The organism is Bradyrhizobium sp. STM 3843 (genome assembly GCF_000239815.1).
Classification (GTDB): Bacteria; Pseudomonadota; Alphaproteobacteria; order Rhizobiales; family Xanthobacteraceae; genus Bradyrhizobium.
In genome coordinates this window covers 1-56,348 of the sequence record NZ_CAFK01000146.1, presented here as the reverse complement: position 1 = coordinate 56,348, position 56,348 = coordinate 1, and the positions used below count along the sequence as shown (strand labels likewise).

The following is a 56,348-nucleotide window of genomic DNA, read 5'->3' as shown; positions in this document are numbered from 1 at the left end:
CCCATCATTTGCGGGCGCCCCGTAGGCCGGACGCGCACCGGCGGACTGGCCGCCGTTGCCGTGCGACCGCTTGCCATGGGCGCCATGAGGAGCCGGTTTACGACCGCCTTCGGCGCGGTGGCCGGAACGGTCCGGCCGATGATGATCGGCTGCAGGCGCTGCGTCGCGCGCGCCCCCCGGCGTGCGGCGGTCCTCGCGCGGCACGGCGATCTTGATCAGCCGTTCGATGTCGCGGAGGTAGCCAAGTTCCTCGGCACCCGCGACCAGCGAGATGGCGACGCCCTCAGCGCCCGCGCGCGCAGTACGGCCGATGCGATGGACATAGGTTTCCGGCACATTGGGCAGATCGAAATTCACGACATGGCTGACACCGTCGACATCAATGCCGCGGGCTGCGATGTCGGTCGCGACCAGGGTGCGGATCTCGCCGGAGCGGAACGCGGCCAGGGTGCGCTCACGATGGTTCTGCGACTTGTTGCCGTGGATCGCCTGAGCCGGAATGCCCGCCTTTTCGAGACCCCTTACGACCTTGTCGGCGCCGTGCTTGGTACGGGTGAACACCAGCGCGCGGTCGACCGGCTCCTCCTTGAGGAGTTGGGTCAGCATGGCGCTCTTGGCCGTATGGTCGACCTGGATCGCCCGCTGGCTGATCCGCTCGGCCGTGGAGGAGACCGGCGTGACGGCGACCCGGGCCGGGTCGCGCAGCATCGCGTCGGCGAGTTCCGCGATATCTTTCGGCATCGTCGCCGAGAAGAACAGGGTCTGGCGCTTGTGCGGCAGCTTGGCGACGATCTTCCGGATGTCGTTGATGAAGCCCATGTCGAGCATGCGGTCTGCTTCATCCAGCACAAGAAACTCGACACTGGTGAGCTTGAGGGCGTTACCCTGGATCAGGTCGAGCAGCCGGCCCGGGGTGGCGACCAGCACCTCGACGCCGGGCATGATGGTGCGGACTTGGCGGCCCATGGGCACGCCGCCGATGGCGAGCGCGGAACTCAGCCGGATATGCCGGCCGTAAGCATGGAAGCTGTCGAGGATCTGTCCGGACAGTTCGCGGGTCGGGCTCAGCACCAGAACCCGGGCGGTCTTGGGTTGCGGCTTGGTGCGGTTCTGCAGCAGCCGGTGCAGGATCGGCAGCGCGAAGGATGCGGTCTTGCCGGTTCCCGTTTGCGCAATCCCGACGACGTCGCGACCTTCGAGCGCGAGTGGAATGGTTTGGGCCTGGATCGGGGTGGGGGTCTGGTAGTTCTCATCCTTGAGCGCGCGCTGAAGCGCGTCGGCAAGGCCAAAATCCTGAAAGGATGTCAAAAGAGGGTCTTTCCATAAAGAGGACGACGCCCGTGCCGGCACATGGCCCAACGCGGGTGGGTGATCGATGAAGACACCCGCGTGTTGGGAGCGCCTGTTGTGTTGGCTGAAAATGGCAAGCCAGAAGCTCCGAGCGAGCTTAAGAACACGCGGCTTGCGACGACCGGCCGATTCGCCTGATCGGTCAGACATATGGAACACCCTGGCGGCAGTTTCAAGGCCGCTCAGCTGCGATTGGCAGGATTGTGGTATTGGGTTGCTTTAAAATTAATCATTTGAAACGGACTGCATAAACATTGGCCGAATTGCTATCGAATTGAACAGTTCGGTTGCTCAAGCTGCAGGCAAGCTCGTGCGGCGTTGTGGCGCGATCCGGCTAATTTCAATCGTTATTTCAAAATCTTACCCGCTGCAATGGGCATGGCATACTTCTTGCGATTCCTGCCACGCAGACCCGCGGCCGTTTCGGTCGGCGAAGTACGTCTGCGTCAGGGAGACAAGACCTCATGCTTACTCAATTCACTCAGGAATTAGCGGCGCCGTTCAGCCGCCGCCGCTGGCTGGCGGCTGCCGCCGGCCTGGCGCTCGGCCTTGCCGGCTTCAGCTCGGCCAAAGCTGCCGACGACACCATTAAGATCGGCGTTCTTCATTCGCTTTCCGGCACCATGGCCATCAGCGAGACCACGCTGAAGGATACGATCCTGTTCCTGATCGACGAACAGAACAAGAAGGGCGGCGTGCTCGGCAAGAAGCTCGAAGCCGTCGTCGTCGACCCCGCGTCGAACTGGCCGCTGTTTGCCGAAAAGGCGCGTGAGCTGATCACCAAGGACAAGGTCGCGGTCGTGTTCGGCTGCTGGACCTCGGTGTCGCGCAAATCCGTGCTGCCGGTGTTCAAGGAGCTCAACAGCATCCTGTTCTACCCCGTCCAGTATGAGGGCGAGGAGAGCGAGCGCAACGTGTTCTACACCGGTGCGGCGCCGAACCAGCAGGCGATCCCGGCGGTCGATTACCTGATGAAGGAAGAGAAGGTGAAGCGCTGGGTGCTGGCGGGCACCGACTACGTCTATCCGCGCACCACCAACAAGATCCTGGAAGCCTACCTGAAGTCTAAGGGCGTGGCTCAGGAAGACATCATGATCAACTACACGCCGTTCGGTCACTCCGACTGGCAGACGATCGTGGCCGACATCAAGAAGTTCGGCTCGGCCGGCAAGAAGACTGCCGTGGTCTCGACCATCAACGGCGACGCCAACGTTCCGTTCTACAAGGAGCTCGGCAACCAGGGCATCAAGGCGAAGGATATTCCGGTCGTTGCGTTCTCGGTGGGTGAGGAAGAGCTCGCCGGCATCGACACCAAGCCGCTGGTCGGCCATCTCGCTGCCTGGAACTACTTCGAGTCGATCAAGACGCCGGCGAATGAGAAGTTCATCAAGGATTGGCAGGCCTACACCAAGAACCCGAAGCGCACCACCAACGACCCGATGGAAGCCCATGTGATCGGCTTCAACATGTGGGTGAAAGCGGTCGAGAAGGTGAAGTCGACCGATGCGGACAAGGTGATCGATGCGCTTCCGGGCACCGAAGCGCCGAACCTGACCGGTGGCATCTCGAAGATGCTGCCGAACCACCACATCACCAAGCCGGTGTTCATCGGCGAGATCAAGGGCGATGGCCAGTTCAGCGTGGTCTACAAGACCAAGGACCTCGTGCCGGGCGACGCCTGGTCGAAGGAGCTGGAAGGCTCGAAGGACCTGATCGGCGACTGGGTCGGCAAGAAGTGCGGCAACTACAACGTCAAGACCAACAAGTGCCTGGGCTCGGGCACCTGATCGGGATCTGACGTCGTCAACATGATTGGAGAGGGCGGGAACGCCGCCCTCTCTTCTAGCTCCTGCCGGGGTTGTCCAGTGTCTGCCATTTTTCTTGCGCCTCTGCGCGCGCTCATACTCGCGATTGCCTTGATCGCCGTTGCGGTTCCCGCATTTGCCGCGTCGTTCGAGGAGTCGGTCGCCAAATTCACCACCGACGACTTCTCCGATACCGAGGAAGCGATCGGAGAGATCGCAGCTTCCGGCAATCCGCTGGCATTTCCGATCATCAGCGCGCTGCAGGATGAGCGGCTGATGTTCGACGCTGACACCAAGAAGGTTTACATCAAGCAGTCCGACGGCAAGGCGATCGACGCCGCCACCGGGGCGGCTGTCGATGCGATCCCCGACAGCGCCTCCGCGGTCAACCTCAACAACCGTCTCCGCCGCGCGGTCGACGCGGCGCTTGGCGGGCTCACCTTGCTCTCGCCGGATCTGTCGACGCGGCTGTCGGCGGCGCAGTCTGTCTTCAAGTCACACGAGGAGACGGCGCTGCCCACAGTGGAATCGGCGTTGGCCAAGGAGACCAATCGCTCCGCCAAGGATGCGCTCGCCGAAGCGCGCGCGGCGATCCTCCTGTTCAAGTCCGATGCCAGCGAGGCCGACAAGCTCGCGGCCGTCGGTACGATCAGGGCGCGCGGCGACCAGGATGCGCTCGCTCTCCTGAATGAAATCAGTGGTGGCGATCAGCCGGCCTCGGTCACCAAGGCTGCAAAGAGCGCGATCGCCTCGATCCAAAGCTCGCTGGCGGTCTGGTCCGGCGTGCAGAACGCCTGGTACGGTCTGTCGCTGGGCTCGGTGCTGCTGCTCGCTGCGATCGGCCTCGCGATCACATTTGGTGTGATGGGCGTCATCAACATGGCCCATGGTGAGATGGTCATGCTGGGCGCCTACACCACCTTCGTGGTCCAGGAGGTGATCCGCACCCGTTATCCCGCGCTGTTCGACTATTCGCTTCTGATCGCGGTCCCGCTGGCGTTCCTGGTGGCGGGGGCCATTGGCGTCGTGATCGAACGCACCATCATCCGCTTCCTCTACGGCCGGCCGCTGGAAACCCTGCTGGCCACATGGGGTCTGTCGCTGATCCTGCAGCAGGCCGTGCGCACGGCCTTCGGACCGACCAATCGCGAAGTCGGCAATCCCTCCTGGATGAGCGGCGCCTTCGAGCTTGGCCAGATCACGATCACCTATAACCGGCTCTGGATCCTCTGTTTCACGATGGCCGTGTTCGCCATTCTGCTGGCGATGCTCCGCTACACCGCGCTCGGGCTGGAGATGCGCGCGGTGACGCAGAACCGGCGCATGGCGGCCTCGATGGGCATCGCCACGTCGCGGGTCGATGCGCTCACCTTTGGGCTCGGTTCGGGCATCGCGGGCATCGCCGGCGTCGCTTTGTCGCAGATCGACAATGTCAGCCCCAATCTCGGCCAGAGCTACATCATCGATTCCTTCATGGTCGTGGTGTTCGGCGGCGTCGGCAATCTCTGGGGCACGCTGGTCGGCGCCTTCACGCTCGGTATCGCCAACAAGTTCCTGGAGCCGGTCGCCGGCGCCGTGCTCGGCAAGATCGCGATCCTGGTCCTGATCATCCTGTTCATCCAGAAGCGCCCGCGCGGTCTGTTCGCGCTCAAGGGCCGGGCGGTGGAAGCATGATGCCGCATCTGCTGACCCGCTCCCTGGACCGCGCTGCCGTCAGCTTCGTCCTGGTCGTCGCCGCCTGCGGTCTCCTGATCCCGCTCTCCAACCTGCTGCTCCCCACGGGGTCTGCGCTGCAGGTGCCGACCTATCTGGTCGCGCTGTGGGGCAAATATGTCTGCTACGCGATCCTGGCGCTGTCGATCGACCTGATCTGGGGCTATTGCGGCATTCTCTCGCTCGGCCACGGCGCTTTCTTCGCGCTCGGCGGTTATGCGATGGGCATGTATCTGATGCGCCAGATCGGGGCCCGCGGGGTCTACGGCAATCCGCTCCTGCCGGATTTCATGGTGTTCCTGAACTGGCCGAAGCTGCCCTGGTACTGGTACGGTTTCGACATGTTCTGGTTCGCAGCGCTGATGGTGGTGCTGGTGCCAGGCCTGCTCGCCTTCTGCTTCGGCTGGCTGGCGTTCCGCTCCCGTGTCACCGGCGTCTATCTCTCGATCATCACGCAGGCGATGACCTACGCGCTGCTGCTCGGCTTCTTCCGCAATGATTTCGGCTTCGGCGGCAATAACGGCCTGACCGACTTCAAGGACATCCTCGGCTTCAACGTGCAGGCCGAGGGCACCCGCGCGGCGCTGTTCGCCCTGAGCTGCCTTGCTCTGATCCTCGCCTTCGTGATCTGTCGGGCTGTCGTCTCATCGAAGCTCGGCAAGGTGCTGATCGCGATCCGCGATGCGGAATCCCGCACCCGCTTCCTCGGCTACCGCGTCGAATCCTACAAGCTGTTCGTGTTTACGCTCTCCGCCTGCATGGCCGGCGTGGCCGGCGCGCTCTATGTGCCTCAGGTCGGCATCATCAATCCCTCCGAGTTTGCGCCCGGCAATTCGATCGAGGCCGTGATCTGGGTGGCGGTCGGTGGCCGCGGCACGCTGGTCGGGGCCGCGCTCGGCGCCATTGTCGTCAACTACGCCAAGACCTTCTTCACCTCCGGTGCCCTGGCACCCTATTGGTTGTTCATGTTGGGTGCGATGTTCGTGCTGGTAACCCTGCTGCTGCCCAAGGGCATCGTCGGCACCTTCAATGCCTGGTGGGAGCCGTTCAAGACGAAGCGCATTGAGGCCAATGCCGAAAGCGCCGCCCGTGAGGACGGCGTCAGTGCACCCAAGCTGGCGGAGTGATCAGCATGAACGTGATGGACGCCCGCGCCACATCGGCATTGCTCTATCTCGACGGCGTGCATGTGTCGTTCGATGGCTTTCACGCCATCAACAATCTGTCGCTGACGCTCGCGCCGGGGGAGATGCGCGCCATCATCGGCCCGAACGGTGCCGGCAAGACCACAATGATGGACATCATCACCGGCAAGACCAAGCCGGACGAAGGCACCGTGCTGTTCGACGGCACCACCGATCTGACCCGGCTCGACGAGACCCGCATCGCCGAGCTCGGCATCGGCCGCAAATTTCAGAAGCCGACCGTGTTCGAGAGCCAGTCGGTCGAGGACAATCTACTGCTCGCGCTCAATGTCGACCACAGCGTCAAGGGCACGCTGTTCTGGCGCGGTTCGAGGACCGAGGCTGAGCGCATCGACAAGGTGCTGGAGACGGTGCGGCTGAAGGATGTTCGGCGCAAGCTCGCCGGCAGCCTGTCACATGGCCAGAAGCAGTGGCTCGAGATCGGCATGCTGCTGGCGCAGGACCCCAAGCTCCTGCTGGTCGATGAGCCCGTCGCCGGCATGACCGACGTCGAGACCCATCAGACGGCGGAGTTGCTGAAAGCGATCAACAAGGATCACACCGTCATGGTCGTCGAGCACGACATGACCTTCGTCCGCGAACTCGGCGTCAAGGTCACCTGCCTGCACGAAGGGACCGTGCTGGCCGAAGGCACCATCGATCAGGTGTCGTCGAATGAGCGCGTGATCGAGGTTTACCTTGGTAGGTAGGCGAATAGCGAGTGGTCAGTAGCGAATAGGGATGATGCAGAGGATCATGAGCGGGGCAGTTCGTACTATTGGCCATTCGCTATTCGGCAATCACTTGGCGACAGCCGGAGGTCGCTGATGCTCAATGTCGACAACATCAACCTCTACTACGGCGCCGCGCAGGCGTTGCGTGGCGTGTCGATCTCGGCCGAGCCGGGCAAGGTGACCTGCGTGCTCGGCCGCAACGGCGTCGGCAAGACGTCGTTGTTGCGCGCGCTGGTTGGGCAATATCCGCTGGCCTCGGGCGCGATCAGCTTTGACGGCGCCGATATCACCCATCTCAAGCCCTATGAGCGGGCCCGGCGTGGCATCGGCTTCGTGCCGCAGGGCCGCGAGATCTTCCCGCTGCTCACGGTGGAAGAGAACCTCAAGACCGGCTTCGCGCCGCTCAAGCGCGCCGAGCGAAACATCCCCGACGATGTCTTCTCGCTGTTTCCGGTGCTGCAGTCGATGCTGGGCCGGCGCGGCGGCGACCTCTCCGGCGGCCAACAGCAGCAGCTCGCGATCGGGCGGGCGATGGTAATGCGGCCGAAACTGCTGCTGCTGGACGAGCCCACCGAAGGCATCCAGCCCTCGATCATCAAGGATATCGGCCGGGCCATCTCCTACCTGCGCAATCTCGGCAACATCGCAATCGTGCTGGTCGAGCAATATCTCGACTTTGCCTGCGAGCTCGGCGACAATTTTGCCGTGATGGATCGTGGCGCGGTCAAGTATACCTGCATCCGCGCCGATCTCGATCCTGCCGAGATCAGCCGCCAGATGGCGCTCTGACGGAATCTTGACGCGGCCTTTAGCGGATCTCGGGTCGCGCGGGGGGAAAGAGAATGGGGGCCGACGCTGCCGCCGCAGCAGATATTTTCGAGCAGAATCGCGCGCGCGGTGCGGTCCGCTTCGACGTCCAGCTGCAGGACGGCATGAACCGCCGTCGTGAGCTGCATGAGTCCGGCTCGCTCCGTGTCCGTTTTCCGTCGCCGGAGGACAACGGGCTTTCGGCCATGTTCGTCAATACGGCCGGCGGCATCGCCGGCGGCGACCGGTTCGCGATCGATATCGCAGCGGGCGAGGGCACGCGCCTGACCTTGACAACGGCCGCCGCCGAAAAGGTCTACCGCGCGCCCGGCAAGGCCGCCGCGCTGGATATCTCGCTGAAGGCTGCGGCGGGCGCGCATCTTTCCTGGTTGCCGCAGGAGACCATTCTGTTCGACCGCGCCAGGATTGCGCGCCATATTGATATCGAGCTGGATGACACGGCCTCGCTCCTGCTGTGCGAGATCGTGGTGTTCGGCCGAACCGCCATGGGCGAACGCATGCGCGAGGGTGTCTTTGTCGACCGCTGGCGGCTGCGCCGGGGCGGCCGGCTCGTCTTTGCCGAGACCGTACGTCTCGAAGGCGATATCGGCGACAGGCTGGCGCAGCCGGCCGTCGCCAACGGTGCGGCAGCCATCGGGACGGCGCTGATCGTGCCCGGCGATGCCGCGCTGGTGGACCGTATCAGGGAGGCGGCCCCGGCATTCGGTGGGGAGGTCGGGCTCTCGGCCTGGAATGGGTTTGCAATGGCGCGGTTCTGTGCCCAAGATGCCGCGCGCCTGCGCGCCGACATGATCGCGGTGCTCGGTTGCGCTTCGGAGATGCCGCTGCCGCGGCTCTGGCTCAATTAGGTGACGACTAGAGATTTCGCATGAACCTGTCCCCCCGCGAAAAGGATAAGCTTCTGATCTCGATGGCGGCCATCGTGGCGCGCCGCAGGCTGGAGCGCGGCGTCAAGCTCAACCACCCCGAGGCTGTCGCCATCATTTCCGATTTCATCCTGGAGGGCGCGCGCGACGGCCGCACCGTCGCCGAGCTGATGCAGGCCGGTGCGCAGGTTCTGACCCGTGAACAGGTGATGGCCGGCATCCCCGAGATGATCCACGACATCCAGGTCGAGGCGACCTTCCCCGATGGCACCAAGCTCGTCACTGTGCACGAGCCGATCAGGTAGCTTTTCGATGCGTCATTCCGGGACAGCGCGGAGCGCTGGGCCCGGAATCCAGAGATTGTTTAAAGTCGGTGTTTTGAGATTCCGGGTTCGGTCCTGCGGACCGCCCCGGAATGACGGAGAAAGATGAAATGATCCCCGGCGAACTCTTCATCCAGGACGGCGAGATCGAGCTCAACGCCGGTCGCAAGACCGTGACGCTCACGGTTGCCAACACCGGCGACCGGCCGATCCAGGTGGGATCGCACTACCATTTCTTCGAGACCAATCCGGCGCTGAAGTTCGACCGCAAGAAGGCGCGTGGCATGCGGCTCGATATCGCTGCCGGCACTGCCGTGCGTTTCGAGCCGGGCCAGACCCGCGACGTGCAGCTGGTCGCGCTCGCCGGCAAGCGCACCGTCTATGGCTTCCGCGGCGACGTGATGGGCAAGCTGTAGGCCATGCTGACCGGCGTTCGCCTCGTCTCCGAAGCCGCCGAGTTGGCTGCGCGGCGCCACTTGGGCCAGCAGCGCAAAGGTCGCAGCGGGGAGCCCTATATCAATCATCTTGCCGAGGTTGCGAACCTGCTCTCGGTCGCCAGCAACGGCGAGGATGCCGAGCTGGTCGCGGCCGGCTGGCTGCATGACACGATCGAGGACACCGACACGACGCATGACGAGCTGGCGCAGCGCTTCGGCCTGCGCGTGGCCGGTCTGGTCGAGGAGGTCACCGACGACATGACGCTGGCGAAGAGCGAGCGACGGCAGCTCCAGGTGCTGGAGGCGCCGAAGAAGTCGGACGGGGCCAAGCAGATCAAGATCGCCGACAAGATCAGCAACATCCGCGCCCGCATCTTTTTCGAGCCCGATTTCGAGCAGCAGCTGGAATTGATGGACTATGTCGGCTGGGCCGAGCAGGTCGTCGCCGGCTGCCGCGGCGTCAACGCGCAGCTCGATGCGCTGTTCGACGAGGCAGTTGCCAATGCGAGGGCGACGCTGTGAGCGGAACGCGTCACGACAAGAGATAAGCAGAGTGGGGGCCGGCAATGTCCGTCAAGATCAAGCGTTCCGTCTATGCCGACATGTTCGGCCCGACCACCGGCGACAAGGTGCGGTTGGCCGACACCGATCTCATCATCGAGGTCGAGAAGGATTTCACCACCTATGGCGAGGAGGTGAAGTTCGGCGGTGGCAAGGTGATCCGCGACGGCATGGGCCAGTCGCAGGTCACCAACAAGCAGGGCGCGGCCGACACCGTCATCACCAACGCGCTGATTGTCGACCATTGGGGCATCGTCAAAGCCGATGTCGCCATCAAGGACGGCATGATCGCGGCGATCGGCAAGGCTGGCAACCCCGACATCCAGCCGGGCGTCACTATCGTGATCGGCCCCGGTACCGACGTGATCGCAGGCGAGGGCAAGATCCTCACCGCGGGCGGTTTCGACAGCCACATCCATTTCATCTGTCCGCAGCAGATCGAGCACGCGCTGATGTCGGGTGTCACCTCGATGCTGGGCGGCGGCACCGGCCCGTCGCACGGCACGTTTGCGACCACCTGCACGCCGGGACCCTGGCACATCGCGCGAATGATCCAGTCGTTCGATGCCTTTCCGGTCAATCTCGGCATCTCCGGCAAGGGCAATGCAGCGCGCCCCGCGGCGCTGGTCGAGATGATCAAGGCCGGCGCCTGCGCGCTGAAGCTGCATGAGGACTGGGGCACCACGCCGGCTGCGATCGACAACTGTCTCTCGGTTGCCGACGACCATGACGTACAGGTGATGCTGCACTCCGACACGCTCAACGAATCCGGCTTCGTCGAGGATACGATCAAGGCGTTCAAGGGCCGCACCATCCACGCCTTCCACACCGAAGGTGCGGGCGGCGGCCACGCGCCCGACATCATCAAGGTTGCTGGCTTGAAGAACGTGCTGCCGTCCTCGACCAATCCGACCCGGCCGTTCACCCGCAACACCATCGACGAGCATCTGGACATGCTGATGGTGTGCCATCACCTCGATCCGTCGATCGCGGAAGATCTCGCCTTTGCCGAAAGCCGCATCCGCAAGGAAACGATCGCTGCCGAAGACATCCTGCATGACCTGGGCGCGCTGTCGATGATGTCGTCGGACTCACAGGCCATGGGCCGACTCGGCGAGGTCATCATCCGCACCTGGCAGACCGCCGACAAGATGAAGAAGCAACGCGGCGCGCTGCCGGAGGACAAGGGCAACGACAACGACAATTTCCGCGTCAAGCGCTACATCGCCAAATACACCATCAATCCCGCGATCGCGCATGGCGTCTCGAAGCTGATCGGCTCGGTCGAGAAAGGCAAGCTTGCCGATCTCGTGCTGTGGTCGCCGGCCTTCTTCGGCGTCAAGCCGGATTGCATCATCAAGGGCGGCTCGATCGTCGCCGCTCCGATGGGCGATCCCAACGCCTCGATCCCGACGCCGCAGCCCGTGCACTACCAGCCGATGTTCGCGGCGTTCGGCAAGTCGCTGACGGCCTCGTCCGTGGTGTTCACCTCGAAGGCGGCGGTCACCGGCAACCTTGCCCGCCAGCTCGGCATCTCCAAGAAGCTCTACGCGGTGCAGAACACGCGCGGACGCATCTCCAAGAAGAGCATGATCCATAATGAGGCTCTGCCCAAGATCGAGGTCGATCCGGAGACTTATGAGGTGCGCGCGGACGGCGAACTCCTGACATGCGAGCCCGCCGAGGTGCTGCCCATGGCGCAGCGCTATTTCATGTTCTAGACTTCCTCCCGGTACAAAGCCGAAAAAATACCGGGAGGATTCCTTCGTGATCTATGTCGTCGCTACGTTGACCGTGAAACCCGAAACGCGCGCCGAATTCATTGCCGCCGCCACCGCCTGCATCGCCGAGACGCGCAAGGAGCCCGGCAATATCGCCTATGATTTGCATGAGAGCGTCACCGATCCCAGCAGGATGGTGTTCGTCGAGCAATGGGAGAATGCGGACCTACTGGCGCCGCATCGCACCGCCGATCACATGAAGGCGTTCGGTCGCGTCGCCGTGAAATGCTTTGCGGCACCGCCCCGGATCGAGATCATCACGCCCGCGAAGGTGGACGTCCGCTGAACGGAATTGACGAGAATGGGAGTACCAGCATGATCCGCGCCACGCGTGTGCTTGGACAGCATCGATGGACTGAAGCCGCCGCCGATACCGTCGTGCTCGACTTCGACGACCGCCATCGGCGGCGGATGGCGATGAGCGGCACGCGCGGGCTCGCTTTTCTGCTCGACCTCGAGCACGCCATCGCCTTGCGCGGTGGCGATGCGCTCGTGCTCGAGGATGGTCGCCTGGTCGAGGTCGTTGCAGCAGCGGAGCCGCTGCTGGAGATCCGGGCCGCCGATCCGCATCACCTGATGCGGCTCGCCTGGCATCTCGGCAACCGCCATCTGCCGACGCAGATCATGGGCAAGGGCCTGCGCATCCGCCGCGATCATGTCATCGAAGCGATGGTCAAAGGGCTCGGTGCGCGCGTGATCGAGATCGAGGCGCCGTTCGATCCGGAAGGCGGCGCCTATGCCGAGCCGGCCAGCGGGCACGATGCGCATGATCATGACCATGCGCATCATCACGACCACGGGACACATGACCACGCTTCGCATGATCATGCCCATCATGGCCACGATCGCCATGCGCATGGCCACCATCATCACGATGAGCATTGCGGTCACGCGCATCATCACGACCATTCCCATGCTCATGACCACAAATGAGCTGCGGCATGCGCCCGATGCAATAACGGAGGCCGAGGCGGCGGCGCTGTATCGGCTGCTGACCTGGCTGTCGCCATCATTCCCGGTCGGCGGTTTCTCCTATTCGAGCGGCATCGAATGGGCGGTGGAAGCGGGTGACGTCACCGGCGCCGGCACTCTCCGCCACTGGCTGTCGGCCATGCTGACCGACGGCGCAGGCTTCTGCGACGGCGTGTTTCTGGTGCACGCGCATCGGGCGCTGCAACTGGACGACATGCGCGGGTTGCGTGATGTCGCGGAGCTTGCGGCGGCCTTTGTGCCGTCGCGCGAGCGGCAGCTCGAAACGACGGCGCAGGGGCGAGCCTTCATCGAGATTGCACAGGCCGCTTGGACTTGCGAGGGGCTTGCGGCTGCCGTCGCGCAGTGCGAGGCGATCGTCTACCCGGTTGCGGTCGGCCTGGTTGCTTCGGCGCATGGCATCCCGCTTGCGCCGACGCTGCATGCCTTTCTGCACGCGCTGACTTCGAATTGGATCTCGGCTGGCAGCCGCCTGATCCCGCTCGGGCAGACCGACTGTCAGCGCGTGCTGGCGGCGCTCGAGCCGGCCGTGGCTGCGACCGCGGCTCGTGCGCTGGTAGCCACGCTGGATGATCTCGGCAGCGCGACCTTCCGCGCCGATCTCGCCAGCCTGCGGCACGAGACGCAATATACGAGGCTGTTTCGGTCGTGATGGCTTTGTTTCTCTTGTCGTCCCCGCGAAAGCGGGGACCCATAACCACCGGCGTTGATTGTTCTAGGCCGCGTCAGCCATTCTGCTCGACAGATGCATCACGCGGCCGCGACGAGCGCAGATGCGCTCGCGCTTGGGGTCACGGCGTTCGCCGGGACGACGGCAACCGAAGGATTGTCTAATGTCATCATCTCACGGTCCGTTGCGCGTCGGCATCGGTGGCCCGGTCGGATCGGGCAAGACGGCGCTGATGGACTTGCTCTGCAAATCCATGCGCGAGCGCTACGACATCGCGGCGATTACCAACGACATCTACACCAAATGGGATGCCGAGTTTCTGGTGCGCTCGGGCTCGCTGACGCCGGACCGCATCGCCGGTGTCGAGACAGGTGGGTGCCCGCATACCGCAATCCGCGAGGATGCCTCGATGAATCTCGCGGCCGTCGCGGACATGCGCGCCAAATTCCCGAGCCTCGATCTCGTGCTGATCGAATCCGGTGGGGACAATCTGGCTGCGACATTCTCCCCGGAGCTGGCCGATCTCACGATCTACGTCATTGATGTCGCGGCCGGTGACAAGATCCCGTCGAAGGGCGGCCCGGGCATTACCCGCTCGGATCTGCTGGTGATCAACAAGATCGATCTGGCGCCGCATGTCGGCGCGTCGCTCGAGAAGATGGAGCTCGATGCCAAGCGGATGCGCGGCGAGCGCCCGTTCGTGATGACCAATCTCCGCAAGAGCCAGGGGCTCGATCGGATCATCGGCTTTATCGAAGCCAAGGGCGGGCTGAGTCCGCCTAAGCCCCTGGCCGGGGCGCGCTGATCTGCCGCATCTTCCTGGAGGGGCGCTCGGCTGTGGCCATCCAGGACTCAAAAAAGCCGCAGGGCCGCCGGAACAAAGTTGATCCTTGGCCGTTAGATAACGCCCGGATTCCGGCCTGATGGTGCGCCCCCTCCGGGAAGACCGGAGGGTTCAGTTGCGCCTCGTTGATGGCTCACTCATAATATGTTCGGTCGGCTGTATCGGCGCGTTCATGAGTAACCGGCCCGGGCTTTTGATGACTCGTTTACCCCTTCGTCAACCCTTGATCGCAGAGTAAACGAGTGCTTCGGCTCGGTGTCATCATCGGTGCAATTGCGCTGATCGGAACGGTGCTCTCCGGCCTCGCCGCCTATCGTGTGCATGATCAGGAGCTTGCGATCGATCGCATTGCGTTGGCGCGGGCGATCGACGTTCACGCCAGCCTTGTCCAGGATCGGTTGACCGAACGCGAATTGCTGGCACGGGTGGCCTCTCGGCTGTTTCGCACGCCGACGGTGATCCGAGCCAACATGCTGCAGCCGCTGCGCGCCGCGATCTACGCCTTCAAGACCGATTTCGTCGTCGCGGCATGGGTGGCCCGATTGAAGCCCGACGAACTGCCGGCTGCGCGCAGCGAACTGCAGCGGTCTGGCTTTGCCAATCCCAACATCCGCAATTTCGATGACAAAGCGCTGGAGCAGCAAACGCTCGACCACCCGGTCGATGTCTTGATGGATCTCGAGCCTCGCAACCCCGAGACCGCTCCGCTGGCGGGGATGGCGTTGGATGGCCATCCGGTGTTCGGTCCGATGCTGGCCCGCGCGATGGCCGAGGGCAAGCCGATCGCTTCCGATCCGACTCCGCTATTGCGTGCAAGCGGCCCGATCGGCTTGATCCTTGCTGCGCCGGTCGTGCTGGATGACGCAAGCTCCCCGGCGGGCTTCGTCACCTTTTCCTACGAACTCGGGCCGCTGATGCTCACCAACGACGACCTGTCGCTGTTCTCCGTTGCGCTCAAGGATCCGCGCCGTGAGGCCAGCGAACTGATCGCCAACGATCAGGGGGTGGTGACGACCCGGACGCGTGCGCCGGAGGCGGCGCAGCCGTCGGCGGCGCGGACAGTGACGTTCGGCAATCGCGATTGGTCGCTCGTCTACTACGCCAAGAGCAATACGGTTCGTCGCGCCCAGCAGACTGCGGCCATCGTCGCTGTGATCGGCCTTGCGCTGACCGGTATCGTCTGCGGCCTGTTCGGTTATGTGGCTTACAACAATCTGCGGCTCAGCCAGGAAATCCAGGTGCGGATCGGTTTCGAGCGGCGGTTGACCGCCGTCATCGACGAACTGAATCACCGGGTCAAGAATATCCTTGCCGTGATCCAATCGATCGTCACGCGCACCTTGCGTCACGGCAGCGACATCGATGTGGCCCGCGAGCTTCTGATCGGACGCATTCATGCGATGTCGAATGTCGTGACATTGCTCAGCGAGAGCCAATGGCAGGGCGTGCACCTGCGCGGATTGTTCGAGGCGCGCGCCATTCCGCATGCCGAACGCATCGCGATCAGCGGTCCCGACATCACGGTCAGCGCGCGCGCCGCGCAGAGCCTGTCGCTGTTGTTCTTCGAGCTCGCTTCGCATTCCGACGAGGGCCTGTCGCTGGTCGGAAAGCATCCGCACATCACGGCGAAATGGGAAGTGACCGGTGAGGAGCCGGACACGGTGTTTCAATTCCGCTGGGAAGAGTTCAACACCAGCGCGGCCACGCGCAGGCCGGACAGCGATTTCGGTCTGATCCTGCTCGATCGCGTCGCGCCGGAAGCGCTTGGTGGTACCTCCAAACGCTACTTCACCGAAGCGAGCTATGTCTACGAGCTCACCGCTCCGATGATGACCGTCGTCGACATGAGCGAACGCGATCGCACGGAAAAGTTCTCAGCACCGGTCCGTCCAGCGCGTTGATGCTCATCAGATCCGCGAGTTTCCCGCCCGGAACCAAAGCGACGGGATCAGCATTTTACGGCCATTCCTGCTGATCGGAGGCTCATCATGGGACGTTACTTGCTGCTGTGGCTGCTCGGCGTGCCGCTGCCCATCCTGGTGCTGATCTACGCATTGGGGGGCTTGCACTGACACCCTTCGAGCGGCGCACCGAGATGGTGGTACAAAAGAAAAAGGCGGCCTTCACGGCCGCCTTTTTTAGTCGTCTGAGTAAGTTGATCAGCCGCCGCTGCCGCCGATCACAGCCCGCACCGTCTCGTCGGGGCCGAAATCCTCGGCGCCTTCGACGTAGAGCAGAGCGGCGAGCTTGGAGCGCGCGCGGTTCACGCGGCTCTTGATCGTGCCAACTGCGCAGCCGCAGATCGCGGCGGCGTCTTCATAGGAGAAGCCGGACGCGCCGACCAGAATCAAGGCTTCGCGCTGATCCTGAGGCAGCTTGTCGAGGGCCGCGCGGAATTCTTCAAACTCCAAATGAGCGCCTTGCGAAGGATGCGTCTTCAGGGTCTTGGCATAGTTGCCTTCGGCGTCCTCTACTTCGCGCCGCCGCTTGCGGTAGTCGGAGCGAAACAGGTTGCGCAGGATGGTGAACAGCCACGCAGGCAGATTCGAGCCCGGCTGAAAGGAATCGATGTTCGCCAGCGCGCGGAGGAGGGTCTCCTGCACCAGGTCGTCGGCGCGGTCACTGTTGCCGCTGAGCGAGATGGCAAAGGCTCGCAGACTTGGGACGGAAGCCAGAATATCGTCCCGCAAGGAGTCAGTGAGAGGCATTAGTCCCTCCCGTTATTTTGGTCGTTGGATCCCCCGCTGTGCTCCACGTGGGGTTGCTCGCCCGAGACATCAAGTTTCCGGATCAGATCCGCAAACCGGTCGGGCACGCCCTGGCGGACGACATCGTCGTACATGGCGCGGAGTTGATGCCCGATCCGGGACTGAATCTCCGCATTGAGTCCGCCGGGCTTGCGGGGTGCCGCATTCTTGCTGGCTTGAGACTTTACATCCTTCATGACCTTTTCCACGTTTCCCCGAGAGTTAAGTCCCTGAAGCTTCAAGAATTATTCTCGTCGTCGAGAGGTGTATCCGGAACTAATGCTGGTGGACGAGAAAAGTTCCCATTGATTTGGGAACTTTTCTGCGGCTCGGGAGTAGTCTGCGGACCAGGGGAACCGGGCCGCCCCCGAGCATGCATGGCCCAAAATAGCGAATGGAGTGGGGATGTCCCGATCACAGCTTGTTGCTGAACATTTGCCGTTGCTGCGCCGTTACGCTCGCGCCCTGACCGGCAGCCAGGGCTCCGGGGACGCCTATGTGGGCGCCATGTTGGAAGCCCTGATCCAGGACCCGTCTCTGCTGGATGAGCGCTATGGTCCACGTGCTGGCCTGTTTCGGCTGTTCACCCAGATCTGGAACTCGGTGGCGCTGAACGACGATACCGAGGTCACGACCTTGCCCATGCCGCCTGAGCGGCGCTTGTCCAACATTACGCCGTTGCCCCGTCAGGCGTTCCTGCTTCTCTCGCTGGAAGGATTCCCGGAGGAGGAAGTCGCTTTCATCCTTGACATCGACGTGGCCGAGACCCGGCGCTTGGCCGATGCCGCAGGCCGCGAGCTGGCCGCCGAGATTGCGACCGACGTCCTGATCATCGAGGACGAGACCTTCATCGCCATGGACCTTGAGAGCCTGGTGCGAAATCTCGGCCATAACGTCATTGGCGTCGCCCGCACGCATGCGGACGCGGTCGCGCTCGCCAAGAACCGGAAGCCGGGCTTGATCCTGGCCGATATTCAGCTTGCCGACGGGTCGTCCGGCCTCGATGCGGTCAACGAGTTGCTGCGCTCGTTCGAGGTGCCGGTGGTGTTCATCACCGCCTATCCCGAGCGCTTCCTTACCGGCGAGCGGCCGGAGCCGGCCTTCCTGATCTCGAAGCCGTTCCAGCCCGCCATGGTCTCGGCGGTGGCCAGCCAGGCGCTGTTCTTCCAGCGCAATTCCCGCAATCGGATGCCAAAACCTGCGGCATAGGTTTGCCGCCTGATTCGGGTTGGTAGGTAGCGTAAGGCGTTTCGCCCGGCGCGCTTCTCGAAGGAGAAGCGCGCCGGATTTGTCTTGGCTGCTTGCCCGCCGCGTCGGCAAACGGCTGCCCCGATGGAACTTAAGTTCCGCGACTGCGTCGAAATGGTCTCGTTCATTGTAACTGTCTAGAAGCCCTGCTCGCTGCATGTAGCGACTCGAGAAACATACGGGGGATGAGTTGGACGGCCAGGACGTCTCTGCGCGTGGACAGCCGACGCGAGCGCGCCCGATTTCGGCTTATCTGGTGATGCTCGCGTTGGTCACCTCGCTTCCCATCACCGCCGCCGCAGCCTTTCTCGCCTACCATTTCGTCTCGGAATCGTCGCAACTGTTGCGCACGGAGTACGAAGACCGGCTCCGCCTGATGCGCAACGCGACTGAGCTTCGCATCGCCAACGTGATCGAAGATCTGCAAGTGCTTGCCTTGTCGCCGCTGCTGCAGCAGGGGCGGCTCACGGAGTTTCGCGCCCACGCGGTCGAAGTTGTGAGCCTGATCGGGGGCACCGCGATCGTTCTCTATGCGCCGGATGGCCAGCAGCTTGTCAACACCCGCCTGCCCCCCGACCAGCCATTGCCCCGACGCGTCTCGTTCGAGGCCGAGCGTCGCGCGATGGAGACCGGGCTCCCTCAAGTCTCCGGCTTGCAGAAGGCGGTTGTTGATGGACAGCCAATCGTCACGATCGCTGTTCCGGTCCGGGTCGACGGCCAAATTCGCTATGCGCTCAACATAGGTCTCTCGACGAACTATCTGTCAGCGCTGATGGACGATTACGTCTCTCCAGGAATGGTCGGGAGCATCATCGACCAGAAGGGACTGCTTCTCGCCCGTCGCCCCCTGCTTGATGGAGAAGATCTGATCGGTAAGCCGACGATCCCCGAGGTTCTGGCTCGCCTTGGAGAAGCGTCGGCGTTTTGGATCAAAGCGATGTCGCGCAAGGGCGTGCCAACCTATACATCACTGCTGCGATCGCCGCAGAGCGGTTGGACCATCAATCTCGCCATTCCACGCGAAGTGGTCGAGGGACCGCTTCATCGCACTGTTGAATGGATCCTGGTGCTGGCTGCCCTCGCTTTCCTGCTGAGCCTGTGGCTGGCACGGCAATTCAGCGCAAAATTTCTCACCGCGCTCGAAGGCCTCGAACGTTATGTGATGGAACTGAGGCGGCATGTCTCCGAACCGATCACCGGGTCGGTCGAGGAAGTCAACCGGATGCAGAACGTTCTGCATCAGGTCGGTCGCGAACTCGCCGGCGCCGAAAAGATCATCGAGCGCGAGCGCTCGTTGCTGCGGGCAACGGTCGAGAGCTTGCCGATTGGCGTCCTGCTTGTCGCGCCCGACGGTACGGTCACGTTGATCAACAACCAGATGCTCAGATTGTGGGGAATCGACGGTCTGACATCGGTGGACGATCCGGAGCCGCTTGGCCGTCCCGTTGATAAGGGCCGCGACACAGCGGAGCTTGCTGTCTCGATCGTCCGCGCCCTGCGCGACGGAGTGGCGACGGAGACCGAAGAGGTCGTGCACCGGGTGGATGGGACAGAGCGGAATCTGGTGATCACCGCAGTTCCCGTACGCGATGATGAGGGCGAGACGCTCGCCGCGGTCTGCGGCTGTTACGATGTGACTGCACTGCGGAGCGCGCTCCAGCAGCAAAGAGGCCTGCTCGACGAAATCAATCACCGCGTGAAGAACACGCTTTCGACCGTCCAATCGATTGCGCGCTTGTCGCGCGCCAGTGCGCACAGCCTGGAAGGCTTTGCGTCGTCATTCGAGGAGCGGATTCTCGCGCTGTCCGAAGCGTATAATCTGCTCACGGCCAATAATTGGGTCGGGGCCAGCTTGCAGGATATCGTTCGGAGAACGCTTGCCCCCTATGCTGGGCCCGAGCGCTTATCGATCTCCGGGCCTTCCATCCTACTGCCCCCGAAGCTTGCGCTCGCCTTGTCGGCCGCGCTTCAGGAGCTCAGTACCAACGCCGCCAAGTATGGCGCACTCTCGATTCCGTCCGGGAAAGTCGATGTCATCTGGTCGCGCGCGAAGAGCGGAACGATTTGCCTATCTTGGACGGAAAGCGACGGCCCGGCGGTGAGCAAACCGACGCGGCAGGGTTTCGGGACCAGGATGATCCAAACCATCTTCGCGACCGAACCGGCGTGGACGGTGAAGCTCGACTTCGAGCCGGCAGGATTGCGCTGCACGATGCGCTTCAGTGCCTCTGATCCTACATCAGATGCAAGCTCGCGTGTCATGCTGACCACTTAGTGCGTCTTCTGAATTCTGCTGAACTCTGCGCAGTTTCGGTGTGAGATGTCGTCGCAGACAGAGGCCATCCCGCGGATACCGGCAAGTCGTGCGCGCGGTATGGGGCTAGGCTCAGGCAGCTGCGGTGCAGCAGGCCATAGAGCGCGACTGCTCTACAGAAACGCGACTGCTCTACAGAAAAAGAATGCGGGGCACGGCTGGCATCACCACAGCCGTGCCCCGCGTTGCCGGTCAATGGGGCAGGGGGAACGACCGGCTGCCGAGATGACGCGCGAGCCAAAAAGTCGTTCCTCAGGGTGCAAATTATTTTTCGGATGTGCGCGATTATTTTTCTGCCTTCGGGGTGCCGATTTTAAGACACGGTTAAGTGATCGGCCAGTCCGAGAACCGTGTTCCCGCGACCAACGTTGGAATGGCGTCGCCAGTAGGCGAGGGAGCAGGGCCATGGCGTATACAGTAAAAGTGATTGTCTTCGGCACATTGGCCGCCTCGTTAACGCTGGGCGCCGTGCAGCTCGCATCCGGGCACGATTTGACCGGCGGACTGCTCCGCACGTCAGTCGACAACGTGAACCTCCGCGCGTCGGTCGACAACGTGAACCGCGCCGCAAAGGCGGACCGCGGCGTGGTCGCCCCGGCGGGGCAACTGACCAGAACCGTCGCACTGCACTTGTCGCAATTCGACGACACCACGTTTCTGCTTCGTCTGCCGCTGACGGAGAGCACAGGCCCAAGCGTTGTTGGCGAGACGAGGGGCCGGCCGCCCGCAGAGCTGGTCAGGACCGATGGCAGCAAAACCAACGGCAGCAAGAAGGTCGCGAAACATCCGATCGCCTGCGAACCATCAGTGTCCGTCCTGACCGAAATTGCCAAGACGCTGCAACCTGGCCGTTGCATCACCTGATGGATCTAGGCCGGAGGGCCAGCAGACTTGCACAAGGGCAGGTCATGACGTCGGGCACACCAGTATTCGGGTACGTGAAACACGTCCCCATCCGGCTCTTTCGCGTTAACTACTCGGCCGGAGTTTCGTCTCCGGAGGCTTGCCGGCTGGCCATCAGGCCGAGGGCGAGCCCGCCGACGGCCAGGATCGGGAGCAGTCGCTTCAGGCCGATCGTGCGCACGAGCTGGAGGCCGGTGGCCAGCAGCATCGGGTCGGCGAGCGCGGTGTGAACGGCAGAGCGGGCGGTTTCCGCCCTGCGCGTTTCGATTTGACGCTTCCGGGCCATGTAGCTGCCCGCCGCGATCAGGGTCACGATAAAGAAGATCAGGGCCCCGGTCAGGCACGCCGGCACCAGGCCGTAGCGCTCCAGCACGAACACGAACGCCGCGGCGCAGAGAAAGCTCGTGGTGATGAACAGGCCGAGCGCTGCCGCGGCCGCCAGCGACGTCAAGCGCACCGCCGTGCCGCTCGACTCTTTGAAACCTTCAATCAACTGCTGAAGCATGATCGTCCCCCTGGTGGCCCGTCAGCCGTTTGGCCCGTCAGCCAAGCCAGCACGGCGCCGATCGTCGGGGCCGTGCTTTCCGTCGTTGCAGAGCTGACGCGGCTCGGTCGCTCAGCGCCGCCAGGCCACGCCAATCAGGAAGCCGAGGCCGAGCGCAATGCCGACCGTCGCAAGCGGACGCTGTGTAATGACATCCTCGAAGCGTTCCTCGAGCGAGCTCGCAGCATCCTGAGCTGCGTCCATCATCGCGCTACCGCGCTCGGAAATATCGTCGAGGTTCTGATCCATCCTCTCGCGGGCTTGGCGATAGCCGCTGCGGGCCTGGCTGCCAGCCTTGCCAGCGAAGGCGTTGAGTGCGTCGGTGATCTGGTCGGTGAGGGCGGCGATATCATTTTTCACGGCGTTGACATCCTTCTGCAGTCGTTCGTAGTTCTCTTTGTCGGCGAGATCTCGCATGGCGGTCTCGCCATCGGTCATCGGCATCGAAAGCTCCCGGGGCAAAGTGGGCGTCTCAGTCCGAAAAACGCCGCGTGATGGGGGAAGTTCCAGGAACGAAACTCCAATTAGTCGGACGGAAGTTGCGGCGAATCGTCCGGCAGCAGATGTTCCTTCATGATCAGCCCGACGATCAGTAGCGGTGAAGCCAGGAAGGCGCCCATCGGTCCCCAGAGCCAGGTCCAGAAGGCGAGCGCGATGAACACGGCAAGCGCATTCAGCGCCAGACGGCGGCCGATGATGGTCGGCGTGATGAAATGGCCTTCCATGAACGTGATGCCGGCGAACGCCAGCGGTGCCATCAGGCCGCCGCTGAGCGTCGGGAATGCGATGATGCCGACGACGGTGAGAACTGCGAACATCGCGATCGGTCCGATGATCGGGATGAAATTCAAGGTCGCGGCGAGCGCGCCGAGACCTGCCGGGTTGGGCATGCCGGTCAAGGCGCAGGCGATGCCGGTCGCAATGCCGACACCTGTGTTGATGAGTGTCACCGTCAACAGATAATTGCCGAGATGAAGCTCCATCTCGTTCAGAATGCGCAAGGTGCGCAGCCGCGCTTCGTGATCGGCGAAGATCATGATCAGCGCGCGTCGCAGATCGCGCCAGCTCGCGATGAATAGCACCAAGGTGGCGAAGAACAGCAGGAATTCGGTGAAGGTCGGTGTCAGGAATTCGATGGTCGGCTGGACCCAGTCGAATTTTGGAATCTGCAGGCTGGCCGTGCTCTCGGGGCTGCCGCCGCCGATGGCGGTCTGCATTTCGTGCCAGAGCGCGAGCGGCCGGTCGAACACATGCAGCTTGTCCTTCAGCCGGGTCGCAAGCTCCGGCAGCCGGTTGCTCCAGTCGAGCAGCGGCGCAGAGATCAGCCCGACGATGAAGGCTACGCCCGTAGCGACCGCCGTGACGATCAGGACTGCGGCGATCGCGCGTGGAATCCGATAGCGCTCGAGGAAATTGGCGGCCGGCGACAGCATGGTCCCGACCACGAAAGCCATGACGACCGGAAGAAAGAACGCCTTCGCGACATAGAGCACCGCGGTGACGCAGATGATCGTCAGGATCACCAGCGCGATAGCGACCACCTCGGTACGCCGGATAACCGGCGGCAATTCGCTACGGCGCTCGGGAAGCGGAGAGCTCTCATTCCCCTCCGACATGAGCCGCTCGGTCGGAAGTACGCGCACCATCGTTCTCCCGCGGCCGGAGGTATCGAGCGCTGAGCTGCGCCGGTGGACTGCCCTTGTAGTAACGGACGATCCCCCTTTCGGGTTCCGTCGCGAGAACGTGAGCCTCGCAAAGCTTGACAGGTGCGTGACGAACACATCCGCGCCGGAACTGCGGCAAGACCTTCCGCGTTTGGCGTGACGAACCGCATCGCCCGCGCGCGATGCCCGATCAAGGGGGCACCCATGACACAGTCCGCTTTCACCCGCAGCACGCTGCTGCGCCGCTCCTCCGCGCTGGTCTTCCTCGGCTTGATGGTCCTGGCGCCATGCTTGGCCTCCGCTGCACATGCGCAGACGCTCGGCTACGCACCCGCGCCACGCGAGGTCTTCCCGCCAGAGGCCGCCACGCCCGACACCGCGGTTCAGGATGAAGACAGCCTGCTCCCGGATCGCTTCCGCCGCACGGTCGTCAATCTCGACACGCGCGAGGCGCCAGGCACGATCATCATCGACACCGGAAATACCTATCTCTACTACGTGCTCGGCGGTGGCCGCGCCATCCGCTACGGCGTCGGCGTGGGCCGCGAGGGGTTCACCTGGTCCGGCGTCCAGACCGTCACGCACAAGGCGGAATGGCCGGATTGGCATCCGCCGGCAGAGATGATCGCGCGTCAGCCCTATCTGCCGCGCTTCATGGCGGGCGGCCCCGGCAATCCGCTCGGCGCGCGGGCGATGTATCTCGGCTCCAGCGAATACCGCATTCACGGCACCAATGATCCCACGACGATCGGCAAATTTGTCTCCTCCGGCTGTGTCCGGCTGACCAATGAGGACGTGACCGACCTGTTCAATCGCGTCCAGGTCGGCACCAAGGTCGTGGTGCTGCCGAAGGGACCGATGAAGGGGGCGCCGCTGCAGGCACGCAGTCTCCCCGCCACGCGTCCGGCCGCGCTGCGTCCGGCCGTGACGACGATCCCGTCGGGACGACAAGCCATGTTCATTCCGGTCTCTGCAGTCAACTAGGCGCGAGGGACGGATATGAAAGATCGGTCGGCTGTCGCCACGCTCGCGTTGGGCGCAATCGTGATCACGGGGGTGCTGGCGATTCTGCCGCGTGCCCATGCGCAGGACTTCTTCTCGTCGTTGTTCGGTGGTTTCGAGGCGCCGTCGCGGGCCGCCCCGCAGCCTTATGTCCGCCTCCCGTATACGGACGAAGCGCCGCCCCCGCGCCGGCCTGCGCCGCGGGAACGGGAGGACGTCGCCTCCAGCGGTGGCGGTGGACAGGCCTGGTGCGTGCGCACCTGCGACGGCCGTTACTTTCCGCTCGGCGCCACCGGCGATCAGAGCAAAGAGGCGGCCTGCAATAGCTTCTGCCCCGCCGCCAAGACCGAGATCGTCTATGGCAGCGCCATCGACGAGGCGGAGACCGATGGTGGCAAGCCTTATTCCGAACTGCCCAATGCCTTCCGCTACCGCAAAGAGATCGTCGATGGTTGCACCTGCAACGGCAAGGATCATTTCGGGCTGGCCAAGGTCTCGATCGACAATGACCCGACCTTGCGCAAGGGCGACATCGTCGCCGGTGCGGACGGTCTGATGGTCGCCAATCGCAGCGCCGGCAAGCACGCCGCGATGAACTTCTCGCCGGCGCCGGAATCGATCCGGTCGCGGTTTCGGCGCGCGCCGGTGGTCGCGTCCGAGTAGCGCGTGACCAACGCGAGCGTCAGGCGGCGCGGATCTTCCTGAGGAACTCATTGACCTGATGGCCGAGATGCTGGCTCTGGCTCTCCAGCGTCTCGGACGCGCGCTTGACGTTCTCGGCCGCGGCCGCGGCGGCATCGGCGTCCGACTTTACGCCGCTGACATTGTCGGAGACGTTCTTGGTGCCTTGTGCAGCAAATTGGGTGCTGCGCGAAATCTCCTGCGTCGCCGCGCCCTGTTCCTGCACGGCGGCAGCAATCGCAGTCGCGACCTCGTTGACCTCGCCGATGATACCGCCGATCCCCTTGATCGCATCGATGGCTTCTCCAGCAACCTTCTGAATGCCGGCGATCTGCTCGGAGATCTCGTCGGTGGCCTTGGCGGTTTGGCTCGCCAGCGTCTTCACCTCGGAGGCGACGACGGCAAAGCCCTTGCCGGACTCGCCGGCGCGCGCCGCCTCGATCGTGGCATTGAGCGCCAACAGGTTGGTCTGCGCCGCGATGCTGTTGATGAGCCCGACCACTTCGCCGATGCGGTTCGCGGATTGGGCAAGCCCCTGCACGGTCGTGTCCGTCATCCGCGCCTGATCGACGGCACGGCTGGCAATGCCGGCCGCATGCGATGCCTGCTGGCTGATGTCGCCGATCGAAGCGTTCAGCTCTTCGGCGGCGGAGGCGACGCTCTCGACATTCATCGAGGCATCGCTCGAGGCCTTCTCGGCCACCTGCACCCGGGCATTGGTCTGCCGCGACACGTCCGACAATCCGGCGGAGGTCGCGCGCATGTCGTTAGAGGCCTGGCCCAGCTGCTCGAGGCTGTTGCGCACGGCGCTCTCGAACTCGGAGACGTAGGTCTCGATCTCGCGCTGCCGCGCGACCGTTCCAGCATTGCGCTCGCGCTCCTGCGCTTCGATGGCAAGCTTCTCCTGCGCCTGGCTTTTGAAGGTCTCGAGCGCGCCGGCGAGCGCGCCGATCTCGTCCTGCCGGTGCGTATAGCCGGTCTCGACTCCGAGATTGCCGGACGCCACCTGCAGCATCGCGTCGCGCATCCGATGCAGGGGATGGATCACCCGCAAGCTGATGGTGACCATGGCGCCGCCCCCGAGCACGACCGCTGCGATCAGAAAGAAGACCTCGAGGCCAAGCGCGCGCAGCGCCGATGCATGCTGCTCCTCGATGTGGGTCTTGGCGGTTTCGAGCGCCACCTCCGCCACGGCGACCGCAGCGCTGAGGCGCCCGACAGTGAACGGGCTCCATTTGTTGGCCACCATTTCTGGCGTCTGGCCCGTGACCAGCGCGTTGACCAGGCGATCACGCAACGCCGCATAGTCCGCATCGAAATAAGCGTGCATGGTCGAATCCATCGCGGCCGTCATCGCCGGCGGCAGCTTGGCGCCGCCGGCAGCCAGTTGGAGCGCCTTCCAGGCTGCTTCGGCGCCGCCGACCACCTTCATGTAGTTCTGTTGGGTTTCCGCCGTCATCTTGCCGGCGGCAAGCCCGTTCGAGACCACGAATGATGCGTCGCCTGCGGTGTTGCGCAGCAGCCAGGCGAGCTGCTTGATCATCAGGAGCTGGTCGACGGTGGCGTCGGCATGGTTCACTTCGGCGGCGAGGATGTTCTGGACCTTGTCGAGCGTCTCCAGAAGTTTGGTCTCGGTGTCCATATATTCCTTGCCGAGCGCCATGCGCCGCGCCGCCTTCGGCTTGGTCATCTCCTGCCAGAATTCCTTCTGCTGATTGTTCAAGGTCTTGAACAGGCGCTCGAACTCAGGGACCAGGGTCGCGTGCTCCGCGAAGTCAATTCCCGGCAGGATCTCGAGCGCGCGAGCCATGGCGGGCATCTGAATGTCACGAAGGCCGCGGATATAGGTTTCGATATCCGGTTCGAGCTTCTCGTCCAGCGTCAGCACGCGGTTGGTCGTCGTGCGGTCGGCGCGCAGCTTATCCATGGCCTTGAACATGCTGGCGGATGCATCGACCACCGATGCGATGCGGTTGGTGACCTGCAGTTCGCGCCAGGACGTCCAGGCCCGCGAGGCGAACAGGGCAACGATCAAGACCGCGATGATGAGGATGACGGCCTTCAGCGTGGCGGCAATGGTCAAACGATTCAACATGGTGCGCTCCAAATTGGAGCCATTTGTTCCCTAACAGGGTAAAGATTGAGATGAAGGGGCGCTCCGTTGAACTACGGAGCTTTGCGCAGTTTTGGGGTTCCCGTGGCGGAACCTAAGACCGGCGATCGTGTTAACCTCGGGAAGCCAGCGCATTTCTTCATCTACCTTGGGGGGTCGGTCCATGCTCGTCAGTGCTCTCGTCACCTTTCTGGTCGTCATTCTCGTGCTGTATCTGATCAACCTGCTGCCGATCGACGGGCGGGCCAAGCAGATCTGCCGGGTGATCGTGATCATCCTCGGGGTGATCTCGCTCTTGAAGTACATCGCTGTCTTCTAGCAGTCTAAGATTGTATCTCGGTGAAAGAAAAAGCCCCGGCGTAACAGCCGGGGCTTTCGTCACTTAGGCCGAAGCTTTGGCCTCGCGGCGGCGCGCCGTGAGGATGTATTCGGTGTAGCCGTTCGGCTGCGTGCGCCCCTTGAAGACCAGGTCGCAGGCGGCCTTGAAGGCGACCCCGTCGAAGGAAGGCGCCATCGGCTGGTAGAGCGGATCGCCGGCATTCTGCTTGTCGACCACTTCGGCCATCCGCTTCAGCGATTCCATCACCTGCGCCTCGGTGACGACGCCGTGATGCAGCCAGTTGGCAAGATGCTGGCTGGAGATGCGCAACGTGGCGCGGTCCTCCATCAGGCCGACATCGTGGATGTCAGGCACCTTGGAGCAGCCGACGCCCTGGTCGATCCAGCGCACGACATAGCCCAGAATGCCCTGGCAGTTGTTGTCGATCTCCTGGCGCACGTCATCGGGCGCCCAGTTCGACTGCGACACCGGAATGGTGAGGATGTCGGAGAGCTTGGCGCGCTGGCCGCCCTTGGCGAGCTCCTGCTGCCGCGCCAGCACATTGACCTGGTGGTAGTGCAGCGCATGCAGGCTGGCAGCGGTCGGCGACGGCACCCAGGCGGTGGTGGCGCCGGCCTGCGGGTGGCCGATCTTCTGCGCCAGCATGTCCGCCATCTTGTCGGGCGCCGCCCACATGCCCTTGCCGATCTGCGCATGTCCCGGCAGGCCATCGATCAGGCCCATATCGACGTTCCAGTCCTCATAGGCCTTGATCCAGGGCTGCGCCCTCATCTCGTTCTTGCGGATCATCGGGCCCGCTTCCATCGAGGTGTGGATCTCGTCGCCGGTGCGGTCGAGGAAGCCGGTGTTGATGAACATGATGCGCTTGGAGGCCTGCTGGATGCAGGCCTTGAGATTGACGGTGGTGCGGCGCTCCTCGTCCATGATGCCGATCTTCATCGTGTTCTCCGGCAGGCCGAGCAGCTTCTCGACTCGGCCGAACAGCTCGACGGCGAAGGCCACCTCGTCGGGGCCATGCATCTTCGGCTTGACGATGTAGATCGAGCCGGTGCGGCTGTTTTTGACCTTGGACAGACCTTTGAGATCGTGGATCGCGAGCAGACCCGTCACGGCGGCATCGAGGATGCCCTCCGGCACCTCCTCGCCCTTGGCGTCGAGCACCGCGTCGGTGAACATGTGGTGCCCGCAATTGCGGATCAGCAGCAGGCTGCGGCCATGCAGCGTCAGCTTTCCGCCGTCCGCCGTCGTGTAGCTGCGGTCGGTGTGCAGGTCGCGCGTCAGCGTTTTGCCGCCCTTCTCGAAATCGGCCGACAGCGTGCCGTTCATCAGGCCCAGCGTGTTGCGATAGACCAGCACCTTGTCCTCGGCGTCGACCGCGGCGACGGAGTCTTCCATGTCGAGGATGGTGGAGACCGCAGCCTCCATGATCATGTCGGCGACCCCGGCCGGATCATCCTTGCCGATGACGTGGCTGCGATCGATCTGGACGTCGATGTGGAGGCCGTTGTTGACCAGCAGGATCGCTGATGGCGCCGATGCATCGCCCTGGTAGCCAGCGAACTGCGCGGCATTCTTCAACCCGGTCGCGTTGCCGCTCTTCAGCTTCGCCGAGAGCTGGCCGGCGATCACGCTGTAGGAGGTCACGTCGGTGTGGCTGCCGGTCGCGAGCGGCACGGCGGCATCGAGGAAGGCCTTGGCCTTGGCGATCACCTTGTCGCCGCGCGCCTTGTTGAAGCCCTTGCCCGTCTCGCTCGGGTCGTGCGGGATCGCATCGGTGCCGTAGAAGGCGTCGTAGAGCGAGCCCCAGCGCGCATTGGCGGCGTTGAGCGCGTAGCGCGCATTGGTCAGCGGCACCACCAGCTGCGGCCCGCAGATCTTGCTGATCTCTTCGTCCACATTGGCGGTTTCGACCTTCTGCGTGGCCGGCTCCGGCAGCAGGTAGCCGATCTCCTTCAGGAAGGCGGTATAGGCATTGAGGTCGAAGGCCTTGCCCTTGTGGGCGACGTGCCAGGCGTCGATCTTGGCCTGCAGGGCATCACGGAACGCCAGCAACTCGCGATTCCGGGGGGCGAGATCGCGGATGATCGCGGCAACCCCGGCCCAGAATGCATCGGCCTCGATCCCGGTCTTTGGGGCCGCCTCCTTGGCGATGAAATCGTAAAGGACGGGGGCGATCTTCAGTCCGTGGGCGTCGATGCGGTTCATGATCAGACGTTTTCTCTCTGAGAGGCGCGGCGTTGCGCGCGAATTGGGCATGCTGAAAAAACCGCCTCCCGGGCGGTGTGTGCGGTGCATTTAGCGCTAAAGAGGGGGGCGGGGAAAGGGGGCAGGGGTGTCGCATATGGTCTGGGAGGCGCTCCGGCCGGCAGGCGGTGATGATGATCCCGCGTCATGGGGAGCATCATGGGGACAGGGTGGGCCAATGGTCGCCGCGCTCAAGCCTGATCCTATGACGACAGGCGTCATCACCCCCGCAGGCGGGTGATCCAGTACGCCGCGGCCTTTCGAGGACTCACCGCCGTCTCTGGAATACTGGATCGCCCGGTCGGAGCCGGGCGATGACGATGAGAGTGCGGAGAGTGTGTTCCGACTCATGCTCATGACCTAAGGCTCACGCCGTCTCAACTGACGCGGCTTCGTTCTCGCGGCGCGTTCCGCGCCCGAGCTTTGCGGACGATCCGCCCTCCAATGGAAGAGGGCGCAGGGAAGGCCGGGTGTTAGCTCACACCCGTGGCCCGCCTGCAGAAAAGAAAGCAGGCGGCAGTCACCACAGGTACGAGCCGGACAACCGGCCTTCCCTGCGCGATGGCTTTACGGCTTATACGTGATCTCCCCGGGGACCGGCTTGATTGCCCCCGTTTGCGACAATGCCTGACGGCATTGCGCAGGCACCAGCACCGGGATGCCAGGACCACACGATTTCGCCGTGCGCATCGAGATTGCTCGTCGGCATGATCACTCACGCTGCAACCCGACGCGCCCACCGCATCCCGCGCTCAACGTTTCGTGACGATCGCGAAGCGCCCCTCTCGCGAGCACGGGATGGAGGGAGTGAACATCGATTTCTGAAAATGCGAAAGCAGAATATTTTTGCGTCGGCGTCTGGACAGGGCAAATCAGCTTGATGTGGCTGGTGAAATCGGCTTTTCGGCGCAGGCGAATTACCCGGCTCCGCTACCTTGGATGTGGGTGCGGTCTATAAATTGGCCATCCAACGACCAACCGATTTGCCCGTCAGGTCGTCTCGCTTATATTCCTATCAGCGGCGTTCTTTCGCTCCGTCCCAGCCGTCGACGTAACGATGGCTCGCTGATCTGCTCGACATGGATTCGATGGTGCTCGACGTCGTCTTGAAACAGATCGCTCGAGATCTTTGCGGAGCTGAAGCGACGGAGGACGATATTCGTCTGCTGAGATCACGCTTCAATCCAAGGCTTCTGCCCGACTGGCTGGTCACTATGCTAAACGGAAACAGACTGGCGGGGATGTGCTTTTCGCTGGACGCAAGCGTAGACAAGTCAAACGTCGGCGCCGAGGTTCAATGGCTCACACCGGTGCAGATCGTGTCGGAAGCAACCGAATGTGAGCCCGGTGCGTCAGTCGTATCACTTGGATATTTTCCGATCGGTGCCTGTGCCGAGGGATCGGGCGATCCGTATTTTCTGGATTTGCTAGAGGCGACGGACGATCCGCCCCTGGTGCGGGTGCCGCATGACTTTGCCGGCTGTGGGCAATATCCAATCGACCGTATTGAACGAGTGAGCGACTCGCTAAGCGAGTTTCTAAGCAAAGCAACGCTTTCCGGCATCATCCAAGCTCCGTAGGTGGATTCATCAGCGTAGCCCGCGTGAGCGTAAGCGATACGCGGGGGCCCCGGATATCGCTTTCGCTCATCCGGGCTACGCCAGCCGCTCGACAAGATGCGCGCGCGAGGGCGCGGGCTCGAACGGGTCGGCGAAATATTGGGTTTCGTGGACCACGAGCCCGTCGCGGAATTCCATGATACTGACGGTGTAGGAGGGCCTGCCGTCATAGGTAAGGACGAACTCGGTGATCCAGAGATCACCGTTGCCGATCATTCGCCGGACCTTGAAATGCTTCTTGTTCGGCTGGATCGTCCGGCTCTCCTGGATGTTGCGTCGGCCGCGGATGCGCTCGCCCGATTGCGGATAATCAAGCACGGCATCGGCGTGGTAGATTTCATGTTCGACCTCGAAGTCGCTGGCGTCGGAGGCGTCCCAATGACGTTCGAGCGCTGCCCGCACCGTTCGATCATTCATCTCGATCTCCCTTTCCGTGCGACAAGCTTGTTGGGAAGCTGCGGCACGCGCTCAGCGGAGGCTTGTCTCGGCTCTGCCTGCTATCCGATCGGTCTGTCAAAATCAGCGCGTAACACTGTCCGCCGTGGACGGAAGGGCGAAAGCTCACCATCCTTGTTGTAGAAATCGGAGTGGTGGGCGCGGCGCTAAGCTTTGCCCACCTCGCGTACTAAGCCCAAGCGAGACCGCCCGCCATGATAGGTTCGTCATCGCTGTCATTGCCGGAGCGATCGGGCAGCCGCTTCCGAATTCTCGCGCCGCTCTCGCGCCGGTGCCGCAAATCCAGCCGACCAGCCGCAGTCGCAAGACGGCTCGTGAATCCTGCGATCCGTGCGGTTGCCTGCTTGATGAGGAACAGGATCGTCGTAACGCGGCTCAGGATGCCGAGCAGGAGCAGGACCGAGACAATATCGATATAGGCCAGGACATCGCCGACCAGCATCAATTCGGGCGGAAGTGGGATCTGGTGATGGTACGCGAGAACAACGACGATGACCGGCAAGAACGCGATCACCTTCCTTAGTGTCAGCCGGTCCAGCAAGGCGGCGAGCTGCACGACCAGAACTTCCCACAGCCAATCACCCAGGAGAGCGGGTTTGTCGATGGTCCATTCCTTCCAAAGCGCCTTCCACATCGGAGGCTCCGCAGTCGATGGCGTGCAGGTGTGAGGTACTATAGCATGCATCGGCGCCTGCGGAAGTGGTGCGGATACTCGGGATGAATTGAATACATGCAGCATCTTCAACGTCTGGCCGCTTATCAGTACCGACCGCGCATGGTCACGTTCCTGGGAGCGCGGGCCTGCGGCCGATGGCGCGTCAAGATCAATGCCATCACCGTCAGCGGTGTCGCGTCGGACGTCCCGGATATCATCGAAGCCGCGTGGGACACGAGTGCGTCGGTGCTCCGGGAGTTGCCGGAAACCGAGCTGGACAGCAACATCGCCTTTCTCATCATCCATGTCGGTGAAGCCGGTGTCTGGCTCCTGATCGACCGCTGGGAAGATTGCGACATTCTGCGCCATCATCACTTCCGTGCGCCGCTCACCGATCCGACCCGCTTCATGGATGTCAGCGCAGAGCATTACGGCCCTTGCGTCTGGGAACTGGCGGTGCAGACCTTCGAACGGCAGGCCTGGCTGGACTACGTTCTGGCGAATCCGGCCGGTCCGGATGTCGAGACCTATCTGTCCGTCGGGCTGAATGGCTCGATTTGACCGGCCCGAGTCGCCCGCCTGAGCGCAAGCGATACGCGGGGACCCCGACGTCGCTGTCGCTCATCCGGGCTGCACGGTCCTAGAGCGCGCCCGAGGTGATGAGGCCGAGCTTGAGCCATGCGGACGGCGGCACCTCGGTGGGCCGTCTGCGGTCGGCCCAGTTGCGATCGACGATGTCGAGCAGGGTGGGGTCGACGCCCATTTCGCGCAGATAGAGCCGGAACTGCTCGCCGTAATGCGCGGTCAGACCGGCGCGATGCTCGGCAGAGACATTCGGCGCGAGCCGGTTGTGGATCTCCATGCCGACAAGAAGCACGTTCACATCCGGCGGCAGCATGCGACGCACGCCGCCGGCCAGCATCAGCACACAGCCGATGTTGCATTCGAAATTGGCGGCATCGATGCTCGCATCGAGCGCGCCGCCCGAGCGCTTCAGCACCAGGCAATCGGCTTGCGATTTGTCGCCGCAGGCTGCGACCACCGTTCGGCCGACGCTGGCATCGATGCCGCGGTCGCGCAGGATGCGGCCGAGGCTCACGGCGACGCTGAGGTTGGATTCGGTGTGCACGTTGATGACGACCGGCAGCTTGTGTCCGGACTGGCGGTCGAGGATCGCGATCAGCCGTTTGAAAGTGTCGAACTGGATCGTGCCTTCGGCCGCGATCCAGTCGGCGCAGCCGCGACCGCAGGCGTCAGGCTGACCGTGTGCGACGTAGAAGATCATGGCATCGGGCAGCGCCCCGAACTCGGCAATCGGTGGCGTCGTGGCAGGCTGCGCCACGGCCGTACCCGCTTCGACCACGATGGTCATCGCGACCATCAATCGTGCCCAAAACGCTATGGTAGCCATCGTCACCGCCCAGCGACCTGTTTCCCCATTGTCACTGCCGAAAAGTAGTTGTGCAAGTGAATGTATGCGGTCGAGGCGGGTATCGCGGCTCTACAGGACGACAAGGCGCCTTGCGTTTGCATCGTCGATCGACGGGCTACGGCCGCTGATCGGAGGCCGACCAGATACGAAGAATTGAAGGACGGCCGACAAACCGCAACAGGAACGCTTCCCCGCGCGCGCTGTTCATGCCGGGTCGAAGCGGAGGCATCCATGGCCCCTCAACCCTTTTCGGTCCTGACCGCGCGGTCGGCATTCAGGAGCCTGCTCTCGCGACGCAAGTTTCTCGGCGCCTCGACGGCCGCGGTGGCCGGTGCGCTCGCCAGCGAACGCGCCGCCGCGCAGGCCAATGCACAAGGATCAGAGCCGCAGCAGAGCGCCAGCGATCCGGGGCCGCAGAACCGCGCCCTTCAACAGCTCTTCCCCAGCAGCGTGTTGCCGCCACCGACCGACCATGCGCTGCCGCCGACCTTCTGGAGCTCGTTTGCGATGATGCACCGTCGCGTCCAGGACGGCGGCTGGTCGCGCCAGGTGAATGTCCAGGACTTTCCGATCTCCAAGGACATCGCCGGCGTCAACATGCGGCTGACCGCCGGCGGCATCCGCGAGCTGCATTGGCACGAGGCCGACGAATGGGCAATCATGCTGTACGGCAAGTGCCGGATCACGGCGGTCGATGTCGACGGCGGCACCTTCGTGGATGATGTGAGTGCCGGCGATCTTTGGTACTTCCCGACCGGAGTGCCGCATTCGCTGCAGGGCCTCGGCCCCGACGGCTGCGAGTTCCTGCTGGTGTTCGATGACGGCAAGTTCTCGGAGGACAACACCACGCTGCTGTCGGACTGGATGATCCATACGCCGCCGGATGTAGTGGCGAAGAACTGGAGCGTGACCGAGAGCGCGCTGGCATCGTTCAAGACCATTCCGTCGGAGGGGCGTTATATTTTCCAGGCCGCCGTCCCAGGTGGATTGGACCAGGACCGTAGCGCCGCAATCAATTCCGGGCAGCGTAGTGCCGAGACATTCGATTTTCGGATGCTGCGGATGCAGCCGCAGAAATCGAACCGCGGTGGCGAGGTGCGGATCGTCGATTCCACGAATTTCCCGGCCTCAAAGAACATCGCGATGGCGCATGTCACCGTGAAACCCGGCGGCATGCGCGAGCTGCACTGGCATCCGAACGCCAATGAATGGCAGTACTACATCGCAGGGAAGGGCCGCATGACCGTGTTCTTCAATCGCGCCGCGGCCCGCACCGCCGACTTCAACCCCGGCGACGTCGGCTACATTCCGCAGACGCTCGGGCATTACATCGAGAACACCGGCGATACCGATCTGGTCTTCCTCGAGATGTTCAAGACCTCGCGTTACCAGGACATCTCGCTCAACCAATGGCTCACGCACATTCCGCCTGAGCTGGTTACGCAGCATCTGGGGATTTCCGCGGAGACGCTGCAGGCGATTCCGAAGGCCAACACCGCGCTGGTTCCGGGGTGAGGCCCGATTCTGCGGACGTGCATCCTCAGGGCACGCCGTCATGCCCCGCGCAGGCGGGGCATCCAGTACGCCGAGACGTCTCAGTTAAACACAGCCGCTTCTGGAATACTGGATCGCCCGCCTGAAGCGGGCGATGACGGTGGAGGGCATTCGGAAGATCGAAATCGTCCGTCAGATATTCGCCGCCAGATCCGCGATGTCGTCGAACAGCACGCTGGTGGAAGCGAGCAGCCGCTCGATCGCGTCGGTGGCTTCGGCGACCGGCCAGGCCGAGGTGTCGATCACGAGCTCCGCGTCGGTCGGCGGCTCGTAGTCGTTGCCGATGCCGGTGAAGCCTTTCAGGCTCCCGGCGCGGGCCTTGGCATAGTGCCCCTTCGGATCGCGGCTTTCGCACACCTCGGCGGGTGTGGCGACATAGACCTCGCGGAACAGATCGCCGGCGATGCGCCGGGCCGCGGCGCGGTCCTCGCGCGCGGGCGACACCGCCGCGACAACAGCGATATGGCCGTTGCGGGCGAGATGCGTTGCCACCTCGGCGAGGCGGCGGATGTTCTCGGCGCGATCCTCGGGCGTGAAGCCGAGATCCTTGTTCAGCCCGGCGCGCAGGGTGTCGCCGTCGAGCAGCACCGGCGCGCCGCCGCGGGTGAACAGCCGCCGCTCCAGCGCGCGAGCAAGCGTGGATTTGCCGGCGCCGGGCAGGCCCGTGAGCCACACCACCGCGCCCTTGTGGCGGAAGCGCTCGGCGCGCTCCTGCGGCTGCAGCGCCGATTCCACCGGCACGATGTCGACCGGGGTGGCGCGTCTGCCTTCATCGACCGACAGCACCAAGCCGCCGCCGGCGATGCGGCCATTGATCTCGATCACCAGCCGTCCGGTGCGCGGGTTCTCGGCGGTGGCATCGGCCGCTACCGGCTGTGCCAGCGCGATCGCGATCTCGCCGACATGGTTGCGCCCGACCACTGCGGTCTCTTCGCTCGCGAGCGCGCCGGGATCGATCGCCTTCTCGATCGCAATGACGCTGGCGCGGGTCTCGCGGGTGCCGAGCCGCACCAGGATGCTGTCGCCCTTCTTGAGCGGGGTATCGTGAAGCCAGAAGATGCGCGCATGCAGCCGCCGCGTCGCCTGCGGCTCCTTGGCCACATGAGCGATGACGTCGCCGCGCTCGATGAACAGCTCGCGGTCGAGCGTGATGCCGACCGCGCGGCCCGCGCCTTGCGGCACTGTCACCGGCGTCGCCGGCCAGCCCTCGACGCTGCGGATCTTGGCGATCTTGCCGGCCGGCATGATCACGATCTCGTCGCCGGCGCGAAGCTGGCCGGACTCGATGCGTCCGGCGATGATGCGGCGGTCGTCGAACTTGTAGATCGCCTGCACGGGCAACCGTAGCGGCAACGCTTCCAGCGGCCGCGCCGGCTCCAGCGCATCCAGCGCCTCGACCACGGTCGGGCCCTTGTACCAGCCGATCCGCGAGGTTCTGATGGCGACGCCGTCGCCGTCGCGCGCCGAGATCGGGATCACGGCCACCGGCGTCACACCGAGACTTTCAAGATGCGCCGAGATCTCGTCCTTGATCTCGTTGAAGCGCGCGGCCGAGAAATCGACGCGGTCCATCTTGTTGACGACGACGGCGACCTGGCGGACGCCGAGCAGATGCAACAGATAGCCGTGGCGGCGGGTCTGGTCGCGGACGCCTTCGAGCGCATCGATGATCAAGACCGCGCCGTCGGCCTGCGAGGCGCCGGTGATCATGTTGCGCAGGAACTCGGCATGGCCGGGCGCATCGATCAGCACCACGTCGCGCGCATTGGTGCGGAAGCGGATCTGCGTGGTGTCGATGGTGATGCCCTGGTCGCGCTCGGTCTGCAGCGCGTCCAGCAGGAACGACCATTCGAACGGCATGCCGCGCCGCGCGCTGACCGCCTTAAGCATCTCCAGCTTGCCCTCGGGCAGGCTGCCGGTCTCATGCAGGAGCCGGCCGACCAGGGTGGATTTGCCGTGGTCGACATGGCCGACGATGACGATGCGGACCTGCGGGCGCGTGGTGCCGTTCGGCGTGGCCGACACGGCGGAGGGGAGCATCATGTTCATTGCTTAACGCTCCCGATCACAGATAGCCAGCGACGCGCAGCCGCTCGAAGGCGTCTTCGGTCTCGTGGTCGAGCGCGCGCCCGGCGCGCTCCGGCACCTTGGTGTTTTCCAGCTCGGCCAGGATCTCCGCGATGTTCGAGGCGGTGGAGGCGACCGGGAAGGTGATGTCCTGATCGCCGAGCGAGCGATAGCGCTTGCCGTCCTTGGCCAGATAAAGCGGAATGATCGGGATGTTCTCGCGCTGGGTGTAGGCCCAGATGTCCGCCTCGGTCCAATGCAGGATCGGATGGATGCGTAAGTGCGCACCGGGCGGCGGCGAGGCGTTGAAATGGTCCCAGAACTCCGGCGGCTGGTCGCGCACGTCCCAATTGCCCTCCGCTCCGCGCGGCGAGAACACGCGTTCTTTCGCGCGCGTCGCCTCCTCGTCGCGGCGGATGCCGGCGATCAGTCCGTCAAAGCCGTATTTGGCGAGCGCCATCTTGAGGCCCTCGGTCTTGCGCGCGGCCGAGCGCGCCGCCGGCGGCAGGGTCGGATCGACGGCGTCGATCGGCGGGCACGGGTCGACCTTGAGGTCGAGGCCCCATTCCTTCGCGTAAGTGTCGCGGAAGGCGTACATCTCTGGAAACTTTTTGCCTGTATCGACATGCAGACACGGAAACGGGACGCGGCCGAAGAACGCCTTGCGCGCCAGCCAGATCATCACGTTGGAGTCCTTGCCGAGCGACCACAAGAGCGCCAGCTTTTTCAGCCGTGCAAAGGCCTCGCGGAGAATGTAGATGCTCTGCGCTTCCAGCGCGTCGAGATGATCCATCGTCGGCGCCGAGGTCAGGATGCGCGGCACGGAAGATGCTTGATCGACCTGCGAGGCGGCCAGCTTGTCTTTTGCGAAATCATTGTCGAGAACGTGCATGCTCCGAGTCCTGGCCTACCGAGACGAAAATTCTATGGTAAGCGCCGAAAAAAGAGGAAAAAATTTTTCTCTTTACCGGCGAGGTTGGACACTTATATAGAAAATAATTCCAGTCAACCCCGAAGAGTCGAAACGCCAGGACGCAATGCAATATCTACCGGTGTTCCTTGATCTGAAGACCGGTCCCGTGCTGCTCGTCGGCGCGGGGGAGCTGGCGCTCGCCAAACTTCGGGTGCTGCTCGCAGCCGGCGCGCGCGTGCGCTGGTTTTCGACCGGCGCTGCGCATGATCTCGCCGGCCTGCGTGACGACAACGAGCAGATCGAATTCGCCAATGGCGATCCGCTGACCGCTGAGCTCACCGGCGTCATCGCCGTGCTGTGCGCCGGCGCCGGCGATGTCGGCGTGGCGATGTCGGCGCGCGCCAAGTCGCTCGGTCTGCCGGTCAACGTGATGGATGATCTCGATCATTCCACCTTCATCTTTCCGGCGATCGTCGATCGCGGCGACGTGGTGGTGGCGATCGGCACCGGCGGCACTTCGCCGGTGGTGGCGCGCCGCTTGCGTGAAAAGATCGAGGCGGTGCTACCGGCGCGGATCGGCGAGCTCGCGAGCTTCATCGGCGCGTTCCGAAAGACGATCAATTCCGGTATTGCCGAGATGCCGCTGCGCCGCCGCTTCTGGGAGCGCATCGTCGACGGCCCGATCGGCGCGCTGGTGCTCGCGGGGCGCAAGGCGGAAGCGGAAGCCGCGCTGCATGGCATCGGCGATCCCACCGCTTACGCGCGCGCTGATGCAGGCCAAGGCGAGGGACATGTGACCCTGGTCGGCGCCGGCCCCGGCGATCCCGATCTGCTCACGATCAAGGCGCTGCGCGCGCTGCAGGACGCCGATATCGTCTACTATGATGAATTGGTCACGCCGGAGATTCTGGACCGTATCCGCCGCGATGCCGCGCGCGTTCCGGTCGGCCGCCGCATCGGCAAGCCCGGCATCGGCCAGGAGGCCGTCAACAAGCTCCTGATCGAGGCCGCGCGCGAGGGCAAGCGCGCCGTCAGGCTGAAGGGCGGCGACGCCTATGTGTTCGGCCGCGGCGGCGAGGAGGTCGATGCGCTGCGTGATGCCGGCGTCGCTTATTCGATCGTGCCCGGCATCACGGCTGGCCTTGGCGCCGCCGCGCAATTCGAGGTGCCGCTGACCTTCCGCAATAAGGCGCGGCGCATCACCTTTCTCACCGCGCACAAGACCCATGATGCCGAGGCGGTCGACTGGTCGGCTTTGACCGACACCGAGATGACGGTCGTGGTCTATATGGGCATGACGGCCGCGCCGACGGTGCGCGCCGGACTGCTCGCCGCCGGCCGCTCGCCCGACACGCCGGTCGGCGTGTTCGCCAAGGTGACGCGGCCTGACGCGCAGGCCGCGGTCGGCACGCTCGGGCAGTTGCCGGATCTGATCCGCAGGATCGACGGCGGTCCCGCCATTCTCATCATCGGCGACGTGGTGGCGCATTCCGCGCCATGGCGTCAGCAGAACCTCAGCCGCGTGATCGCGCACATCCTGGAACCTGCCTGAAATGACCTCTCCGCTCGAACAGAAAATTAAGATCACCGGCCCGTCCGTGATCACTGCAAACCGGACCGCTGACGGCGCGGTGATCTGGCGCACCACCGCGAAGAGCTGGTCGACCGAGATCGCCGACGCTGCGATCGTTCGCACGGTCAACGATGCGCGCGCGCTGCTCGTCGAGGCCGTCGGCGATGATGTGGGCGCGGTCGGTGCCTATATCGCACCGGTCGAGATCGAGGATGATGGCGCCATCAAGCCCGGCAATTTGCGCGAACGCATCCGGGTCAAGGGCACCACGATCGCGCTGCCGGCACAGCCGGCTCAGGTCTAAGAGGCTATTTACCCATGTATGCTTACGACGAGATCGATCGCACGCTGGTCAATGAGCGCGTCGCTGAGTTCCGCGACCAGGTGAAGCGCCGCCTCTCCGGCGAGCTCACCGAGGACGAGTTCAAGATGTTGCGGCTGCAGAACGGCGTGTATCTGCAGCTGCACGCCTATATGTACCGCATCGCCATCCCCTACGGCACGCTGGCGTCGGATCAGCTGCGGCGGCTCGCCCATGTGGCGCGGCGCTACGATCGCGGCTATGGCCACTTCACCACGCGGCAGAACATCCAGTTCAACTGGATCAAGCTCGCCGAGTTGCCGGACGCGATGGCCGACCTTGCTGAAGTGGGCATCCAGTCGATGCAGACCTCCGGCAACAATCTGCGCAACGTCACCGCTGACCAGTGGGCGGGTGTTGCGCCCGGCGAAATCGAGGATCCGCGCATCTGGGCCGAGCTGCTGCGCCAGTTCACCACCCTGCATCCGGAGTTCTCGTTCCTGCCGCGCAAGTTCAAGATCGCCATCACGGCCTCCGAGCATGATCGTGCCGCGATCAAGATCCACGATGTCGGCCTGAAGCTGATCAAGAATGCCGACGGCGAGACCGGCTTCGAGGTGTTGGTGGGCGGCGGCCTCGGCCGCACGCCCTTCATCGCCAAGACCATCAAGCCGTTCGTTCACGGCCACGACATCCTGAGCTATCTCGAGGCGATCCTGCGCGTCTACAACCAGTACGGCCGGCGCGACAACATCTACAAGGCGCGGATCAAGATCCTGGTGCACGAACTCGGCGTCGAGAAGTTCGCGGCCGAGGTCGAGGAGGAGTGGCAGCAGATCCGCGACGGCGTGCTCAAGCTCGACGACGACATGATCGAGGACATCCGCTCGCGCTTCTTTTATCCGGCCTACGAGACGTTGCCGCATATGCCCGACGAGCTGAAGCGGGCGGCGCACGATGCGAAATTCGAGGCCTGGCGCAAGAACTCGGTGTTTCCACACAAGGTGCAGGGCTATGCGATCGTCACCATCTCGCTGAAGCCGGTCGGCGGCCCGCCCGGCGATGCCACCGCCGAGCAGATGGATGCGCTCGCCGATATCGCCGATAAATACTCCTTCGGCGAAATCCGCGTCGGCCATGAGCAGAACCTGGCGCTGCCGCATGTCAGGAAGCGCGACCTGCCGGCGCTGTGGAAGGCGCTTGACGCGGTCGGGCTGGCGATCCCCAACGTCAATCTCGTCTCCGACATCATCGCCTGCCCGGGCCTCGACTACTGCTCGCTGGCGAATGCGCGCTCGATCCCGATCGCGCAGGAATTGACGCGGCGCTTTGCCAACCATGACACCGCGAATCTGATCGGCCGGCTGCACATCAACATCTCCGGCTGCATCAATGCCTGCGGCCATCATCATGTCGGCCATATCGGCATTCTCGGCGTCGATAAGAACGGCGAGGAATTCTATCAGATCACGATCGGCGGCCGTGCTGATGAAGGTGCCGTGCTCGGCACCCTGATCGGTCCCTCCGTGCCTTACGGCGAGGTGGCTGATGTGATCGAGGATATTGTTGAAGCCTATCTGGCGCTGCGTGCGCATCCGGATGAGCTGTTTGTCGACACGGTGAAGCGGCTCGGCGTCGAGCCATTCAGGGAGCGCGTCTATGCCACTCGTTAAGGGCGGAAAAATCACCAGCGATACGTTCGTCCATGTGGCCGACGATGCCGAGCTGCCGGAGCAGGCCGCGCTCCTGGTGACGGCAAAGCGCTTCCTCGCTGATCCCGAAGCGCTGCTGAAGCGCCCGGGCAAGCTCGGCGTGATCTGGCCGAATGCCCGCGATGTCGACGACCTCGTGCCCTATCTCGCTCGGCTCGCGCTCGTCGCCCTGGTGTTTCCGACCTTCCGTGACGGACGCGCCTATACCCAGGCGCGGCTGTTGCGGGAACGCTATGCCTATCGCGGTGAGCTGCGGGCCACCGGGCAGGTGCTGCGCGATCAGTTCGTGTTCATGCTGCGCGCCGGCTTCGACGCGTTCGAGGTCAAGAAGCAGGCCGATGCCGAGGCGTTCGCCGAGACCGTGAAGCGCTATTCGGTGTTCTATCAGCCGGCCGGCGACGGACGAATATCGGCACTGCATCGGCGCATGCAGCTGCGCCATTCCGAGAGTGCCGGCCTATGAACGCTCATGCCGTACCTCAATGGACGGCCGACGGTCTGACGTCGGCCGCTGAGCTCGACGCAGCGCTGAGTGCGGCCACGCCTCAGCAGGTGATTGCGGCCGCGCTCGATGTCGTCGGGCGCGAGCGGCTGGCCGCCGTCTCGTCCTGTCGGTACGGAATCGGCGGCGCTGTTGAAAGTCATCGCCGATGTCGATCCTGCCATTCCCGTGATCTTCCTCGACACCGGCTGGCTGTTCGCGGAAACGCTGAGCTACCGCGATCAGCTGGTGGAGCGGCTCGGCCTGCGTGACGTGCGCTCGATCAAGCCCGACGCCGAGACGCTGGCGCGCGAGGATGCCGACAACGAGCTCTGGTTTTCCAATCCCGACGCCTGCTGCCGCATCCGCAAGGTCGAGCCGCTGGCGCGGGCGCTCGGGCCGTTCGATGCTTGGATCAACGGCCGCAAGCGCTTCCAGGGTGGTGCGCGTTCGACGATTTCAGTCGTCGAGCAGGATGGCGGCCGGCTGAAGTTCAACCCCTTTGCCAATATTTCGCAAGCTGAGATCGCCGCGATCTATGCCGAGGCCAAGCTGCCGCCGCATCCCTTGGTCGCGTCCGGCTTCCGTTCGGTCGGCTGCATGCCGTGCACCAGCCGCGCCTCGGCGGACGAGGATGCGCGCGCCGGGCGCTGGCGGGGCCGGCCCAAGACGGAATGCGGCATCCATACCGTCAGCACTCTGTAGCACAACCGTGCTGTCGGAACCGAAACAAGAAAATGCGGTTTCGTTGACTTGCGTCGCAACATGCGGCGTGTTGCATCGCGCGCTCGCGCGAATGCGGCGGCCGGTTAGGCCATATTGCCAGGGAATGGAGAGCTCAGATGATGCGACGACTGTTCGCTGTTGCTGCGGCGCTGGCCTGGGCGGGATCAGCCTATGCCGCCGACATCACGCTACTCAACGTCTCCTACGATCCGACCCGCGAGCTCTATGTCGAGTTCAACAAGGCGTTTGCCGCCGCCTATCAGAAGGACACTGGCAAGAGCGTCGAGATCAAGCAGTCGCATGGCGGTTCCGGCGCCCAGGCGCGCAGCGTTATCGACGGGCTGCAGGCGGACGTCGTGACGCTCGCGCTCGCCTATGACATCGATGCGATCGCGGCCAAGGGCCTGATCGCGCCTGATTGGCAGAAGCGGTTCCCACAAAATTCTGCGCCGTACACCTCCACCATCGTGTTCCTGGTGCACAAGGGCAATCCCAAGGGCATCAAGGATTGGGACGACCTCTTGAAGAAGGGCGTCGACGTGATCACGCCGAACCCCAAGACATCGGGCGGCGCACGCTGGAACTATCTGGCGGCCTGGGGCTATGCCCTGAAGAAATATGGCTCGGCCGACAAGGCCAAACAGTTCGTCGGCGATCTCTATCAGCACGTTCCGGTGCTCGACACCGGGGCGCGCGGCGCCACCGTGACCTTCGTCGAGCGGGGCGTCGGCGACGTGCTGCTCGCCTGGGAAAACGAGGCCTATCTGGCGCTCAAGGAGTTCGGCAAGGACAAGTTCGAGATCGTAACCCCCTCGCTGTCCATCCTGGCCGAGCCGCCGGTCGCCGTGGTCGACAGCGTTGCCGACAAAAAGGGGAGCCGGAGCGTTGCTGAAGCCTATCTGAAATACTGGTATACGAAGGACGGCCAGGAAATCGCCGCACGCAATTCCTATCGTCCGCGCGATGCGGAGGTGGCCAAGCAGCATGAGAACGAGTTCGCCAAGGTCGAGTTGTTCACGATCGACGACGTATTCGGCGGCTGGACCAAGGCGCAGAAGGACCACTTTGCCGAAGGCGGCATCTTCGATCAGATCTACAAGAACTGATCTGGAGACCAGGGAGCCCGGCGGGGTAGTTTGTTGACGATTCTCGCACCACGACGCAGCACCTTGCCGGGCTTTGGTCTCACCATGGGACTGACGCTGACCTGGCTGTCGCTGATCGTCCTGATTCCGCTCGCCGGGTTGTTTGTCCGCTCGACCGACCTGAGCCTCGATCAGTTCTGGGGCATCGTGACCAGCCGCCGCACGCTGAATGCGTTGCGCGTCTCGTTCGGGCTCGCTTTCGCGGCGGCCTGCGTCAATCTGGTGATGGGTACGATCGTGGTCTGGGCGCTGGTCCGCTACCGCTTTCCGGGCCGACGGTTGTTCGACGCGATCGTCGACGTCCCGTTCGCGTTGCCAACAGCGGTCGCCGGCGTGGCGCTGACCTCGCTGTTCGCCCAGAAGGGCTGGCTCGGCGCGCCGCTGGCCGCACTCGGCGTCAAGGTGGCATTCACGCCGCTCGGCATTTTCGTCGCGATGATTTTCATCGGCATCCCCTTCGTGGTGCGGACGGTGCAGCCGGTGCTGATCGATCTCGATCCCGAGATCGAGGAGGCCGCTGCGAGCCTGGGCGCCGGCCGCTGGCAGATCGTGACCAGGGTGATCCTGCCCAGCCTGACGCCGGCGCTCCTGACCGGCTTTGCGCTCGCCTTTGCCCGTGCGGTGGGCGAGTACGGCTCGGTGATCTTCATCGCCGGCAACCTGCCGAATGTCTCCGAGATCGCGCCGCTCCTGATCGTGATCCGGCTGTCGGAATACCGCTATGCCGATGCCACCGCGATCGCCGTCGTGATGCTGGTGGTCGCCTTCCTGATCATCCTCGCCGTCAACCGGCTGCAGCGCTGGACGCAGAGCCGGGCACCGCTAAATTAGGGACGCGCCATGAGCATCGAGATGAGCTTGCAACGTCCGCGCGTCACATCCCCTGCGCAGAGCACGCGCGCCGCCAAGGCCGCGCGCCGGGATCCGCGTACCGAGCTGCGCCCGATCCGCATCATCATCACGACTCTCGCCATCGCATTCCTCTCGATCTTCGTGGTGCTCCCGCTCGTCGTCGTGTTCGCGGAAGCCTTCGCCAAGGGCGTAAGCGCTTACGCAACGGCTCTCATCGATCCCGAGGCGCTGTCCGCGATCCGCCTGACCCTGCTGGTGGCGCTGGTGTCGGTGGCAACCAATCTGGTGTGCGGCCTGGCGGCAGCGTGGGCGATTGCGAAATTCGAGTTTCCCGGCAAGACCGTTCTGATCACGCTGATCGACCTGCCGTTCTCGGTGAGCCCGGTCATCTCAGGCCTCGTCTTCGTGCTCCTGTTCGGCGCGCAAGGCTTCTTTGGCCCCTGGCTGCAGGCGCATCATCTGCAGATCCTGTTCGCCTTTCCCGGCATTGCGCTCGCCACCGTGTTCGTCACCTTTCCGTTCGTGGCCCGCGCGCTGATCCCGCTGATGCAGGAGCAGGGCACGCAGGAGGAGGAGGCGGCGATCTCGCTCGGCGCCTCGGGCCTGCAGACCTTCTTCCGCGTCACCTTGCCGAACATCAAATGGGGCGTGCTCTATGGCGTCCTGCTCTGCAATGCGCGCGCGATGGGCGAGTTCGGCGCCGTCTCGGTCGTCTCGGGCCACGTTCGCGGCGAGACCAATACGATGCCGCTGTTGGTCGAGATCCTCTACAACGAGTACCAGATGGTGGCCTCGTTCGCGATCGCCTCGCTGTTGGCGATGCTCGCTCTGATCACGCTGATCGCCAAGACCGTTCTTGAACGTCAACTGGATGAGGAGGTCCCGCGTGACCATTGAAGCGAGGGGCGTCGTCAAGACGTTCGGCACGTTCAAGGCACTCGACAACGTCGATTTGAAGGTCGCCAATGGCGAGCTGTTGGCGCTGCTCGGTCCGTCCGGCTCCGGCAAGACCACGCTGCTGCGGATCATCGCCGGGCTCGATTGGCCCGATAGCGGCGAGATCCTGTTCGATGGCGAGAACGCGCTCGAGCGCGGCGTGCGCGAGCGCCATGTCGGTTTCGTGTTTCAGCACTATGCGCTGTTCCGGCACATGACGGTGTTCGAGAATGTCGCCTTCGGCCTGCGCGTCAAGCCGCGCAAGATCCGCAAGAGCGAGGCGCAGATCCGCAGCAAGGTCTCCGAATTGCTCGACCTGGTGCAGCTCGACTGGCTTGCCGACCGCTACCCGAACCAGCTTTCCGGCGGCCAGCGGCAGCGCGTGGCGCTGGCGCGTGCGCTTGCGATCGAGCCGCGCATCCTCCTGCTCGACGAGCCGTTCGGGGCGCTGGATGCGAAGGTGCGCAAGGAGCTCAGGCAATGGCTGCGCTCGCTGCATAATGATCTCAACGTCACCTCGATCTTCGTCACGCACGATCAGGAGGAGGCGCTCGAAGTGGCGCATCGCGTCGTGGTGATGGACAAGGGCCGGATCGAGCAGGTCGGCGCACCGACCGAGGTCTACGACAATCCGGCGACCGCCTTCGTCCATGGCTTCATCGGCGAATCCATCACGTTGCCGGTCGAGGTGTCGGCCGGTCACGTCGCTCTCAACGGCCGGCCGTTGGACATCACGGCGGAAGACGCTGCGTCCGGCGCCTCCACGCTGTTCGTTCGCCGCCACGACATGCTGATCGGTCCCGCCGGCAGCGGCAGCCTGCAGGGCGCCGTCACCCATGTGCGCAGCTTCGGCCCGGTCCAGCGGGCGGAGGTCGCGCTGGCAGAGGGCCCGACCACGATCGAGATCGACGCCCCGCGCGACCGCGAGCTGAAGGTCGGCGACCTCGTCGGGCTGAAGCCGCGGCGGTATCGGATCTTTGCGGGGTGAGGGTGCGTGCGCCGCGCGGAGCTGGCTGCCAGCTCCGTCCGGTGATGCATAGCGAGCTCGCGCTCTCATCACGTAGAGCTCGGTTCGGAGACCGCTCGCAACAAAACAGATGTCGTCCCGGACAAGCCCGGCAACGCGTTAGCGTTGTCGGGCGCCGATCCGGGACCCATACTCCCGAACGCCTGTTGTGAGGCATGCTGGAGCGACATCTCGCTCGCAACGACCGCCGCGGAGTATGGGTCCCGGCGCAAGGCCGGGACGACACCGAGTTCTTGGCATCATGCTCGGCGCGATACGGAAAGGCGAGCCGACCGCAGACATGGCTCCGGATCGCTTCATCCCAACACGCTTGACCGCGCCAGCCGTATGGTTGACGAAGCGTTGCCGGGCGAATGGCTCTATTTGTCCTGATGGAACTTACCGTCGATTCACCTTTCAGCCACGGTTGATGTGCAACAACCCGGCTCTCTCATCGGCACAGGGACTGGTTCATTGAAGCGTCTGGCTATCGCTCTCTCCATTGCATTGCTGCTCGCTGGCTGCGCGGCGGACGCGCCCGTCGTGCAGACGCCGTCGATGTATCTCGACATGGCGACGGCCGGCGCGCAGCTCGATGCCGTCGCTGCTGCGACCATGATCTCGCAATACCGCCAGAACAACGGGCTCTCCACGGTCGTGGTCGATCCCGAGTTGATGAAGCTCGCGGAATCCCAGTCACAGGTCATGGCCGACAAGAACAAGCTCGACCATGACGTCCGCGCGCCGTTAGCCAAGCGCCTGACCGGCGCCGGCTACCAGGCGACCGTCGCGGTCGAGAACGTCTCGGCCGGCTATCATACGCTGGCGGAAGCGTTTTCGGGCTGGCGCGATTCCCCGCCGCACCGGGCCAATATGCTGAAAAGCGGTGTCACAAAAATAGGCATCGCGGCGAGCTATGCGCCGAATACCAAATACAAGGTGTTCTGGACCATGATCCTGGCGGCGCCGGACGGCAAACAGCCGTCCTGATCCTCTTGAGCCGGCTGTCGCGCGGAGGTCATTCCGGCGCAATAGGCTCGCGGGATAGTCTCTGGTTCTTGTCACCATAGCCTGCGGACGGATTGACGTCACCGCGAAGTGACGCCACGCTGCTCCGTGTTTTGATATTCAAGCGATAGTGATGACCGAACATCCTCTTCCGGCACCGCCGGTCACCCCCGCAGAGGCGCAGCGCGTCCTGGTTCTCCAGGGCGGCGGAGCGCTTGGTTCCTATCAGGCCGGCGCCTATCAGGCGCTGTGCCACTACGGTTTCGAGCCGGAATGGATTGCCGGCATCTCGATCGGCGCGGTGAATGCCGCCATCATCGCTGGCAATGATCCCGAGAAGCGCATCGCTCGGCTGAAGGAATTTTGGCAGCTGGTCTCGGCGCCGGTGCCGTGGAAGCCGCTGCTCAATGGCGATCACGGCCGCTCGGCCTTCAACGAAGCGAGCGCGGCGCTGATCGCGACCTTCGGCGTGCCCGGCTTCTTCACCCCGCGCATTCCGCCGGTGCAGCTGTGGCCGGCCAGCACGCCGCTGTCGCTCAGCTATTACGACACGGCGCCGCTGAAGAAGACGCTGGAGCGGCTGGTCGATTTCGACCGCATCAACGACCTGAAGACCCGGCTGTCGGTCGGGGCGGTCGGCATCACCACCGGCAATTTCGTCTATTTCGACAATTTCGAGTTTAGGAAGCGCGGCAAGCGGATCGGCCCCGAACACATCATGGCTTCCGGTGCGCTGCCGCCGGGCTTTCCAGCGATCGAGATCGAGGGCGAGTATTATTGGGACGGCGGCATCGCCTCCAATACGCCGCTCGACTATGTGCTCGACGCGGAAACCGACCGCGATCTCCTGATCTTCCAGGTCGACCTCTTCAGCGCTCGCGGCGAGCTTCCGAAAACGCTGCTCGATGCCGCCGAGCGCGAAAAGGACATCCGCTATTCCAGTCGGACGCGGATGAACACCGACAAGAACCGGACCATCCACAACACGCGCAGGGCGTTGCGCGATCTGTTTGCCAAGTTGCCGGACTATTTGAAGAACGACCCTTCGCTCGAGATTCTCTGCCAGGCCGCGAAGGAGAACACCGTCACAGTCGTGCATCTGATCTATCGCAGCAAGAACTACGAGAATTCCTCCAAGGACTACGACTTCTCGCATGTCGCGATGGTCGAGCATTGGGAAGCCGGCGTGCGCGATGTCCATCAGTCGATGCGGCACAAGGATTGGCTCGAGCGTCCGCAATCCGGCGAGACCATGATCACCTACGATCTCACGCATGACGGCGATGGGCCTGCCGCTAAAAAGGAGTGAAGCACATGACGACGAATCTCGCAGGGAAAACCGCAGTTGTGACCGGATCGACCAGCGGCATCGGGCTCGCCATCGCCCGTGGCTTTGCCGGCGCCGGCGCCAATATCGTGATCAACGGCTTTGGTAACGCCGCCGACATTGAAAAGGAACGCACGGCGATCGAAAGCGACTTCAAGGTCAAGGCGGTCTATTCGCCGGCCGACATGAGCAAGGGCGCCGAGATCGCCGAGATGATTGCGCTCGGCGAGAAGAGCTTCGGCTCGGTGGACGTCCTCGTCAACAATGCAGGCATCCAGTTCGTCTCGCCGATCGAGGAGTTTCCGATCGAGAAGTGGGAAGCGATCATCGCGATCAATCTTTCCTCCGCCTTCTACGCCATCCGCGCCGCCGTGCCCGGCATGAAGAAGCGCGGCTGGGGCCGCATCATCAATACGGCCTCGGCGCATTCGCTGGTGGCCTCGCCGTTCAAGTCGGCCTATGTCTCGGCCAAGCACGGCATCGCCGGCCTGACCAAGACGGTGGCGCTCGAACTCGCCACCCACAAGATCACCTGCAACTGCATCTCGCCGGGTTATGTCTGGACGCCGCTGGTCGAGAAGCAGATTCCGGATACGATGAAGGCGCGCAACCTGACCCGCGAGCAGGTCATCAACGACGTGCTGCTCGATGCGCAGCCGACCAAGGAGTTCGTCACGGTCGACCAGGTTGCAGCGCTGGCGCTGTTCCTGTGCAGCGACAATGCGGCGCAGATCACCGGCAGCAATATCTCCATCGACGGCGGCTGGACCGCGGAGTAGGGCTCAGGCTTCGAGCAGGGTGGGTTGCGCGCAGCGAGACCCACCACCTCCTGTGCAGCGATGGGTTTCGCTTTCGCTCAACCCGTTCTACAAGCGTCGGAAGAAGCGCCGATGGGACCGGGCCTGGCTCATCGTCACTCTGAACGGCCTTCTGGCCGCGATCTGAGAGGGCGTGGCATCGCAGGATGGGTAGAGCCGAAGGCGAAACCCATCACGTTCGCGAAGAACTACCGAGAAGAACTACGAAGATGGGTATCGCTGCGCTCCACCCATCCTACAGGACTGCAATTCGGCGCTGACGCGCCGGCAGTTCGGTGCACGGTCTTGCAGACTTGATCACGCCCGCCCGGCGAACAGGCGGCCGCCGACGCTCTGGCCCGGCGGCAGCACCACCACGGTCGTCCCCGTGGTGACCCGGCTGTACAGATCGGCCACGTCGGTATTGGTCATGCGGATGCAGCCTGACGAAATTGCCTGGCCGATATATTCCGGCTGGTTGGTGCCGTGGATGCGGTACAGCGTGTCCTTGTTGCCCTGATACAAATAGATCGCACGCGCGCCGAGCGGGTTGGCGGGGCCGCCGGCAACCCGCTTCGGATAGGGCCCGAGCCGGGCCTGGATTTCCGGCGTCGGCACCCAGTCCGGCCACTCCGCCATCTTGCCGACCGTGGCAACGCCGGAGAATGCCATCGCTTCCTCGCCGACCGCGACGCCATAGCGGATCGCCTTGCCGTTCGGCATGACGTAATAGAGATAGCGCGCGTCGGTATCGACCAGGATCGTGCCCGGCGCTTCGCGGCGGTCATAGTCGACGATGTGCCGCTGGAATTGCTCGGGGATCTTGGCTTCCGCGTAGGGGGGATGCGCGAGCAGTTGCCGGTCGCGCGGCGTGAAATTGGCCTCCGAGGACGGCGACAGCGTCGCCTGCATGCAGCCGCCGAGCAGGAGCAATCCTGCCAGCGCAAACGCCAGCCCCGTCTTCGACATCACGTCAATCTCCCCAAGCGCGCGTTCCCCACGCACGACTTGCCAATTTGCTGGCTCAATCGTGCTCAAATCAAGGCAGAACCATCAACGGTTGCGTGATCAAGGGAACTCGTTGTTTGATGCGCGGGTGTTGCCGCCGCGTAACAGTCCGTCAAGCGGACCGTGGTAGCTTCGCGGGGCTTCAACCGGACGGCACAACCGAGTTCGTCGGTTGTGCCGGCGGGTACGCGGGGGATCACGGCATGAACCCATTGCGTTGGTCGCTGGCCTGTGTCCTGGCCTTGGGCATGGTCGCGGAGCTTTCGAGCGAAGCGCGGGCGCGGGCGCGACCGCACGTCGTCAATGCGCACGGTGCGAAGGCGAAGAAGGCCGACACGAAGATCGCCGCGCGTCACCGACGCGAACTCGCCAATGCGCACGGCAACAAGCGAAAGGCCGTCGAAGCGAAGCACGCTGCCCCGGCTCCGACTGTGAGCGCCGCGCCCGAGGCGCCGCCTGCGGGCCCGCCATTGTCGCCAGATCTTGCCGCGCTCAAATCGGCGCTCGAACTGATCCGCAAGGGCAAGACGAGTGAGGCGGGTGCTCTCGTGACGGCCATCGAGGACCCCGCCGCACGAAAGCTCATCGCGTGGTTCATGTTGCGGCATGCCGAGTCCGAGGCGAACTTCACCCGCTATGCGGCCTTCATCCGCGACAATCCGGGCTGGCCGCATGTCGGCCTGATGCGCCGCCGGGCCGAAGCTTGTCTTTGGCAGGACAAGGGCGATGCGTCGACGGTGCGGAATTTCATCGGGGAGCAACCGACCAGTGCAAAGGGCCGGCTTGCGCTGGCGCGGGTTCTTGTCGCGGAAGGCGACCGTGAGGCGGCCGCGCAATGGGTCCGCAAGGTCTGGCAGTCGGAGGATCTCTCCGAGCGAACGGAAGCCGAGGTGATCTCCACCTTCGGCGAGCTGCTCTCCTCGCAGGATTACCAGGCGCGAATGGACAAGCGGCTCGGGGTCAAGGATTTTTCAGGAGCGGCGCGCGCAGCGCATCGTCTTGGCAGCGATGGGCTCGCGATCGTCAAAGCCTGCATTGCCGTCAAGGGCGACGAGAAGAAGGCGCTCGACCTGCTTGACGATGTGCCGGGCGACGCACGGCGGGATCTCGGTTACGCGCTGTGCCGGATCCAGTGGCTGATGCGGCACGATCAGATCGCCGAGGCCACGAGGCGGGTGCTGGCCGCGCCGGCGGAGGCCATGGCGCTGCAGGATGCCGATGAATGGTGGCGCGTGCGTCGCGTGCTGGCCCGCAAGCTGCTCGACATCGGCCAGTTTCACGAGGCCTACCAGGTGGCCCGCCAGGCGGCTTCCCCGCAGAACGAGAACTACCGTGCCGAGTGGCATTTCCTCGCCGGCTGGATTGCCCTGCGCTACCTCGACGAGCCGGCCACCGCACGCGCGCAGTTCGCCCAAATCGACAAGGGCTCGGCCAATCCGATCGTGCTGGCGCGGGCGAACTACTGGCGCGGTCGGGCCGCCGAGGCGGCCGGCGACCTTGCCGCCGCCCACGCAGCCTATACGGCGGCCGCACGTTACAGCACCGCCTATTACGGTCAGCTCGCGCGCGCCAAGCTCGGCCTGGAGGGGATCGAGCTCAGGGCCGAGCCGGAGACCGGGGGCGTGAGCGCAGACGAGCGCGTGCGGGCAGCCGACATGCTCTATGCGATTGGTGAGCAGAACGTCGCGCTGAGCTTCGTCACTGATCTGGCCGAGCAGAGCGACGACGCCCCGTTGCTGGCCGCACTTGCCGCGCTGGCCGGACGTCGTGATGACGCCCGCGCGATGCTGCAGATCGGCAAGACCGCGCTGGCGCGTGGACTGGCGCTCGATCTCTACGCCTTCCCGACCATCGGCATCCCCGAGCACAAGCCGATTGCTCCCGGTATCGAACACAGCGTGATCTACTCGGTCGCCCGCACCGAGAGCGGGTTCGACCAGCGGGATCGGTCGTCGGCCAATGCGGTCGGACTGATGCAGGTGACCCCGGAGGCCGGACGCGACACCGCGAAGCGGTTCGGCGTCGGCTACGATTGGGACCGGCTGGTGTCAGATCCGGTCTACAACACGCAGATGGGCGCCGCCGAGCTGAGCGCGCTGCTGCGCGAGTACAAGGGGTCTCTCATCATGACCTTCGCCGGCTACAATGCCGGGCGCGGCCGTGTGCAGGACTGGGTTAGGCAGTATGGCGATCCGCGCGATCCCAAGGTCGATCCGGTGGATTGGGTCGAGCGCATTCCGTTCGCGGAAACCCGCAACTATGTCCAGCGAGTGATGGAGAATCTGCAGGTCTACCGTGCCCGTTTCGAGACCATGCCTGTCGCCGCGAAGCTCGACGAAAAGACGTCCGCGCGCGTCGAGACGACCGGAACGGTGTCTTCGGCGCAACCGCAAGGGCAGGCTTCGGAGTAAGCGTTGCCGTTCAGCGGCGCCCGCCGATCGCCAGCACGTGCAGGCCGAGGCGCTGCTTGACGATCCAGAACAGCAGCGCGGTCTCGAAGCTCAGCGACAGCGAGGTGGCGGCCGCGGCGCCATGGCCGCCGAAGCGCGGCACCAGCGCGATGCACAGGACCAGGTTCATGGCAAAGGCAGACGCATAGGCCAGCGCGCAGGCGCGTTGCTGCCCCAGCATGTTGAGCAGCCGCTCGACCGGGCCGATCGCGGCGCGCACCACCAGCCCGACGGCCGCAATGAACATGATGTCGTAGCCGGCCGTGAACTGCGGTCCGAACAGGAACAGCAGCGGCTTGCCGAGCGCGAGCAGGACCAAGGTCGCCGCCAGCGACGGCCAGAACGTCCAGCTGATCGCATGCGCGACATAGGCCGAGAGCCGGGCCTTGTCGCCCTGGGCGTGATATTCGGCGAAGCGATGCGCTGTCGTCGCCGACATCGCGTAGTGGATGAACGACACCAGCGCGAGCGTCTTCACCACGGCGAAATAGACACCGACCTCTTCGGATGGCCGGAACTGCTGCAGCACCAGCACGTCGGTGTAGGAGAGCAGGAGATAGAAACCTTCGACCAGGAGGATCGGCAGCGAGACCGCAAGCCAGCCGCCGATGTCGTAGGCATTCGGGCCCGCCTCAACATGGCGGTCGAGCCGGCGATTGAGCACGACGAGTTGTCCGGCCATCGCGATCCATACCGCGGCGGCGCTGGCGAGCATCGCCGCGGTGGCGCCGAGCGCAAAGCCGAGCACGAACAGGCCCGCGGTGAAGGCGATGATCAAGCCCTGCCGGATGATGAATTGCGGCATCAGGCCGAGCGTCATCCAGTCATGCGAGCGGGCGATGCCGTCCTGGGTGTTGGCAACCACGAAGGCGGGCAGCGTGGCGCAGCCGATCATCAGCGGGGTGATCTCGCGCGCATCGATCCAGGGCGACAGCAGATGCACGAGACCCGCGAGCAACAGCGCTGCGACCGACGAGGCTGCAAAGGTCAGCCAGCGGCTGCCGGAGAGGAAGCCGCGCAGCTGCGCCTGCGCGCGGCGCGTCCGATATTCAGGGATCAGCTTCTGCGCCGAGGTGCCGAGCCCGAAATCGAGCATGCTGCCGAGCAGGAGCACCCAGGTCCAGACATAGACGTAAACGCCGTAATCGGCGCCGCCCATCCAGCGCGCCAGCAGGATCTGCGAGATGTAGGCAAGGCCGGCGCTGACGACGCGAATGAGAAAGATCAGCCCGGCGAGCCTGCGCGTGACTGAGGCGTCGCTGGTGCCGCCGAGGAGGTCGAGCCTGGTCTTGAACCGGGAGACGAGGCCGGCTTGTGCGGGTTGGCTTTGGCTATCCATCACGGCCACGGCGGCGGTCCATTCCTACCTCCGCGCTGTCGGCGGTGAACCGTGTCTGTATCAACCGGCCGTTAAGATTCGGTTCGACCGAACAGCTGTCGCCCGTGCGAAAGCGACATCAACCAGTCACTTTCACAATGACGGCCGCGGCGTCTGGGTCGCGGCGGTTCGCCGGGACGACAGCAAGGGTGCCGCAGCGTTTCTCCATTCGTCAAACCTACAAACCTACGGCAGATTGACGTTGAACTCGTAGGCCTTGTCGGCGCCGGCCAGAGTGAATTTCAGCGCGGCTCCGTCGGGCTTGATGCCGGGCGGTACGCCGTCGAGCGCGAAGGTGAAGCGCTTCACGCCCGGCGGGCTGTGATCCGCGGGGGCAGGGACCGGCAGCGACCATTCCGGCGTCGGTCCTTCCACGAACAGATTGACGTGATCGGGGTCGGGCGCCACCACGTCGACGATGACGTTGGAGGGGCCGTCACGCTTGACGTCGCGGATCGTCAGCGGGTTGGGATCACCGATATTGGCCGGTTTCGGCACAGCATCGAGCGCGGCGGAGAGCGTGCCGTCCTCCGTGCTCGCCACGCTGTTGAAGGCGAGATCGGCCTTGGCGTCCACCGGAATGCAGATCCGCTCGCACACCGCATAGCTGATGTCGGCGCGCAAGGTCACCGGCTTGTCGGCGCTCTTGGCAACGATTCGCAGCGGCAGCACGATCTGGTCATGATAGCCGAGCGAATGGCCGCCGGCACCGTCGTCGAACTTGGTCGGCGCCGGCCACAGCACCGTCACCGCTTCGACATTCTCCGATTTCGAGAAATCGAACCGCGGTGGAACGCCGGAGTCGCCGGGCGTGCGCCAATAGGTCTTCCAGCCGGGCTGGAGCTGGAAGGCGATACCGCCCAGCAGCACGTTGCTGCTGCGCGAGCCTGCGAGCAGCCGCACTGCGGAATGGCCGTCGCGCTGCCAGGGCGAGGCGTCTTGCGCCGACGCTGCGACCACAAGACTGGAGATGAACAGCGGCACGGCAAGGCCGAGGCGGACAGGAGAAGGAACGAACGCGGTCATGAGACGTCTCTAATGCCGGAGGCCGGCCTAAACCATTGAA

General features: G+C 64.0%; 52 protein-coding genes and 1 pseudogene (1 of these 53 running past the window's edge). 37 read left to right on the top strand and 16 right to left on the bottom strand.

Annotation, left to right across the window (positions count from 1 at the left end; genetic code table 11):
• Nucleotides 1-1,308: the 5' portion of a DEAD/DEAH box helicase gene (locus tag BRAS3843_RS16895; RefSeq protein WP_008970175.1), read on the bottom strand. Its footprint begins 204 nt before the window's first position; 1,308 of the gene's 1,512 nt are visible here — the first part of the coding sequence; the start codon lies at nt 1,306-1,308; the stop codon falls past the left edge of the window.
• 506 nt (nt 1,309-1,814) lie between these two features.
• On the opposite strand from BRAS3843_RS16895, the gene urtA reads away from it, so the two are divergent.
• From urtA to BRAS3843_RS16820, 15 genes are all read left to right on the top strand, one after another.
• Nucleotides 1,815-3,137, top strand: a complete 1,323-nt coding sequence (urtA, locus tag BRAS3843_RS16890; RefSeq protein ID WP_008970172.1) for an urea ABC transporter substrate-binding protein — start codon at nt 1,815-1,817, stop codon at nt 3,135-3,137.
• A 78-nt stretch (nt 3,138-3,215) separates the two neighbouring features.
• Nucleotides 3,216-4,829, top strand: coding sequence for an urea ABC transporter permease subunit UrtB (urtB, locus tag BRAS3843_RS16885; protein ID WP_175361129.1), 1,614 nt, complete (start codon nt 3,216-3,218; stop codon nt 4,827-4,829).
• On the top strand, nt 4,826-5,995 hold the full coding sequence (gene urtC / locus BRAS3843_RS16880) for an urea ABC transporter permease subunit UrtC (RefSeq protein WP_008970170.1): 1,170 nt from the start codon (nt 4,826-4,828) through the stop codon (nt 5,993-5,995). The genes urtB and urtC overlap by 4 nt, the downstream gene beginning before the upstream one ends.
• A gap of 5 nt (nt 5,996-6,000) precedes the next feature.
• Nucleotides 6,001-6,762 (top strand): urea ABC transporter ATP-binding protein UrtD, encoded by a 762-nt coding sequence (gene urtD, locus BRAS3843_RS16875; protein WP_008970169.1) that lies wholly within the window; start codon nt 6,001-6,003, stop codon nt 6,760-6,762.
• A 117-nt stretch (nt 6,763-6,879) separates the two neighbouring features.
• Nucleotides 6,880-7,575, top strand: coding sequence for an urea ABC transporter ATP-binding subunit UrtE (gene urtE / locus BRAS3843_RS16870; RefSeq protein ID WP_008970168.1), 696 nt, complete (start codon nt 6,880-6,882; stop codon nt 7,573-7,575).
• A 53-nt stretch (nt 7,576-7,628) separates the two neighbouring features.
• Nucleotides 7,629-8,462: an urease accessory protein UreD gene (locus BRAS3843_RS16865; protein ID WP_008970167.1), complete on the top strand. Its 834-nt coding sequence runs from the start codon at nt 7,629-7,631 to the stop codon at nt 8,460-8,462.
• A gap of 20 nt (nt 8,463-8,482) precedes the next feature.
• The gene (locus BRAS3843_RS16860; protein ID WP_035981930.1) at nt 8,483-8,785 is read left to right on the top strand and encodes an urease subunit gamma; all 303 of its coding nucleotides are present in this window, start codon (nt 8,483-8,485) and stop codon (nt 8,783-8,785) included.
• Between the two features lie 128 nt (nt 8,786-8,913).
• A complete protein-coding gene (locus BRAS3843_RS16855) occupies nt 8,914-9,219 on the top strand; it encodes an urease subunit beta (RefSeq protein ID WP_008970165.1) in 306 nt (101 codons plus the stop codon).
• A 3-nt stretch (nt 9,220-9,222) separates the two neighbouring features.
• Nucleotides 9,223-9,762: an HD domain-containing protein gene (locus BRAS3843_RS16850; RefSeq protein ID WP_008970164.1), complete on the top strand. Its 540-nt coding sequence runs from the start codon at nt 9,223-9,225 to the stop codon at nt 9,760-9,762.
• Between the two features lie 44 nt (nt 9,763-9,806).
• A complete protein-coding gene (ureC, locus tag BRAS3843_RS16845) occupies nt 9,807-11,522 on the top strand; it encodes an urease subunit alpha (RefSeq protein ID WP_008970163.1) in 1,716 nt (571 codons plus the stop codon).
• Nucleotides 11,523-11,568: 46 nt separating this feature from the next.
• A complete protein-coding gene (locus BRAS3843_RS16840) occupies nt 11,569-11,868 on the top strand; it encodes a putative quinol monooxygenase (protein WP_008970162.1) in 300 nt (99 codons plus the stop codon).
• Nucleotides 11,869-11,897: 29 nt separating this feature from the next.
• On the top strand, nt 11,898-12,515 hold the full coding sequence (ureE, locus tag BRAS3843_RS16835; RefSeq protein ID WP_008970161.1) for an urease accessory protein UreE: 618 nt from the start codon (nt 11,898-11,900) through the stop codon (nt 12,513-12,515).
• Nucleotides 12,502-13,224, top strand: a complete 723-nt coding sequence (locus BRAS3843_RS16830) for an urease accessory protein UreF (RefSeq protein WP_008970160.1) — start codon at nt 12,502-12,504, stop codon at nt 13,222-13,224. Before ureE ends, BRAS3843_RS16830 begins: the two co-directional genes overlap by 14 nt.
• A gap of 181 nt (nt 13,225-13,405) precedes the next feature.
• Nucleotides 13,406-14,047, top strand: a complete 642-nt coding sequence (gene ureG / locus BRAS3843_RS16825; protein ID WP_008970159.1) for an urease accessory protein UreG — start codon at nt 13,406-13,408, stop codon at nt 14,045-14,047.
• A gap of 281 nt (nt 14,048-14,328) precedes the next feature.
• Nucleotides 14,329-15,987 carry an HWE histidine kinase domain-containing protein gene (locus tag BRAS3843_RS16820; protein WP_008970158.1) on the top strand — a complete coding sequence of 553 codons (1,659 nt, stop codon included), beginning with the start codon at nt 14,329-14,331 and terminating at the stop codon, nt 15,985-15,987.
• A 258-nt stretch (nt 15,988-16,245) separates the two neighbouring features.
• On the opposite strand, the gene BRAS3843_RS16815 is transcribed toward BRAS3843_RS16820, so the two are convergent.
• Complete coding sequence (locus tag BRAS3843_RS16815) at nt 16,246-16,794, bottom strand: sigma-70 family RNA polymerase sigma factor (RefSeq protein ID WP_008970156.1); 549 nt, start codon at nt 16,792-16,794, stop codon at nt 16,246-16,248.
• Nucleotides 16,794-17,030: a NepR family anti-sigma factor gene (locus BRAS3843_RS16810; RefSeq protein WP_008970155.1), complete on the bottom strand. Its 237-nt coding sequence runs from the start codon at nt 17,028-17,030 to the stop codon at nt 16,794-16,796. Before BRAS3843_RS16810 ends, BRAS3843_RS16815 begins: the two co-directional genes overlap by 1 nt.
• Nucleotides 17,031-17,238: 208 nt before the next feature.
• On the opposite strand from BRAS3843_RS16810, the gene BRAS3843_RS16805 reads away from it, so the two are divergent.
• The 3 genes from BRAS3843_RS16805 to BRAS3843_RS16795 all read left to right on the top strand — a co-directional run bounded on the left by BRAS3843_RS16805 (nt 17,239) and on the right by BRAS3843_RS16795 (nt 21,259).
• Nucleotides 17,239-18,042, top strand: a complete 804-nt coding sequence (locus BRAS3843_RS16805; protein ID WP_008970154.1) for a response regulator — start codon at nt 17,239-17,241, stop codon at nt 18,040-18,042.
• Nucleotides 18,043-18,340: 298 nt separating this feature from the next.
• Nucleotides 18,341-20,356: an HWE histidine kinase domain-containing protein gene (locus BRAS3843_RS39665; protein ID WP_083841382.1), complete on the top strand. Its 2,016-nt coding sequence runs from the start codon at nt 18,341-18,343 to the stop codon at nt 20,354-20,356.
• A 444-nt stretch (nt 20,357-20,800) separates the two neighbouring features.
• Complete coding sequence (locus tag BRAS3843_RS16795) at nt 20,801-21,259, top strand: hypothetical protein (RefSeq protein WP_008970152.1); 459 nt, start codon at nt 20,801-20,803, stop codon at nt 21,257-21,259.
• A 109-nt stretch (nt 21,260-21,368) separates the two neighbouring features.
• Here BRAS3843_RS16795 and BRAS3843_RS16790 read toward each other — a convergent pair whose 3' ends face one another.
• The 3 genes from BRAS3843_RS16790 to BRAS3843_RS16780 form a co-directional block, all read right to left on the bottom strand.
• Entirely contained in the window at nt 21,369-21,803 is a 435-nt protein-coding gene (locus BRAS3843_RS16790) for a hypothetical protein (protein ID WP_008970151.1), read from the bottom strand.
• A gap of 111 nt (nt 21,804-21,914) precedes the next feature.
• Nucleotides 21,915-22,286, bottom strand: a complete 372-nt coding sequence (locus BRAS3843_RS16785) for a DUF883 family protein (protein WP_008970150.1) — start codon at nt 22,284-22,286, stop codon at nt 21,915-21,917.
• 80 nt (nt 22,287-22,366) lie between these two features.
• Entirely contained in the window at nt 22,367-23,485 is a 1,119-nt protein-coding gene (locus BRAS3843_RS16780; protein ID WP_008970149.1) for an AI-2E family transporter, read from the bottom strand.
• A gap of 225 nt (nt 23,486-23,710) precedes the next feature.
• On the opposite strand from BRAS3843_RS16780, the gene BRAS3843_RS16775 reads away from it, so the two are divergent.
• Both BRAS3843_RS16775 and BRAS3843_RS16770 read left to right on the top strand, forming a co-directional pair.
• Entirely contained in the window at nt 23,711-24,490 is a 780-nt protein-coding gene (locus BRAS3843_RS16775) for a L,D-transpeptidase (protein ID WP_008970147.1), read from the top strand.
• A gap of 15 nt (nt 24,491-24,505) precedes the next feature.
• Nucleotides 24,506-25,171, top strand: a complete 666-nt coding sequence (locus BRAS3843_RS16770; RefSeq protein WP_008970146.1) for a DUF2865 domain-containing protein — start codon at nt 24,506-24,508, stop codon at nt 25,169-25,171.
• Nucleotides 25,172-25,190: 19 nt separating this feature from the next.
• On the opposite strand, the gene BRAS3843_RS16765 is transcribed toward BRAS3843_RS16770, so the two are convergent.
• Nucleotides 25,191-27,284, bottom strand: a complete 2,094-nt coding sequence (locus tag BRAS3843_RS16765) for a HAMP domain-containing methyl-accepting chemotaxis protein (RefSeq protein WP_008970145.1) — start codon at nt 27,282-27,284, stop codon at nt 25,191-25,193.
• A gap of 181 nt (nt 27,285-27,465) precedes the next feature.
• On the opposite strand from BRAS3843_RS16765, the gene BRAS3843_RS41555 reads away from it, so the two are divergent.
• Entirely contained in the window at nt 27,466-27,621 is a 156-nt protein-coding gene (locus tag BRAS3843_RS41555; protein ID WP_008970144.1) for a Thivi_2564 family membrane protein, read from the top strand.
• Between the two features lie 63 nt (nt 27,622-27,684).
• Here the strand turns inward: BRAS3843_RS41555 and BRAS3843_RS16760 are convergent, their stop codons facing one another.
• Entirely contained in the window at nt 27,685-29,847 is a 2,163-nt protein-coding gene (locus tag BRAS3843_RS16760) for a malate synthase G (RefSeq protein ID WP_008970143.1), read from the bottom strand.
• 1,118 nt (nt 29,848-30,965) lie between these two features.
• On the opposite strand from BRAS3843_RS16760, the gene BRAS3843_RS38920 reads away from it, so the two are divergent.
• The gene (locus BRAS3843_RS38920; RefSeq protein WP_008970142.1) at nt 30,966-31,466 is read left to right on the top strand and encodes an SMI1/KNR4 family protein; all 501 of its coding nucleotides are present in this window, start codon (nt 30,966-30,968) and stop codon (nt 31,464-31,466) included.
• Nucleotides 31,467-31,541: 75 nt separating this feature from the next.
• Here the strand turns inward: BRAS3843_RS38920 and BRAS3843_RS16750 are convergent, their stop codons facing one another.
• Complete coding sequence (locus BRAS3843_RS16750) at nt 31,542-31,922, bottom strand: nuclear transport factor 2 family protein (protein ID WP_008970141.1); 381 nt, start codon at nt 31,920-31,922, stop codon at nt 31,542-31,544.
• Nucleotides 31,923-32,130: 208 nt separating this feature from the next.
• A complete protein-coding gene (locus BRAS3843_RS16745) occupies nt 32,131-32,595 on the bottom strand; it encodes a hypothetical protein (RefSeq protein WP_008970140.1) in 465 nt (154 codons plus the stop codon).
• Nucleotides 32,596-32,691: 96 nt separating this feature from the next.
• Between BRAS3843_RS16745 and BRAS3843_RS38915 the strand changes: the two genes are divergently transcribed.
• Nucleotides 32,692-33,177: a hypothetical protein gene (locus BRAS3843_RS38915; RefSeq protein ID WP_008970139.1), complete on the top strand. Its 486-nt coding sequence runs from the start codon at nt 32,692-32,694 to the stop codon at nt 33,175-33,177.
• Between the two features lie 79 nt (nt 33,178-33,256).
• Here BRAS3843_RS38915 and BRAS3843_RS16735 read toward each other — a convergent pair whose 3' ends face one another.
• Nucleotides 33,257-33,988: a hypothetical protein gene (locus BRAS3843_RS16735; protein ID WP_008970138.1), complete on the bottom strand. Its 732-nt coding sequence runs from the start codon at nt 33,986-33,988 to the stop codon at nt 33,257-33,259.
• 291 nt (nt 33,989-34,279) lie between these two features.
• On the opposite strand from BRAS3843_RS16735, the gene BRAS3843_RS16730 reads away from it, so the two are divergent.
• Complete coding sequence (locus BRAS3843_RS16730) at nt 34,280-35,563, top strand: cupin domain-containing protein (RefSeq protein ID WP_008970137.1); 1,284 nt, start codon at nt 34,280-34,282, stop codon at nt 35,561-35,563.
• A gap of 171 nt (nt 35,564-35,734) precedes the next feature.
• Here BRAS3843_RS16730 and cysC read toward each other — a convergent pair whose 3' ends face one another.
• Nucleotides 35,735-37,651, bottom strand: coding sequence for an adenylyl-sulfate kinase (gene cysC / locus BRAS3843_RS16725; RefSeq protein WP_035981928.1), 1,917 nt, complete (start codon nt 37,649-37,651; stop codon nt 35,735-35,737).
• A 16-nt stretch (nt 37,652-37,667) separates the two neighbouring features.
• Nucleotides 37,668-38,462: a sulfate adenylyltransferase subunit CysD gene (gene cysD, locus BRAS3843_RS16720; protein WP_139024889.1), complete on the bottom strand. Its 795-nt coding sequence runs from the start codon at nt 38,460-38,462 to the stop codon at nt 37,668-37,670.
• 244 nt (nt 38,463-38,706) lie between these two features.
• Between cysD and cysG the strand changes: the two genes are divergently transcribed.
• The 12 genes and pseudogenes from cysG (at nt 38,707) to BRAS3843_RS16660 (ending at nt 50,428) form a co-directional block, all read left to right on the top strand.
• A complete protein-coding gene (gene cysG / locus BRAS3843_RS16715; RefSeq protein ID WP_008970134.1) occupies nt 38,707-40,134 on the top strand; it encodes a siroheme synthase CysG in 1,428 nt (475 codons plus the stop codon).
• A gap of 1 nt (nt 40,135) precedes the next feature.
• Nucleotides 40,136-40,459 (top strand): DUF2849 domain-containing protein, encoded by a 324-nt coding sequence (locus BRAS3843_RS16710; protein ID WP_008970133.1) that lies wholly within the window; start codon nt 40,136-40,138, stop codon nt 40,457-40,459.
• 14 nt (nt 40,460-40,473) lie between these two features.
• A complete protein-coding gene (locus BRAS3843_RS16705) occupies nt 40,474-42,129 on the top strand; it encodes a nitrite/sulfite reductase (protein WP_008970132.1) in 1,656 nt (551 codons plus the stop codon).
• On the top strand, nt 42,116-42,631 hold the full coding sequence (locus BRAS3843_RS16700) for a DUF934 domain-containing protein (RefSeq protein ID WP_008970131.1): 516 nt from the start codon (nt 42,116-42,118) through the stop codon (nt 42,629-42,631). The genes BRAS3843_RS16705 and BRAS3843_RS16700 overlap by 14 nt, the downstream gene beginning before the upstream one ends.
• A pseudogene (locus BRAS3843_RS16695) lies at nt 42,628-43,354 on the top strand (phosphoadenylyl-sulfate reductase). Before BRAS3843_RS16700 ends, BRAS3843_RS16695 begins: the two are co-directional and overlap by 4 nt.
• Nucleotides 43,355-43,491: 137 nt before the next feature.
• On the top strand, nt 43,492-44,481 hold the full coding sequence (locus BRAS3843_RS16690) for a sulfate ABC transporter substrate-binding protein (RefSeq protein ID WP_008970128.1): 990 nt from the start codon (nt 43,492-43,494) through the stop codon (nt 44,479-44,481).
• Nucleotides 44,482-44,514: 33 nt separating this feature from the next.
• On the top strand, nt 44,515-45,351 hold the full coding sequence (gene cysT / locus BRAS3843_RS16685) for a sulfate ABC transporter permease subunit CysT (RefSeq protein WP_008970127.1): 837 nt from the start codon (nt 44,515-44,517) through the stop codon (nt 45,349-45,351).
• A gap of 9 nt (nt 45,352-45,360) precedes the next feature.
• Complete coding sequence (gene cysW / locus BRAS3843_RS16680) at nt 45,361-46,269, top strand: sulfate ABC transporter permease subunit CysW (protein ID WP_008970126.1); 909 nt, start codon at nt 45,361-45,363, stop codon at nt 46,267-46,269.
• The gene (locus BRAS3843_RS16675; protein WP_008970125.1) at nt 46,259-47,296 is read left to right on the top strand and encodes a sulfate ABC transporter ATP-binding protein; all 1,038 of its coding nucleotides are present in this window, start codon (nt 46,259-46,261) and stop codon (nt 47,294-47,296) included. The genes cysW and BRAS3843_RS16675 overlap by 11 nt, the downstream gene beginning before the upstream one ends.
• Before the next feature lie 492 nt (nt 47,297-47,788).
• Nucleotides 47,789-48,304: a CAP domain-containing protein gene (locus BRAS3843_RS16670; RefSeq protein ID WP_008970123.1), complete on the top strand. Its 516-nt coding sequence runs from the start codon at nt 47,789-47,791 to the stop codon at nt 48,302-48,304.
• A gap of 151 nt (nt 48,305-48,455) precedes the next feature.
• Nucleotides 48,456-49,631 carry a patatin-like phospholipase family protein gene (locus BRAS3843_RS16665; protein ID WP_008970122.1) on the top strand — a complete coding sequence of 392 codons (1,176 nt, stop codon included), beginning with the start codon at nt 48,456-48,458 and terminating at the stop codon, nt 49,629-49,631.
• Nucleotides 49,632-49,636: 5 nt separating this feature from the next.
• Complete coding sequence (locus BRAS3843_RS16660) at nt 49,637-50,428, top strand: 3-hydroxybutyrate dehydrogenase (protein ID WP_008970121.1); 792 nt, start codon at nt 49,637-49,639, stop codon at nt 50,426-50,428.
• Nucleotides 50,429-50,764: 336 nt separating this feature from the next.
• Here BRAS3843_RS16660 and BRAS3843_RS16655 read toward each other — a convergent pair whose 3' ends face one another.
• Nucleotides 50,765-51,415 (bottom strand): L,D-transpeptidase, encoded by a 651-nt coding sequence (locus BRAS3843_RS16655; protein ID WP_008970120.1) that lies wholly within the window; start codon nt 51,413-51,415, stop codon nt 50,765-50,767.
• Between the two features lie 242 nt (nt 51,416-51,657).
• Here BRAS3843_RS16655 and BRAS3843_RS16650 point away from each other — a divergent pair, with 242 nt between their 5' ends.
• Nucleotides 51,658-53,865, top strand: a complete 2,208-nt coding sequence (locus BRAS3843_RS16650) for a lytic transglycosylase domain-containing protein (protein WP_008970119.1) — start codon at nt 51,658-51,660, stop codon at nt 53,863-53,865.
• Between the two features lie 10 nt (nt 53,866-53,875).
• Here BRAS3843_RS16650 and BRAS3843_RS16645 read toward each other — a convergent pair whose 3' ends face one another.
• Together BRAS3843_RS16645 and BRAS3843_RS16640 are read right to left on the bottom strand one after the other, a co-directional pair.
• Entirely contained in the window at nt 53,876-55,252 is a 1,377-nt protein-coding gene (locus BRAS3843_RS16645) for a lipopolysaccharide biosynthesis protein (RefSeq protein WP_008970118.1), read from the bottom strand.
• A 216-nt stretch (nt 55,253-55,468) separates the two neighbouring features.
• A complete protein-coding gene (locus tag BRAS3843_RS16640; protein ID WP_008970117.1) occupies nt 55,469-56,308 on the bottom strand; it encodes a protein-disulfide reductase DsbD domain-containing protein in 840 nt (279 codons plus the stop codon).
• Nucleotides 56,309-56,348 lie beyond the last annotated feature (40 nt).

What these genes read in the sequence shown, in the direction of transcription:
- BRAS3843_RS38920 (WP_008970142.1), top strand. Translation starts at nt 30,966, where the DNA reads ATGGATTCGATGGTGCTCGACGTCGTCTTGAAACAGATCGCTCGAGAT.
- BRAS3843_RS16805 (WP_008970154.1), top strand. Translation starts at nt 17,239, where the DNA reads ATGTCCCGATCACAGCTTGTTGCTGAACATTTGCCGTTGCTGCGCCGT.
- BRAS3843_RS16860 (WP_035981930.1), top strand. Translation starts at nt 8,483, where the DNA reads ATGAACCTGTCCCCCCGCGAAAAGGATAAGCTTCTGATCTCGATGGCG.
- BRAS3843_RS16770 (WP_008970146.1), top strand. Translation starts at nt 24,506, where the DNA reads ATGAAAGATCGGTCGGCTGTCGCCACGCTCGCGTTGGGCGCAATCGTG.
- BRAS3843_RS16705 (WP_008970132.1), top strand. Translation starts at nt 40,474, where the DNA reads ATGTATGCTTACGACGAGATCGATCGCACGCTGGTCAATGAGCGCGTC.
- BRAS3843_RS16865 (WP_008970167.1), top strand. Translation starts at nt 7,629, where the DNA reads ATGGGGGCCGACGCTGCCGCCGCAGCAGATATTTTCGAGCAGAATCGC.
- urtA (WP_008970172.1), top strand. Translation starts at nt 1,815, where the DNA reads ATGCTTACTCAATTCACTCAGGAATTAGCGGCGCCGTTCAGCCGCCGC.
- BRAS3843_RS16785 (WP_008970150.1), bottom strand. Translation starts at nt 22,286, where the DNA reads ATGCCGATGACCGATGGCGAGACCGCCATGCGAGATCTCGCCGACAAA.
- BRAS3843_RS16665 (WP_008970122.1), top strand. Translation starts at nt 48,456, where the DNA reads ATGACCGAACATCCTCTTCCGGCACCGCCGGTCACCCCCGCAGAGGCG.
- BRAS3843_RS16690 (WP_008970128.1), top strand. Translation starts at nt 43,492, where the DNA reads ATGATGCGACGACTGTTCGCTGTTGCTGCGGCGCTGGCCTGGGCGGGA.
- BRAS3843_RS16655 (WP_008970120.1), bottom strand. Translation starts at nt 51,415, where the DNA reads ATGTCGAAGACGGGGCTGGCGTTTGCGCTGGCAGGATTGCTCCTGCTC.
- BRAS3843_RS16830 (WP_008970160.1), top strand. Translation starts at nt 12,502, where the DNA reads ATGACCACAAATGAGCTGCGGCATGCGCCCGATGCAATAACGGAGGCC.
- BRAS3843_RS16850 (WP_008970164.1), top strand. Translation starts at nt 9,223, where the DNA reads ATGCTGACCGGCGTTCGCCTCGTCTCCGAAGCCGCCGAGTTGGCTGCG.
- BRAS3843_RS16775 (WP_008970147.1), top strand. Translation starts at nt 23,711, where the DNA reads ATGACACAGTCCGCTTTCACCCGCAGCACGCTGCTGCGCCGCTCCTCC.
- urtE (WP_008970168.1), top strand. Translation starts at nt 6,880, where the DNA reads ATGCTCAATGTCGACAACATCAACCTCTACTACGGCGCCGCGCAGGCG.
- BRAS3843_RS41555 (WP_008970144.1), top strand. Translation starts at nt 27,466, where the DNA reads ATGCTCGTCAGTGCTCTCGTCACCTTTCTGGTCGTCATTCTCGTGCTG.
- BRAS3843_RS16810 (WP_008970155.1), bottom strand. Translation starts at nt 17,030, where the DNA reads ATGAAGGATGTAAAGTCTCAAGCCAGCAAGAATGCGGCACCCCGCAAG.
- BRAS3843_RS16730 (WP_008970137.1), top strand. Translation starts at nt 34,280, where the DNA reads ATGGCCCCTCAACCCTTTTCGGTCCTGACCGCGCGGTCGGCATTCAGG.
- BRAS3843_RS16640 (WP_008970117.1), bottom strand. Translation starts at nt 56,308, where the DNA reads ATGACCGCGTTCGTTCCTTCTCCTGTCCGCCTCGGCCTTGCCGTGCCG.
- cysW (WP_008970126.1), top strand. Translation starts at nt 45,361, where the DNA reads ATGAGCATCGAGATGAGCTTGCAACGTCCGCGCGTCACATCCCCTGCG.
- BRAS3843_RS16765 (WP_008970145.1), bottom strand. Translation starts at nt 27,284, where the DNA reads ATGTTGAATCGTTTGACCATTGCCGCCACGCTGAAGGCCGTCATCCTC.
- BRAS3843_RS16710 (WP_008970133.1), top strand. Translation starts at nt 40,136, where the DNA reads ATGACCTCTCCGCTCGAACAGAAAATTAAGATCACCGGCCCGTCCGTG.
- BRAS3843_RS16660 (WP_008970121.1), top strand. Translation starts at nt 49,637, where the DNA reads ATGACGACGAATCTCGCAGGGAAAACCGCAGTTGTGACCGGATCGACC.
- BRAS3843_RS16855 (WP_008970165.1), top strand. Translation starts at nt 8,914, where the DNA reads ATGATCCCCGGCGAACTCTTCATCCAGGACGGCGAGATCGAGCTCAAC.
- cysD (WP_139024889.1), bottom strand. Translation starts at nt 38,462, where the DNA reads ATGGATCATCTCGACGCGCTGGAAGCGCAGAGCATCTACATTCTCCGC.
- BRAS3843_RS16760 (WP_008970143.1), bottom strand. Translation starts at nt 29,847, where the DNA reads ATGAACCGCATCGACGCCCACGGACTGAAGATCGCCCCCGTCCTTTAC.
- BRAS3843_RS16650 (WP_008970119.1), top strand. Translation starts at nt 51,658, where the DNA reads ATGAACCCATTGCGTTGGTCGCTGGCCTGTGTCCTGGCCTTGGGCATG.
- BRAS3843_RS16815 (WP_008970156.1), bottom strand. Translation starts at nt 16,794, where the DNA reads ATGCCTCTCACTGACTCCTTGCGGGACGATATTCTGGCTTCCGTCCCA.
- BRAS3843_RS16735 (WP_008970138.1), bottom strand. Translation starts at nt 33,988, where the DNA reads ATGACCATCGTGGTCGAAGCGGGTACGGCCGTGGCGCAGCCTGCCACG.
- BRAS3843_RS16795 (WP_008970152.1), top strand. Translation starts at nt 20,801, where the DNA reads ATGGCGTATACAGTAAAAGTGATTGTCTTCGGCACATTGGCCGCCTCG.
- cysC (WP_035981928.1), bottom strand. Translation starts at nt 37,651, where the DNA reads ATGAACATGATGCTCCCCTCCGCCGTGTCGGCCACGCCGAACGGCACC.
- BRAS3843_RS39665 (WP_083841382.1), top strand. Translation starts at nt 18,341, where the DNA reads ATGCTCGCGTTGGTCACCTCGCTTCCCATCACCGCCGCCGCAGCCTTT.
- urtD (WP_008970169.1), top strand. Translation starts at nt 6,001, where the DNA reads ATGAACGTGATGGACGCCCGCGCCACATCGGCATTGCTCTATCTCGAC.
- BRAS3843_RS16700 (WP_008970131.1), top strand. Translation starts at nt 42,116, where the DNA reads ATGCCACTCGTTAAGGGCGGAAAAATCACCAGCGATACGTTCGTCCAT.
- urtC (WP_008970170.1), top strand. Translation starts at nt 4,826, where the DNA reads ATGATGCCGCATCTGCTGACCCGCTCCCTGGACCGCGCTGCCGTCAGC.
- ureE (WP_008970161.1), top strand. Translation starts at nt 11,898, where the DNA reads ATGATCCGCGCCACGCGTGTGCTTGGACAGCATCGATGGACTGAAGCC.
- ureG (WP_008970159.1), top strand. Translation starts at nt 13,406, where the DNA reads ATGTCATCATCTCACGGTCCGTTGCGCGTCGGCATCGGTGGCCCGGTC.
- BRAS3843_RS38915 (WP_008970139.1), top strand. Translation starts at nt 32,692, where the DNA reads ATGCAGCATCTTCAACGTCTGGCCGCTTATCAGTACCGACCGCGCATG.
- BRAS3843_RS16750 (WP_008970141.1), bottom strand. Translation starts at nt 31,922, where the DNA reads ATGAATGATCGAACGGTGCGGGCAGCGCTCGAACGTCATTGGGACGCC.
- BRAS3843_RS16790 (WP_008970151.1), bottom strand. Translation starts at nt 21,803, where the DNA reads ATGCTTCAGCAGTTGATTGAAGGTTTCAAAGAGTCGAGCGGCACGGCG.
- ureC (WP_008970163.1), top strand. Translation starts at nt 9,807, where the DNA reads ATGTCCGTCAAGATCAAGCGTTCCGTCTATGCCGACATGTTCGGCCCG.
- cysG (WP_008970134.1), top strand. Translation starts at nt 38,707, where the DNA reads ATGCAATATCTACCGGTGTTCCTTGATCTGAAGACCGGTCCCGTGCTG.
- BRAS3843_RS16745 (WP_008970140.1), bottom strand. Translation starts at nt 32,595, where the DNA reads ATGTGGAAGGCGCTTTGGAAGGAATGGACCATCGACAAACCCGCTCTC.